40 protein-coding genes and 3 tRNA genes are annotated in these 57,671 nt (G+C 38.0%); 10 read left to right on the top strand and 33 right to left on the bottom strand.

Annotated features, from left to right (window positions below):
- Positions 1–918: 918 nt before the first annotated feature.
- Positions 919–1,986: an acyltransferase gene (locus tag H3T57_RS08405; protein WP_198194037.1), complete on the bottom strand. Its 1,068-nt coding sequence runs from the start codon at positions 1,984–1,986 to the stop codon at positions 919–921.
- Between the two features lie 93 nt (positions 1,987–2,079).
- Positions 2,080–3,666 carry an efflux transporter outer membrane subunit gene (locus H3T57_RS08400; RefSeq protein WP_232349815.1) on the bottom strand — a complete coding sequence of 529 codons (1,587 nt, stop codon included), beginning with the start codon at positions 3,664–3,666 and terminating at the stop codon, positions 2,080–2,082.
- A 217-nt stretch (positions 3,667–3,883) separates the two neighbouring features.
- Here H3T57_RS08400 and H3T57_RS08395 point away from each other — a divergent pair.
- A tRNA-Thr gene (locus H3T57_RS08395) sits at positions 3,884–3,958 on the top strand.
- A gap of 294 nt (positions 3,959–4,252) precedes the next feature.
- Here H3T57_RS08395 and H3T57_RS08390 read toward each other — a convergent pair.
- The 9 genes from H3T57_RS08390 to H3T57_RS08350 form a co-directional block, all read right to left on the bottom strand.
- Positions 4,253–4,327 (bottom strand) — tRNA-Met (locus H3T57_RS08390).
- An 82-nt stretch (positions 4,328–4,409) separates the two neighbouring features.
- Positions 4,410–4,928, bottom strand: a complete 519-nt coding sequence (locus tag H3T57_RS08385; RefSeq protein WP_155567594.1) for a DUF4167 domain-containing protein — start codon at positions 4,926–4,928, stop codon at positions 4,410–4,412.
- Positions 4,929–5,133: 205 nt separating this feature from the next.
- A complete protein-coding gene (gene prmC / locus H3T57_RS08380) occupies positions 5,134–5,997 on the bottom strand; it encodes a peptide chain release factor N(5)-glutamine methyltransferase (protein WP_198194035.1) in 864 nt (287 codons plus the stop codon).
- A 110-nt stretch (positions 5,998–6,107) separates the two neighbouring features.
- Entirely contained in the window at positions 6,108–7,190 is a 1,083-nt protein-coding gene (gene prfA / locus H3T57_RS08375) for a peptide chain release factor 1 (RefSeq protein WP_198194033.1), read from the bottom strand.
- A 3-nt stretch (positions 7,191–7,193) separates the two neighbouring features.
- Positions 7,194–8,444 (bottom strand): histidine--tRNA ligase, encoded by a 1,251-nt coding sequence (gene hisS, locus H3T57_RS08370; protein WP_198194031.1) that lies wholly within the window; start codon positions 8,442–8,444, stop codon positions 7,194–7,196.
- Positions 8,445–8,480: 36 nt separating this feature from the next.
- Positions 8,481–9,605 (bottom strand): flavodoxin-dependent (E)-4-hydroxy-3-methylbut-2-enyl-diphosphate synthase, encoded by a 1,125-nt coding sequence (gene ispG, locus H3T57_RS08365; protein ID WP_110439535.1) that lies wholly within the window; start codon positions 9,603–9,605, stop codon positions 8,481–8,483.
- A 144-nt stretch (positions 9,606–9,749) separates the two neighbouring features.
- Positions 9,750–10,949 carry a helix-turn-helix domain-containing protein gene (locus H3T57_RS08360; protein ID WP_198194029.1) on the bottom strand — a complete coding sequence of 400 codons (1,200 nt, stop codon included), beginning with the start codon at positions 10,947–10,949 and terminating at the stop codon, positions 9,750–9,752.
- Between the two features lie 27 nt (positions 10,950–10,976).
- Positions 10,977–12,041 (bottom strand): nitronate monooxygenase family protein, encoded by a 1,065-nt coding sequence (locus tag H3T57_RS08355; RefSeq protein WP_198194027.1) that lies wholly within the window; start codon positions 12,039–12,041, stop codon positions 10,977–10,979.
- Positions 12,034–13,293: an aspartate kinase gene (locus H3T57_RS08350; protein WP_122122905.1), complete on the bottom strand. Its 1,260-nt coding sequence runs from the start codon at positions 13,291–13,293 to the stop codon at positions 12,034–12,036. The genes H3T57_RS08355 and H3T57_RS08350 overlap by 8 nt, the downstream gene beginning before the upstream one ends.
- Positions 13,294–13,451: 158 nt before the next feature.
- Between H3T57_RS08350 and ubiG the strand changes: the two genes are divergently transcribed.
- On the top strand, positions 13,452–14,204 hold the full coding sequence (gene ubiG, locus H3T57_RS08345) for a bifunctional 2-polyprenyl-6-hydroxyphenol methylase/3-demethylubiquinol 3-O-methyltransferase UbiG (protein ID WP_198194024.1): 753 nt from the start codon (positions 13,452–13,454) through the stop codon (positions 14,202–14,204).
- Positions 14,205–14,346: 142 nt separating this feature from the next.
- On the opposite strand, the gene H3T57_RS08340 is transcribed toward ubiG, so the two are convergent.
- The 16 genes from H3T57_RS08340 to galU all read right to left on the bottom strand — a co-directional run bounded on the left by H3T57_RS08340 (position 14,347) and on the right by galU (position 40,969).
- A complete protein-coding gene (locus H3T57_RS08340; protein ID WP_370552774.1) occupies positions 14,347–15,639 on the bottom strand; it encodes an autotransporter strand-loop-strand O-heptosyltransferase in 1,293 nt (430 codons plus the stop codon).
- Positions 15,640–15,869: 230 nt separating this feature from the next.
- Positions 15,870–17,915, bottom strand: a complete 2,046-nt coding sequence (locus H3T57_RS08335) for an AMP-binding protein (protein WP_198194022.1) — start codon at positions 17,913–17,915, stop codon at positions 15,870–15,872.
- Positions 17,916–17,975: 60 nt separating this feature from the next.
- Positions 17,976–24,524, bottom strand: coding sequence for a type I polyketide synthase (locus tag H3T57_RS08330; RefSeq protein ID WP_198194020.1), 6,549 nt, complete (start codon positions 24,522–24,524; stop codon positions 17,976–17,978).
- 75 nt (positions 24,525–24,599) lie between these two features.
- Positions 24,600–26,072 (bottom strand): class I adenylate-forming enzyme family protein, encoded by a 1,473-nt coding sequence (locus tag H3T57_RS09135; RefSeq protein ID WP_198194018.1) that lies wholly within the window; start codon positions 26,070–26,072, stop codon positions 24,600–24,602.
- 93 nt (positions 26,073–26,165) lie between these two features.
- Positions 26,166–31,769, bottom strand: coding sequence for a Hint domain-containing protein (locus H3T57_RS08320; protein ID WP_198194016.1), 5,604 nt, complete (start codon positions 31,767–31,769; stop codon positions 26,166–26,168).
- An 83-nt stretch (positions 31,770–31,852) separates the two neighbouring features.
- Complete coding sequence (locus tag H3T57_RS08315) at positions 31,853–32,194, bottom strand: DUF6616 family protein (RefSeq protein WP_155571567.1); 342 nt, start codon at positions 32,192–32,194, stop codon at positions 31,853–31,855.
- A 355-nt stretch (positions 32,195–32,549) separates the two neighbouring features.
- The gene (locus tag H3T57_RS08310) at positions 32,550–33,032 is read right to left on the bottom strand and encodes a DUF2147 domain-containing protein (protein ID WP_198194014.1); all 483 of its coding nucleotides are present in this window, start codon (positions 33,030–33,032) and stop codon (positions 32,550–32,552) included.
- A 48-nt stretch (positions 33,033–33,080) separates the two neighbouring features.
- Positions 33,081–33,335, bottom strand: a complete 255-nt coding sequence (gene grxC, locus H3T57_RS08305; protein WP_155564878.1) for a glutaredoxin 3 — start codon at positions 33,333–33,335, stop codon at positions 33,081–33,083.
- A 90-nt stretch (positions 33,336–33,425) separates the two neighbouring features.
- On the bottom strand, positions 33,426–34,157 hold the full coding sequence (locus H3T57_RS08300) for a ComF family protein (RefSeq protein WP_198194012.1): 732 nt from the start codon (positions 34,155–34,157) through the stop codon (positions 33,426–33,428).
- Positions 34,158–34,177: 20 nt separating this feature from the next.
- Positions 34,178–34,594, bottom strand: coding sequence for a secondary thiamine-phosphate synthase enzyme YjbQ (locus tag H3T57_RS08295; RefSeq protein WP_198194010.1), 417 nt, complete (start codon positions 34,592–34,594; stop codon positions 34,178–34,180).
- Positions 34,595–34,597: 3 nt separating this feature from the next.
- Positions 34,598–35,611, bottom strand: coding sequence for a tryptophan--tRNA ligase (gene trpS / locus H3T57_RS08290; RefSeq protein WP_198194008.1), 1,014 nt, complete (start codon positions 35,609–35,611; stop codon positions 34,598–34,600).
- 23 nt (positions 35,612–35,634) lie between these two features.
- On the bottom strand, positions 35,635–36,117 hold the full coding sequence (locus H3T57_RS08285) for an FKBP-type peptidyl-prolyl cis-trans isomerase (RefSeq protein WP_110439519.1): 483 nt from the start codon (positions 36,115–36,117) through the stop codon (positions 35,635–35,637).
- Positions 36,118–36,141: 24 nt separating this feature from the next.
- On the bottom strand, positions 36,142–37,371 hold the full coding sequence (locus H3T57_RS08280) for an argininosuccinate synthase (protein ID WP_198194006.1): 1,230 nt from the start codon (positions 37,369–37,371) through the stop codon (positions 36,142–36,144).
- 380 nt (positions 37,372–37,751) lie between these two features.
- Positions 37,752–38,600: a methyltransferase domain-containing protein gene (locus H3T57_RS08275; RefSeq protein ID WP_155571561.1), complete on the bottom strand. Its 849-nt coding sequence runs from the start codon at positions 38,598–38,600 to the stop codon at positions 37,752–37,754.
- Positions 38,601–38,696: 96 nt separating this feature from the next.
- Positions 38,697–40,085, bottom strand: coding sequence for a phosphoglucomutase/phosphomannomutase PgmG (gene pgmG / locus H3T57_RS08270; protein WP_110439517.1), 1,389 nt, complete (start codon positions 40,083–40,085; stop codon positions 38,697–38,699).
- Positions 40,085–40,969, bottom strand: a complete 885-nt coding sequence (gene galU / locus H3T57_RS08265) for a UTP--glucose-1-phosphate uridylyltransferase GalU (RefSeq protein WP_198185439.1) — start codon at positions 40,967–40,969, stop codon at positions 40,085–40,087. The genes pgmG and galU overlap by 1 nt, the downstream gene beginning before the upstream one ends.
- 730 nt (positions 40,970–41,699) lie before the next feature.
- Between galU and H3T57_RS08260 the strand changes: the two genes are divergently transcribed.
- Together H3T57_RS08260 and H3T57_RS08255 are read left to right on the top strand one after the other, a co-directional pair.
- Positions 41,700–42,002, top strand: coding sequence for a toll/interleukin-1 receptor domain-containing protein (locus H3T57_RS08260; protein WP_198194004.1), 303 nt, complete (start codon positions 41,700–41,702; stop codon positions 42,000–42,002).
- On the top strand, positions 41,957–42,517 hold the full coding sequence (locus tag H3T57_RS08255; RefSeq protein ID WP_198194002.1) for a hypothetical protein: 561 nt from the start codon (positions 41,957–41,959) through the stop codon (positions 42,515–42,517). The genes H3T57_RS08260 and H3T57_RS08255 overlap by 46 nt, the downstream gene beginning before the upstream one ends.
- A 169-nt stretch (positions 42,518–42,686) precedes the next feature.
- Here H3T57_RS08255 and H3T57_RS08250 read toward each other — a convergent pair whose 3' ends face one another.
- Together H3T57_RS08250 and H3T57_RS08245 are read right to left on the bottom strand one after the other, a co-directional pair.
- The gene (locus H3T57_RS08250; RefSeq protein WP_155568768.1) at positions 42,687–44,969 is read right to left on the bottom strand and encodes an NADP-dependent malic enzyme; all 2,283 of its coding nucleotides are present in this window, start codon (positions 44,967–44,969) and stop codon (positions 42,687–42,689) included.
- Positions 44,970–45,090: 121 nt separating this feature from the next.
- Positions 45,091–45,177, bottom strand: a tRNA-Leu gene (locus tag H3T57_RS08245).
- A 48-nt stretch (positions 45,178–45,225) separates the two neighbouring features.
- On the opposite strand from H3T57_RS08245, the gene lipB reads away from it, so the two are divergent.
- Positions 45,226–45,951 carry a lipoyl(octanoyl) transferase LipB gene (gene lipB, locus H3T57_RS08240; RefSeq protein WP_370552773.1) on the top strand — a complete coding sequence of 242 codons (726 nt, stop codon included), beginning with the start codon at positions 45,226–45,228 and terminating at the stop codon, positions 45,949–45,951.
- Here lipB and H3T57_RS08235 read toward each other — a convergent pair.
- Entirely contained in the window at positions 45,929–46,555 is a 627-nt protein-coding gene (locus H3T57_RS08235; protein ID WP_155568766.1) for an outer membrane lipoprotein carrier protein LolA, read from the bottom strand. The two genes, lipB and H3T57_RS08235, sit on opposite strands and share 23 nt — an antisense overlap.
- 183 nt (positions 46,556–46,738) lie before the next feature.
- Here H3T57_RS08235 and H3T57_RS08230 point away from each other — a divergent pair, with 183 nt between their 5' ends.
- Genes H3T57_RS08230 through H3T57_RS08220 form a run of 3 tightly spaced genes read left to right on the top strand, consistent with a single transcriptional unit; the run spans position 46,739 to position 50,325 of the window.
- Complete coding sequence (locus H3T57_RS08230; RefSeq protein WP_110439511.1) at positions 46,739–47,332, top strand: J domain-containing protein; 594 nt, start codon at positions 46,739–46,741, stop codon at positions 47,330–47,332.
- Between the two features lie 49 nt (positions 47,333–47,381).
- Positions 47,382–48,404, top strand: a complete 1,023-nt coding sequence (locus tag H3T57_RS08225) for an AAA family ATPase (RefSeq protein WP_198193997.1) — start codon at positions 47,382–47,384, stop codon at positions 48,402–48,404.
- 37 nt (positions 48,405–48,441) lie between these two features.
- The gene (locus tag H3T57_RS08220; protein ID WP_198193994.1) at positions 48,442–50,325 is read left to right on the top strand and encodes a cobaltochelatase CobT-related protein; all 1,884 of its coding nucleotides are present in this window, start codon (positions 48,442–48,444) and stop codon (positions 50,323–50,325) included.
- Between the two features lie 52 nt (positions 50,326–50,377).
- On the opposite strand, the gene H3T57_RS08215 is transcribed toward H3T57_RS08220, so the two are convergent.
- Both H3T57_RS08215 and H3T57_RS08210 read right to left on the bottom strand, forming a co-directional pair.
- Complete coding sequence (locus H3T57_RS08215) at positions 50,378–51,604, bottom strand: pyridoxal phosphate-dependent aminotransferase (RefSeq protein WP_232349814.1); 1,227 nt, start codon at positions 51,602–51,604, stop codon at positions 50,378–50,380.
- A gap of 15 nt (positions 51,605–51,619) precedes the next feature.
- The gene (locus tag H3T57_RS08210; RefSeq protein ID WP_198193992.1) at positions 51,620–52,825 is read right to left on the bottom strand and encodes a pyridoxal phosphate-dependent aminotransferase; all 1,206 of its coding nucleotides are present in this window, start codon (positions 52,823–52,825) and stop codon (positions 51,620–51,622) included.
- 243 nt (positions 52,826–53,068) lie between these two features.
- Between H3T57_RS08210 and H3T57_RS08205 the strand changes: the two genes are divergently transcribed.
- Together H3T57_RS08205 and H3T57_RS08200 are read left to right on the top strand one after the other, a co-directional pair.
- The gene (locus H3T57_RS08205; protein WP_198193990.1) at positions 53,069–54,694 is read left to right on the top strand and encodes a hypothetical protein; all 1,626 of its coding nucleotides are present in this window, start codon (positions 53,069–53,071) and stop codon (positions 54,692–54,694) included.
- Between the two features lie 56 nt (positions 54,695–54,750).
- Positions 54,751–55,938 carry an aldose 1-epimerase family protein gene (locus tag H3T57_RS08200; RefSeq protein ID WP_198193988.1) on the top strand — a complete coding sequence of 396 codons (1,188 nt, stop codon included), beginning with the start codon at positions 54,751–54,753 and terminating at the stop codon, positions 55,936–55,938.
- A gap of 72 nt (positions 55,939–56,010) precedes the next feature.
- On the opposite strand, the gene H3T57_RS09185 is transcribed toward H3T57_RS08200, so the two are convergent.
- Positions 56,011–57,393 (bottom strand): glucosyltransferase domain-containing protein, encoded by a 1,383-nt coding sequence (locus tag H3T57_RS09185; RefSeq protein ID WP_255549920.1) that lies wholly within the window; start codon positions 57,391–57,393, stop codon positions 56,011–56,013.
- Between the last annotated feature and the right edge of the window lie 278 nt (positions 57,394–57,671).

Raw genomic sequence — 57,671 nt, 5'->3', positions numbered from 1 at the left:
AATATTAAAATTTAATAAGAAAGAAAAAATTAAGAAAGGTATCAATAGCGATTCACAACTTAAAGACAAGAAACATCCCACCTTCTCGATGCAAACCTTATATGGTGGCAACCAGCACAATTTCAATAACTTAACCAAAATTAATCATTCGCTATATCAACCTCATCAACAGTAAAATAAAAAATGTTTCCAATAGCATCTGGTTTTATCTAAATTAGGCTTGATATTTTTGTACTGATTTAAGATTGGAATTATTATTACTTATTCTGATATTTTATTGATCTATATCACTCAATTACAAATTCAAACCACCACCCAAGTATATTCATCTGATCATAGAATGTTTGTTCAATTTCATTTTAAAAAAATTGAAATAATATTCAAGGAATTACTGTCTAATAACCTAATTTCAAATTTATTTGAAAAATATAATAGGGTAATAAATAAATAGAAAAAACATCCTCTTGTTAAGAAATATGAAATATAGTTTATAAAAATATAGTTAATTTTATTAAAATTTTATTTTCAAAACGTAATTTTGACTATATAATAACAATATGTCTGACAAACTGGGACTTTTTAGGATAATTCTGAAATGACTAAGGTAAACCCGTATCATAATATTAACTTTTACACTAATGATTACGAATAAAAACCCTATTCAGAAATCCAATTTTCTCCATTTTCTGTATGTCGAAAAAGTAAAAGTGTTAGTTTGTTAGATATTTTATTTTTACTTTATTGTTTTAAGGAGACCGTATAACAACATTAATCATTTTTTAAATTTACTTTATTTTGTTATATTAGTAAAATAGTTAAATTTCAGTTTAAAAGGATTAATGCTTCTGCCATGTTAATCCTTTTTTTTTAACCTTATTAATTGCATAATGTTCAATGATAATACCCAAATATTCTATTTTATAACCATTTTCTAACAATTCGATTTGATAAATGAATAAACGGACGTTCAATCCAGTTATAACTGTAAAAGCTTACAATTAAGACAAGTATTAATTCTACAGCAATCTGCAAGAAAGGATGGGTAGCGTTAGAAAAAAATCGTAACTGATAAAATGTGATAAAAATATAAAGGATAGGACAATGCCACAAATAAATGGAATATGACACATCACCTAGTTTTTTCAATAAATTCGCAACTTGAATATGATTGCTCATTTCAAGTCCTATACATCCATATAAAATCAGAGCTGGTGATAATCCATTATAAAATAAATTGGCCCATTCATTAAAATGTAATCCATATAATTTCTTATAAGTTAATATAAAACCTGTACCACCAATCAATATACCTAAACACAAAGCAATATACTTATCCATTACAGTATGTTTTTTTATTTTAAAAAAGATATAAGCAACGCATAACCCGAAAAAAAAGTTGAAAATCTGATTATCTCCGAGAAAAAATGGAACATGATGAATCCAATGTTCCACATAAGCATATAAAATGACCAAATGTAAAATTGCCCAGATTATAAAAAAAGGAAGCAATGATTTTCTGGGAAACAAACAAATAAAACAGAACATTACAAGATAAAAATACTGTTCGAAGGGCAATGTCCATGCAGCATTCTGTAATGGCATATCAGTAGTTAAAAGGAAAAAATGTGAAATATTTTCTATTTTATGCAAACCAGCTGTTTTAATACCATTGCAGTGAAAAAGAATGATAATGAAAATCATGGTAATCCAAAATAACGGATAAATCCGGAAAATTCTTTTAATTAAAAATTTCAATCCTTCCTTAAATGATGCTTTTTCATGGTTTTCAAGAACGTTCAACGCAATGACAAAACCACTTATAACAAAAAATAGATCCACCCCATATCGCACGAAAGGTCCAGAAAACGTATATATCGTTGCGAATATGGGTTTAACTTCTATTTTAATCGATAAAAAATGCGCCCAACAAACTGATAAAGCGGCAAGCCCTCTTAACATTTGAAGGGTATAAAATTTCCTTGGCAATAATACGGCTCCAAAATATAAATTATTTATAAGGAAATAAATAATTTGACCGTAATGATCAACTATTCTGATTATGCGCTAGCAATTTTATAATCAACTTTTCTTTTGAAGCGATTCAGTATGTTCGGGAAAGGTTGTTTCCCATCCTCCACCAAGTGCTTTATACAGTTGTACTAAATTGGTTGAAATACGTGTTGTACTTTTTACCAAATCATCCTGAGATTGCAATAGTCGACGTTCTGCATCCAGAACATTTATAAAAGTTTGTAACCCCTCACGATATTGTTCCTGTGCCAAAAAAACAGATTGCTGGTTTGAATTGACAGTTTCCCTTAATTTATCATTTCTTAACTGTTCGGCTTGATAAGCAGACAGAGCGTTATCAACCTCCTGCCAAGCACGCAAAACAGTTTTACGATAAGCAAGAGCCGCTTCTTTCTGCTGCGCCTTTTTTAATTGTAATTGACCCTTTAATTTCCCCCCTTCAAAAATGGGAATTGATATTGTCGGTCCAACATTCCATGCCCGTGCTGACCAAAATCCCAAATCCTTGATCGATAAAGATTGAAAGCCCATTTTTGCATCCACGGTTACTTTTGGATAAAAATCCCCTTCTGCCACACCAACCTCTGCGGTTGCAACATGTAAGGCAGCTTCAGCCTCTCTTACATCTGGACGACGTTGCAGCAATTCAGAGGGCAAACCAACAGGAATCTGCGGGGGAACTGGAGGAATTGGTTTTTGTTGTGACAAAGTTTGATCCAAGGCGCGGGGTGGTTCCCCCATTAACAATGCAAGGGCATTCATATAATTAATGACCTGCTCTTCCAATTGTGGGATCTGTGCATTTGTCTGTTCCAGTTGAGCACGGGCATCGTGAACATCCAGTTCTGTTACCAATCCACCCGTATAACGTTTTTGAGCTAGATCAAGTGAATCCTGAGCAATTTTCGCATTTTTTCGAACAATATCCAGTTGTGTCTGCAATCCACGTAAAGTTATATAATCATTGGCAACTTCAGCCAACTGGAGGGTTAAAATATCTCGTCGCTCCTCTTCGGAAACTTGCCATAAACCTTTACCAGCCTCGTACTGACGACGAACACGTCCCCAAATATCAGCTTCCCAACTTGAATCCAGAGCATCAGCCCATTCATTAAAAGTGGGAATATCAATATCCTTGGGGTCAACGATTTTACCTAACTCAGGTTTCTGATTCTCGACACGGTTAATAATTCGACGTGCCATTTTACTACTATGTTGTGCTCGGCTGTAAGTGCCCATTGCATTCAAGGTGGGAAAGCGTGCCGATCCTGTTATGATTAACTGGGCACGACTGGCAATCATTCGCTGTGTAGCCATTTGAATATCAAGGTTATTTGCGATAGTGCGACGTTCCAGATCAGATAATATCGGATCATGAAAACATTCCCACCAATTCGGATCCAGTTTATTCTTACTGATTTGACTTGTAACATTACCGTGGATTGAATTATGGTTTGGATACCATTTTGAAGGGTACCAAGGTGTCTGTTTTTTAAAATCAGGTCCAACCGCACAACTGGTCAATGCAATACTCAAAAAGGAAAGTGATAAAAAACAAAAGCTATATTTCATAGTTACAACCTGATATCCTATTTTAATATACAGCATTAAACGGGCGTTTTCATTTCGAACCATAATGGTTCTTTAATACTATTTAAGATACGCTTTGATGAATTTACATAGAAGACAAAAATAATATTAATCGAACTGAATTTTGGATTTGGTATAAATGTTTCATCTAACTTTTGAACAATTTATCCTTGATTTACAAGCCATATAAAAAATATGCAAAAAGATAAATTTTTTTGTTGCATCATTTTGAATGAAAAGCTACTAAATAAAGCAAATCGAAGCTGCTGTAGCTCAGTGGTAGAGCACTCCCTTGGTAAGGGAGAGGTCGCGAGTTCAATCCTCGCCAGCAGCACCATTTCTGATTATGTATGACAATTTAATATATCACATCTAATATCGTTAAATTATTAAAAAAATTTTTTTACAAGATCGTTCTATTTTTCCATTCCCAACAAAATGTATTTTCATATTCAATGACTCTGATCACTTCAACAATAATCATACCATCAGTCTGATCATAATAAAATTACAATCAAATCACAAAATACCAACTTAAAGACAAAATTAAAAATAAGTTGTTAAGAATTATTCGATTTTAAGGATTTTGAATTTTAACAACCATCTGTAGATTTAAACCAAATTTTAAAGATGGTAGCGACGGGCGGATTTGAACCACCGACCAAGGGATTATGATTCCCCTGCTCTACCACTGAGCTACGCCGCCTTATCAATCATTGAAAGACGAGTTTAATTACCCTTATTTAAATGACAAAGTCAAGTATTTTTCACTCATCTTCTATAATATTTTAACTATTTTCTTCCGAAAGCTTTTTTTTTCCTGCTGACAGCGCTCTAGGAGGCCTTCCTCTACGGGGCACACGAACCGGTGCAGGCTGTTCAGCCTCTATCTCCTGAACAACAGGAGTTTCATTTGCAGTTTCATCAATCTTAATTTCGACAGCCTCGGTTGTTTCCGGTTCATCCTCTATCATTTTTGCAGGCTCTGTATTATTTGCCGTTTCCTGAAAATTATTGGGACGATGTCTTTGTTGATTAGACTGGTTAATCATATTAACAATACGAGAATAATGTTCTGCATACTGAAAAAAACTTTCAGCATTGACCCGATCCCCTGAACTTATGGCATCCCGTCCCTGTTGAAGATATTTTTCATGTAATTGTTGAGCAGTTCCACGAATACGTCCATTAGGACCGTTACTTTCAAACACATGATTTCGATTAAAAGAAACCTGTCCGTTTTGATGCCGTGCCCCCCCGTTATTGCCTGACCGGTAATAACGACCTCGCATACGTTTTGTATTCATAAGTTATTGTTATACTTTCCTATTAGTAAATATGAAACTAAGGTTACATTTTGATTGGTTGATAGATAATGATTAATATGAAACAAGTAAACTAAATGAAATAAATAAATTGCAATTTAATACTATAATTTATACAGCTATTAATCATTATATTGAGTTAGTAGCTTCTCTTACTATAATTAAAATAAAATTATATGATAAGCTTTTACAATTTTATATTAGAAAAAACAAGGGCTCTTGTATAACCATTTAAATCCTGTTGTTTTTGCACAACATGCAGCCCTACATCCCTTCCAATCTCTGTAACATGCTCTTCCTGTTCAATTCCTAGTTCTAAAATCAAAGCTCCCTGTTCCGTTAATAAATCCGCGGCTTGATAACAGATTAAACGATATGCATCAAGGCCGTCCCTTCCCCCAGCCAAAGCTGACATGGGTTCATAATTTTTGACCTCTGGCATTAAATTTAATAATTCATGTTCACGAATATAAGGTGGATTGGATAAAATAATATCAAATTCTCCCTTTAAGGCATTACCCCAATAACCTGTATAAAATATAGATCGGTCGGCCAATTTGCATTTTTCCGCATTTTTCCTCGCCAATCTAACAGCCTGTTCTTTATAATCGACCCCAATTCCAAAACTTTTCGTATATTCAGACAAGGCGGCAAGCAACAGGCAACCTGTGCCGGTACCCAGATCCAGAAAATTATAACGAGTTTGGCGTTTCGGGAATAATTTCAACAAAACCTCGATCAAAGTCTCGCTATCAGCGCGAGGAATTAAAGTGGCTTCTGACACTTCCAAATTTAACGACCAAAATCCTTTTTCCCTCACAATATAAGCGAAAGGTTCATGCTGACTTCGTCTATAAAAATATGAACGAATTAGGACAGGATCGATCAATTCTGTTTTATCCATCAAGAATAATTCGGTTCTGCTTTTTTTTAACGCCGCAGCTATTAATAACATTGCCTCTCGTCGCGGTGCTTCAATTCCTGCCTTTTGAAAAAGCATCTCGCCTTCCTGAATTAATGAAGCCAACGGTATTTGTACACTATTATCCATGTAATCCAGTAAAAATCAATTTATCCAAATATAAAAACAACTAATGCTTTTAAACGATAATATAACTAAGGCATTAGACAGAAATAAAAGGCAAAACCAGAATTTTTTTCCTAGGTATTCTCTTCAGAAGCCAATAGTCGGGATTGTTCTTCCTGGATTAAATAATCGATAATTTCATCAAATTCCCCCAACATAACACGATCAATCTTATGCAGCGTCAAATTTACCCGATGATCAGTAACACGTCCTTGTGGAAAGTTATATGTACGAATACGTTCAGAACGATCTCCTGTTCCCACCTGAGAACGACGGTCTGCCGCACGATTTTCATGAGCGGCCAACCGTTGTTGTTCATATAAACGTGCACGCAGGATCTTCATGGCTTTCGCCTTATTTTTATGCTGACTTTTTTCCTCCTGCATCGCCACGACCACACCTGTCGGAATATGAGTGATCCGCACCGCACTTTCCGTTTTATTAACATGCTGTCCACCAGCCCCAGAAGCACGATAGACATCAATCCGCAGATCACTTTCATCAATTGTGACATCCACTTCCTCTGCCTCAGGCAATACTGCAACGGTTACTGTTGAAGTATGAACACGCCCCTGACTTTCGGTAGCTGGAACACGTTGCACGCGATGAACACCCGATTCATATTTCAAACGTGCAAAAACTCCCGTGCCCGTGATTGAAGCAATCCCTTCTTTAAGACCGCCCAATCCAGTATCACCATATTCCAGAATTTCAAAGCGCCAGCCTCGAGATTCCGCGTAACGTTGATAAGCGGAAAAAAGTTCTGCCGCAAACAGACCCGCCTCATCACCCCCAGCCGCTGGACGTAGCTCTAAAATTGCACTTCGTTCATCAGCCTTGTCCTTTGGTAACATTGCCAAACGAATCTTATGTCTTATTTCCGGAAGTTTTTCATGCAACCCCTGTAACTCGGCCTGCGCCAAATCTTTCATTTCAGGATCATCAAGCATTTCCTGAACAGCCTGATAATCCTTTTCTACCGTCCTTAAAGATTCAATCAAGGCTACAAGCGGATTCAATTCAGCATATTCACGTGAAGCCTCAATAAATTCATCCCCGGATATCTCAGTGGATAACAAGTGTTGTAATTCTTCTGACCGAGCTATGATTTTATCCAGACGATCATTAAAACTTGCAGAAAATTCTTCAGAAGACATAAATTATTTCGCCAATTTCAAAATAAGCTGAGAAACCAAATCATGCAAGGCAACCTCGACTTGTTCACCAGAATTCAAATCTTTCAACTGAACAACTTGTTTGGTCGCCTCATCCTCACCAATAAGCAATGCAATAGACGCTTTCCTTTTATTAGCCCACTCCATTTGTTTACGGAAATTCCCTTTATAGGTCATTTCAGCGGCAATTTTATGCGTTCTCAATAGCTGTAAAACCGTAAATGCCATTTCATGAACCGCATCAGAAAATACAATGATTGCTACAGATTTAGGTTGGACGGGTATCGAATTCAACAAAAGAGCCAATCTTTCAACCCCAGCCGCCCATCCAATAGCAGGAACAGAAGGTCCACCCATTTCTGCAACCAGCCCCTCATATCGTCCGCCCGCCAGAACGGTACCCTGTGATCCAAGCTTTGTCGTTACAAATTCAAAAACCGTATGACTATAATAATCCAATCCACGAACAATATAATGATTTTCTCTAAATGGAATTTTAAACTGATCCAGTGCTTTTCGTAACCTATCCCAGAATTCCAGTGCTGTTGGAGTCATATAATCTTTCATTAACGGAGCATGATCCAATAACGCTCCATCCTGTGCAGCTTTACTGTCCAAAATACGCAAGGGATTTTTCTCCAACCGATTTTGACTATCTTCTGATAATTCAGATTTAACAGTTTTGAAATAGGCAATTAAAGCTTCTCGCCATGCTTGACGGCTGGCCAGATCCCCCAGCGTGTTCAATTCAAGAACAACATTATCTGAAATACCCAGGGCATTAAGAATATGCTGCCCCATTGCAATCATTTCCGCATCTGCAAAAGGGGTTGCCGTACCCAGCAATTCTGCACCAATCTGATGAAACTGCCGATAACGGCCTTTTTGAGGACGCTCATAACGAAACATTGGGCCGGCATAAAAAACCTTTTGAGGAAGGGTTTGGGTCAAAGCATTTGTAACCAAGGCACGGCAAATTCCAGCTGTTCCTTCGGGACGCAGGGTGAGAGAATCCCCACCACGATCCTGGAATGTATACATTTCCTTGGAAACAATATCCGACGTATCCCCTAAAGAGCGCGCAAAAACACCCGTTTCTTCAAAAACCGGTGTTATCCATTCTTCAAACCCATATAATGAAGTAATATTTTTTGCGGTTTGCATGACATATTGATGATTTTTTGCCTCGTCACCAATCAAATCATGGGTTCCACGAACGGGTTTAACCACACTCACTTTAAACTATCCTATGTTTGAAATTATATTTTAAAATTAATTCTTTTCTTTTTTTTGAGCAGTTTTTTCTGCTTCAATCTGTGCGGCTTTTTGTTCAACCAATTGCACAATATGGTTAATCATTTCTTCAGCCGGAATCGTATGATCCTGCTTTCCACCAACATAGACCATATGACGTCCTGATCCACCCCCGGTAACACCCACATCCGTCATGGTGGCTTCACCTGGACCATTAACAACGCAACCAATGACAGAAAGCGTAATTGGCGTTTCAATATGAGCCAAACGTTCTTCCAATGTTGCAACCGTTGGAATGACCTTAAAACCTTGACGCGCACAGGAAGGACAGGAAACAACCCTTACCCCCCGATGACGCAAACCAAGCGTTTTCAATATATCCCAACCTACAACGACTTCCTCTTCAGGTTCAGCCGATAAGGAAACGCGCATTGTATCCCCAATACCTGCCCATAAAAGTGAACCTAATCCAATGGAGGATTTTACAGTTCCCGCTCTTTTCCCGCCCGCTTCAGTAATACCGATATGCAATGGATAGTCACAAGCTTCAGATAATAAACGATAAGCTTCAACCGCCAAAAAAACATCTGAAGCCTTAACACTAATTTTGAATTCGCGAAAATCATTATCTTCTAGGATTTTCGCGTGCTCCATCGCACTTTCCAATAAAGCCTCCGGATTAGGCTCTCCGTATTTTTCCAAAAGATGTTTTTCAAGAGAACCCGCATTAACCCCGATACGAATTGAACAGTTATAATCTTTTGCCGCCTTAATTACATCCCGAACACGATCCGCATTACCAATATTTCCTGGATTAATCCTTAAACAAGCAGCGCCTGCCTGTGCAGCTTCAATCGCCCTCTTATAATGAAAATGAATATCCGCAACAATTGGAACTTCCACATTACGGACAATCTCTTTCAGCGCCCTGGTACTATCCTCATCAGGACAGGAAACCCGAACAATATCAACCCCCACCTTTTCAGCTTTTTTAATTTGTGCAACCGTTGCCTGTGCATCACTGGTCAGCGTATTTGTCATTGTTTGAACACTAATCGGTGCATCCCCGCCAACAGGAACAGACCCCACATTAATTTGTCGACTTTTGCGACGAATAATTTGCTGATATGGGCGTAAACTCATTAATTTTTCTCCAAGTTAATTATGGTAATACCTTTAACCTTAAAAGAAACAATCTTAAAAGATCAATTTTACACCATCTTCTTTTAACTAACCAACCCCATTAAAATATGCAATATATAACCGCTTAAACATAAAATATTTGTCCTAACGATTATCAGATCCTTCAGTCTTTTCCTGATCATTATTTAAATTCAAGTCATTCTCATTGACCATTTTCTTCTTATTTTTTGCAGGCATTGCATCCGAATTATAATCTACAGGTTCTGTAACAATCTTTTCCAATAACTCAGGCGTTATAACAAAATGCCGTAAAACCTTTCCCCTTTCACCCAGAGGCCTTGACTGCTTCCCATTATTTTCAATAATGACAGCCCCGGCATTGCCAATGGTCATAACAACCCTTGCATGATCTGATGGAACAGTCCAGCTTTCACCTTTTTGCAATGTTTTTTGCAATAAAATACGACCCTGTTGATCCTGAACTTTTAACCAACTGGCTCCGGATGTCCTGATAATGATATTGTTATCAACTTTTTCTGTTGTCTCATTATCTTTGCTTTCAATATTTTTTACCGAATCAGGATATTGTTGATCAACCTTACCTGATGAATCAGATACTTTACTGGTTTGAATAGAAGAAGGTTCCTGTGGTTTCTGTTGGTTGTCTATAGATGAATTTTGTGAAGACAATTTATTTTCTTGTAAAGAATTGTTTTTATCACCCTGCGAATAATTTGCCGGTTTCGAAGCAGGTTCATTTGTTTTTTGAGACTGGGCTATCTGTGATTCAAGTTTATGGATAGCATTGGAAACATTTTGATCCGGTTTTGCATTATTTACATTTTGAGAAGGCATAACAGATGCAATCTGTGGTGAAATTTTTTCCTGCGCCTGATCTTTACCATTTTTATCCATAATGGATGGAATAGTTTCGGCAGGAACCTTTCGATGATCAGTCATTTTGTACCAGCCAACATATCCCCCGGCAATAATCAGTAAACCTGCAAAAATAATTACAGCGGCAGGAACGCCAGATTGAGGGACAGGAGCAGGAAACAGTAATTTCTGTTTATATTCTGTTCCCTGATGCTCAAAACGAAAGCGCTTGATTACCTCGTCAACATTCAGTCCCAGAAACTCTGCATAAGAACGCAAAAAACCGGCTGCATAGGCTATACCGGGCAACTGATCGATCTGCCCATCCTCCAGAGCCTTTAAAAAAACCAACCGGATTCTCAGCCTCTGAGAAATATCCTCCAAACTCAAGTGCAATTCTTCTCTTCTTGAACGAAGCATTTCGCCAATAGATTGTTTATTCGCATATTGTTCAGGTCCATTACTCATTTGCTTAAAACCCATTATATAGAATGTTCACATATCTGATATACGTTGTTGTCGTCTTATTAAAGCCTCAATTGCCTGTTGCATAAGTGTATGAAAGATATCGGCAACAGGTAAAATTTCCTTTACCATTCCCACGGATTGACCAGCCATAACCGAGCCATATTCCACATCACCTTCCTTTACCGCACGACGCAAAGCCCCCGCCCAAAAATGTTCAATGTCCAGTTGGGCATCTTCTTTACTTAATTCACCATTACGATATTTTTGAATTACGGCGGCTTGATGCTTCATGAACGCTTTTGTCCCTGGATTGGAAAGACCACGCACGGGAATAACTGGAAAACTATCATCCAACTGTACTGAAGCGACTGCATCCCGTGCCGAAGCGTGAATAAACGCTTTTTTAAACCTCTCGTGGGCTTGACTTTCTACCGCTGCAGCAAACATCGTGCCCAACTGTGCGCCAGAGGCACCCAATTCAAGAAATGAAACAATGGCATCGCCACGACCCAGTCCACCTGCAACAAAAACAGGTATTTCACGGATAACAGGTAAAATTTCTTGAGCAAGTACAGTCAAAGAAACAGGACCTATATGTCCCCCTGCTTCTGCCCCTTCTATCACCAGTGCATCAACACCCATTTTAAGCAAGCGTTTTGCCAAAATCAAGGCTGGAGCAAACGCAATAACCCTAGCTCCCCCATCCTTGATTTGCCTGATAGCTGTACTCGAAGGAATACCCCCTGCCAACACAATATAATGAACCTTTAGACGCAGACAGACATCAATCAATTCAGACAATTTGGGATGCATCGTAATCAGATTTACCCCAAAAGGCTTTTTTGTCAGTGCCTGAGTGGCCTCGATTTCGACAGCTAGCATTTCGGGTTCCATTGCTCCACATGCAATCACGCCAAAACCCCCGGCATTGGAAATGGCTGAAACCAGATGATGCTCACTGACCCAGGACATAGCTCCGCCAAGAATGGCAACCTCACTTCCCAAAAAATCAGTGCCACGTTTCCACAGACGCTTCAATTCCCTTTTTGCTTGATCATATGAAACTAAATCCATATTCATTTTATCAGTCATTCATTTGATCCAATCCATAAGCTGTATGTAAAGCACGTACAGCCAATTCCACATACTCCGCAGCAACAATAACAGAAACCTTAATTTCACTTGTGGAAATCACTTGAACATTTATAGAACGTTCCGCCAATGTTTTAAACATAATATTTGCGACACCAGTATGAGAACGCATCCCAATTCCAACCACACTGATTTTTACAACATCCTCATCGGTCAGCAATTGTGAGAATTTAATTGTATCTTTTGCCTGTTCCAAAAGCTGTTGAACCTGTAACAAATCCGTTTTAGGCACTGTAAATGTCATATCTGTGGTTTGATTTGTCCCGCTACTCTGCACAATCATATCAACATTAATATTGGCCTCTGCCAAGGGCCTGAAAATAGAAGATGCCACTCCAGGAAAGTCGGGAATACCTTTTACAACCACCTTTGCTTCATTCAAGGAATAAGCGATTCCTGTTACTTGTTCTTTTTCCACAATTTCATCCTCACTAACAACTAAAGAACCTGGCAAAGACCCCTCCTTTGACGGGTCATGATCTTCAAAACTTGAAAGAACCTGAACACGCACCTGTTCCTTCATGGCCAATTCTACACTTCTGGTTTGCAAGACCTTTGCACCGACAGAGGCTAATTCCAACATCTCTTCATATGCGATTGCCTTTATTCGTTTTGCCTTTTTTACTATTCTGGGATCAGTTGTGTAAATTCCATCTACATCCGTGTAAATATCACATCTTGTAGCATTCAAGCTTGCAGCCAACGCAACCGCCGAAGTATCAGATCCACCCCGTCCCAAAGTTGATATACGCTTATTTTCATCTATTCCCTGAAATCCGGCAATAACAGGCACAACTCCAGCCTGCATGCATTCTATCAGGGCTGCTGATTCAATCTGTTTAATTCTGGCCCTACCATGCGCATCATCTGTAATTATGGGAATTTGCCAACCTGACCATGAACGTGCTTTAATCCCCATTGTTTGCAAAGCAATAGCCAAAAGCCCGCTGGTTACCTGTTCACCTGTCGCTACAATTGAATCATATTCGCAGGGATCATATAGGGGATTGAGAGTTTGACAATATTCAACCAGCTGGTTTGTGACCCCTGACATAGCTGACACAACCACGGCTACTTCACAACCTGCGCCAACTTGTTTTTTGACTGTTTGAGCAACCTTACGAATCCTGTCCAAATCAGCAACCGACGTCCCACCAAACTTCATTACGATCCGGGGAATATCACAAGACATAAAAAATAAACTCCACAACTATTATTTTCAGCATTTAAATATGATATAATGAAGCATAAATCTCATTTTTCTAATATCATTCAATAATTAACTCAATTATCATTTATAAGCAAATAATTGACTTTTCTATTACTTTTCTTCCACCGAGGGTGAAATAAATGCCTATCGATACTACAGATAATGCCAACAAGCAAAATAATTCAATTATCACGAATGAAATTGATCATTTTAATCAGCTCGCAGATCAGTGGTGGGATCGAAAAGGGCCCATGAGCTCCCTTCATGACATGAATGATCTTCGTATTGAATGGATCAACCGCAACCTGAGACATAATAACCAATATTATAAATCCGGCAATATTCTGGATATCGGATGTGGAGCCGGTTTGGCCAGTGAAGCCCTGGCAAATATGGGATACAATGTGTTGGGAATAGATGCCGGAGAAAAAGTTATCAAAGCCGCACAATATCATCTAGATACAACACCCTTGCTCCCTAATGGCGGCTCATTAACCTATAAGGTGGGGAGCATTGAGGAACTTGTTCACGAAAATCAACATTTTTCTGTCATTACGGCCCTAGAGCTACTTGAGCACGTTAATGATCCTCAGAACTTTATCCATAATATCTCCCAGTTGTTACAAACCAATGGTATGATTTTTGTATCAACAATCAACCGTACATTACCGGCCTTTCTATTTGCCAAGGTAGCAGCTGAATATATTACACGCAAGTTGCCTGTCGGTACACATAACTGGAGACAATTCATCACACCTTCTGAATTGGGCAAAATGGCACATTCTGCCGGATTACGCATAAAATCTATTACCGGAATGACTTTCTATCCAAATGGATGGAAACTGACCCAGAATGTAAAAATCAATTATATTGCCTGCTTAACAAACTCATAATTTGTTAACTACAAAATAAATTAAAAAAAGCTTTTAGAAAAAACTAGAAGCTTTTTCTCTCACTCCACCATTATTGGATTGACTTAATCATATCCCTAAAAGAATTTTGCCCGTTGCCCTTACATCCAACTGTTATTAAACCTTACTTGCCTTTTTCATTTACTGGTTTCTGACGACAACCTGGAATGGACAAAATGGTTTTGATAACATGCTGATGAGAAATTGCCTTGGTGCATTCGAACTGTCGGGAAGTGTTGCTATGTTTCGGACAATATAGGAAATTATTATGATCAAATAAATATCGAATATCATTCCAACATCCATTACAAACATGCGTATTGAACACACGATAAGGCGTATTGAATTCAGTTAATGGATTGGTAAATCCTGAAATAACAACAACTGGAATGCCAGCGCCCCAGGCAAGCCAGGCAAGGCCAGAAGATAATCCGACAAAAAATTCGGCATGTTTCAACCAGCGTACTCTTTCCGTCAAAGGACGCGGACCTGTTTGATCTTCCGCACCGTTTGGAATATGATTCCAAACAAGATCCTTTCCGAAAACCCTGTCCCTATCAATACAAATTACACGATATCCAAGGCTTTTCAAAAAATCAATAACATAATGCCATCCAAAAGGATTGTTCCAGTATTTACATTGTGTCGAGGCCTGTGTAGCAATGACTACATAAGGTTCTGGAATAGGTCTTGTATCTTCACTTGCAACCAAACGAGGGGGGACCTCTTCAGGATCCACACCCAAAATATATCCTGCCGTTCGATGTAATCCTACCAACCTGAAATCACGAGGTTGCCAATTATTTTGTTCATCCTCAAAAAACAGGCCTATATAATATCCTGCATAAAATTTGTTTTCAATTTTCTGTTGAGCATAAACAGAAGCGTCAACAAATCTGATTTCCGGATAGGCTTTTTCAAACAAATCAATAAGGTTTTTTCCCAAAGCCAATGTCAGTTTACAGTCATGTTTCTTTCTAAATTTTTCTGCATAGGGCACCCAACCCAGTGAATCCCCCAAGGATCCGACCGGAAAGGCAATTAAAACTTCCTTGCCCCGAGCATTATATTCATGAACAAGAACCTCTTCTTGCTTTCCATCCTTATGAATCTTTGAAACAATGATTTTTCCATTCATATAATGATGTTTGGCAGTGGTTGCATATCCCTGATCCTGGCAGGTTTGATCCAGCAAGACAACCTCTGTATCAAGATCCATTAAACAAACGCGCCATCCCTCCCCTGCAGCTGGTTTTGGAACATATACGCGTATTCCAAAATTAAAATCGTATAAAATACCCATGGGTCCTTTTTGGGTAGGCTTAGGAGAAGCCTGTATAAATTGATTTACCAGATTTTTGGTGCTATTTGCCGGCTTTTGTTCTGTTTGATTGTTCACCTCTTCACCACCAATCATAGGTGAAAATCGTTTATCCAATGCTTGAATGGCGTCTTGGACCTGCCTGTTTTGTGATAAATTATTTATTTTGTTAATTAATTCACTTTCCTGAGTCTGCTTGTTTTCCAGAGAACTTGATAAATTGTCTTCACCTTTAACTTTTAATTTAACTCTTTCAAACCCTTCTACTCTCACCTTATCATTCTGGGTCAAGATAGTTCCCTTTCAATGTAGAATTAAAATTATTTTTATAATTCAGAATTACAAATTTGCTTTGCTAATAAATGACATAAATCCGTATATGTTTGACATGCGGTCATAAAATCAGATGGGTCAATCTCAACGTGAAATTTTTCTTCAAATTTATAACGTAAGTCTAACAAAAGATCATAATTAACCTCTTTGTTCAACAATTTGTTGCGTGTTAATTGCTTTACATTCCCCTTCCAATCTTTCGTTACATTTCCAATCCATTCTTCTACTTGATTATATGCCTCTTTAAAAGACAAAAATGCTGTAATGATCGGAACCTGATATCGAAATTCCTTAATGACAGGAAGTTTCTTCTCGCAAAAAGCCTCTCGCGTACGCGCAATCTGAATTTTGCCACTGGGTGTTTTTAAGACCCCTCCCGGACGTGTCAATACAATTGTCTGAGGCCAAATCATATAAAGCTTGGTTACCTTTTCATAAATATATCCGGCAATTTCTTCATATGACTTGACGGGATTTCGTATGGTTTCCGCAAGAATGGTTATTGATGTTGGATCCTTTAAATTTTCAAGAAAGAAGGTTGTTCCATTAATGCGGATATCAGGACAGGAATTTTCCAATGTGCCACTAATATCACCAGGATCATATTTCTTGTTGCCTAATGTTATGACGTTGCTGATCCTTCCAGCAAAGTACAATTCATTTTCATAAATGAACCCCAGATCACCGGTCCGCAAATAAAATTCCTTGGAACCAGATAATTTCGCATGAAATACATCCTCTGTTTCTTCTGGACGATTGAAATATCCTCTCGCAACACTGGGTCCAGAAACGCAAATTTCTCCGACCCGTCCATCTCGTAGGATTTGGTCGTTTTCCGGATTCACAATAACAATCTTTTGATCCTCCAAAGAATAACCACATGAAACCAAAATGCGTTGATCATTAACATCAGAAGCCTGCCTAACGAAACCTGTCATCAGGGCTTTTCGTGAAAAATTCCTGATTTTAGGGGAAACATTTGCCTTGCTGTTGGTAACGGTTAACGTTGCCTCGGCAAGACCATATCCAAAAATGAAATGCCTAGCCCTGAACCCTGCCGAGGAAAATCTCTTGCAAAATTTTTCTATTGTCTCAGCCTGAGAATTATCTGCCCCATTCACTGCTATTTGCCATGACGATAGATCTAATTTCCTGATCTCATTTTCCGTGGTTTCCCTTAAACAAAGATTATAGGCAAATGTTGGTCCGCCAGAAACCTGTATTTTATATCTGGTAATCGCCTGTAACCATCTTACCGGTTTTTCAATAAAATATTTTGGAGGCAACAGAAAAATTTTTCGTCCCAAACCTACTGGAACAATAATCCCCCCGATTAACCCCATATCATGGGCGAAAGGTAACCAACTCAATCCGTTGCATTCACTTTCAAGAATTTTTTCACTTGCTGGCTGATGTCGCACATTATACATCAAGTTACGATGCGTAATCAAAATCCCTTTCGTATTCCGTGTCGTCCCTGAACTGTACTGAATTAGAGCAACATCCTTATTATCACCCTTTTTAACCAATTTATCCCTGACATTTAATAAAACCTCCAGGGGAATCCAGACAGGATTACAATCCAGTTTCCGAAAATAATCCTTATATTCGATCAGTAAATGACGTGGACCAATAACAAAATCTGGTTGCGCATCATTTAAAACCGTTACAAATCGTTCATCACTGCGAATAACATCAACATGAATTCCTGAAACAGGGATCATATTGGCATATATACAGCCAAAAAATGCCAAAACATAATTCAAATCATTTTCACATAAGATCAAAACCCTGTTTTTTTCCTTGCCAAAATGATGCAGTCCTGCCGCAATAACCGAAGCCTGATGATCAAGTTGAATGGCCGTCAGAGTGTCAACAGGATCACATTGGTCATTCAACAGCGTATAAATAACCATTGAGGGTGATGAGCATGCACGATGCCGCACCATATCAACAAGGGTATCGTTTCGCCAATCAACAACGTTATGTTGCTTACAAGTTCGGTCTTCCGTCTGGTCTTTCGGGATAATCAAAATCATCTTTTCTTTACCAATACCATCACTCGTATCTACACGTTCAAATTTTTACTTGAATTATTCTCAGACATTTTCCAGTGTTAAAATTTCATTACTTTCAAAAGGAACTTTTAACTTTCTAAGCAATACCCGTCCAACATCCTGAAGATTTTCCTCTTTCATAAGCTGTAGCAACGAAATTTCACATCCCAACTGATTACTGATCGCAATCTGCAGTTCCACTCCAATCAAAGAATCAATTCCCAGCTCGGTTAACCGAGTATTTCCATCAATTGTATCTGCTGGCAATTGCAACGTTTTTTCCAAAATATGAATTAGATTCTCGATGACAAAAGGTAAACGCCCCTCTAAAGGCAAGGTATTTAACTGTTTCATGACTTCAGTCTGTTCACCTGTTGACACCCCTAATGCGGTCAAAGGCTGAAAACGACCATAAGTTCGCGTAACAGGAAACGCGCTGAACCATTTTGACCAATCAATATCAAGGACGGCCAAGAAGGGTTTGTGAAGTTTCCATAATAATGGCATTACATCGAGTGCCTTTTTGACAGGTAGAGGATTCACTCCAAAATTCTGAAATGTTTTGACAACATGACTATCCTTTTTCAGCATATTGCCACCATCAATAGCGCCCCACTCAATAGATAGAGCAGGCAAACCAATCCTTTGACGATATTGCGCCAAAGCATCCAGAAAGGCATTTGCGGAAATATAGGCTGCCTGACCGATATTGCCAAACAAATGAGTCGCAGATGAAAATAAAACAAAATGATCCAACGCAATATCCCTGGTCAGCTCATGCAGATACCAGGCACCCTGCGCCTTGGGTAACATAACTTTTGCAACCCGTTCCCTATCAAGATTTTCAACCACTCCATCATCAATAATTGCAGCACAATGAAATATTCCCTTTAGGGGATATGGCAACTGTTGCACTTTTCCAATTGTTTGTTGTAGGGCATGAAGATCCGTGAGGTCGCACTGCATTTGATACAAACTGATTTCATTCTCTTGTAAGATGCTTAGAATTTTCTGAATTGATGAATCATTTTTCTTAAGTGAGCGCCCTATCAAGACAAGATGTTTGGCTCCTTTTTCAGCCAGCCATTGCACCAATTCAAGCCCCATACCGCCATAAGCGCCTGTCACCAGATAAAGCGCATTGGCTTCAATCGAGGCAACTTCTTTTTGAAGAGGATTAACCATTACATCTTTTGTATCGGTAAAATTGATTACAATTTTACCGATATGCTGGGCAGAAGCTAATGTTCTGAACGCTTCAACCGCTTTGGCAGCAGGATAGACCTTACAGGGTGGCAGAATAATTTTGTCATTCATTATATCCCGCACAATTTTTGTCACAATATCCAGAACTTTTTCTGGACAAACAGCTCCCATCCGATCCAAATCCATAGAAAAGAAATTAATATTTTTATTGAATGCCTTCATTGGCATCCAACGTTCTTCGGCAATATCTTTCTTTCCCACCTCACAAAAACTGCCGAATGGGGCAAGCAGTTCCAAACTGTGATGTAATGCTTCTCCTGATAGGGAATTCAGGATAACGTCCACTCCCCTTCCACAAGTTACCTGTTTAACCCCATCGACAAATTCAAGATTACGCGAATTCCAAACCTGTTCACATCCCAAATCCCGCAAATACTGACGTTTTTTCTCATTTCCAGCCGTTGCAAAAATTCTGGCTCCCCGCATTTTTGCAATTTGAATTGCTGCCAGTCCCAAACCTCCTGCCGCAGCATGAATAAGAACTATTTGACCCTGTTGTAAATTCGCCAAATTGATCAGTGTATGATAAGCTGTAGAGAACACTATGGGCACAGTAGCCGCTTCTGCATCAGGGATTTTATGTTGATCATATTCCTTGATTTTATCAATTTCATCAGAGGTCAACTGATATCGTTTTGATTCCCTTAACAAGGAATGCGTGGAATAATGGACCGCGTAAATATCCTTCAATGCCAGGGTAACATGTGAAGTTAAACATCCCTTAAACGTAATGACAAGGCGATCTCCAACATAAAAGCCAGCCTCCTCCGCCCCTTTACCAACGGCGACAACCTTTGCAGAGGCTTCCATTCCCAGTCCATCACCGTGAAATGTATCCTTCATGACAGAACGCGGTAACAGGCCCATAACTTTCAATACATCTTTAAAATTCAAAGAAGCATCAATAATTTCAAGTTCTACATGACCTGGAGGCGGTGGTTGACGCACAAATGCATCATAACGGATTTTATCCAAAATACCCGGAAAACCAGAAACAAGCCGAAATCCAATTTTTTGAGAATCAAATTGTTCATAAGGAACACATTGCACTTCCTCACGCCTTGTCATTGGTGTTAGACGGGATAGGTAGCGATCCTGACCACGCAAGACAACATCATCCTCCATCTCCTCATCCAGGATTTCGGCTGCAAGGATAGCTGAATCTGTCTTAAGATCCGCATCAATATCAATCAATTTTAATTTCAGTTCAGGACGTTCAAAGGAAAAAGCCCTCGCAAATCCTCTTAATGATGACTGATCCAAATTAATTGATTTATTATTTTCATGAATTTGTTCTGATCCATTAGTAATTATCACGAAACGAAAATTCTCTGAAATTTTCTTTTCTTCAATTACCGGTAATCCATGTGACAGCACCAGAGCTTCTTGTACCAGAGACAATCCAATTCTATCTTCAAATTCGTTGTTTCTGGTATAAAAATAAACAACCGCACGACATTGATGAATATTAACAAAAGAAAAAAAATCCTGATAATCTTTTACCTGACCTTCCCGAATATGAAATAGGTCTTCAGTCTCTTTTCCAAACTGCTGACCAATCTTTCCAACAAGAACGGTTATCCCCTGCATCTCAAGTTCTTTTTTCAGGGGTTCCAAAAATTGATCACTATCTGTCAATATCGCAATCTTGGCAATTTCTCCTAGAAGAGATAAAGGTTTTGATTTTTGCCATTCACGATGATAAAGCAATCCCATCTGTCTGGCCTCTTTCTGCTTTTGACTGGCTATTTCTTTAACAGTCAACCTTTTGATAGAAGCAATCAATTCTCCCTTTTCAGTATAAAGATCAATATCACCAGTGAAAGTGAATAAGTCTTCATCTCTTACCGGATTATTGGCATAAGCATATAACTTGCCCTCATGTCGACCATAATACATAACCCGCTCAATAGCGACAGGAAGGAAAGTGGTATCTTTTACCTGTTGTTTTGCACACAAAATTCCAAACAGTTGAAAAGCCCCATCCAACAAGGTTGGATGAATACAATAATCCTTGATACTATTCTGTTCAGTATCAGCAATTTCAAGATAGGCCAATACGGCATCAGAATTATGATATAATCTCTTAATTGTTTGGAAAGTCCGGCCATATTCCAGTCCATGCTCACGTAATTTCTGGTAAAAGAACTCAATCTGAATATCTTCAGACATTTTCTCTTTTAATATCTGGAGATCAATTACCTTATCTTCCGACCATGGCATAGTACGTCGCAGAGCAACCGTTGCATATAATTCCCATTCATGCGAATCATTTTTGACTCGCCCAAAAGCAAGTAATCGCCCTGTTAAATCATCAAGGCACCAAGTCATATACGGATAAAAATGCTGGTCAATAATCATTGCCTTTTTTAATTGCAGATCCTCGATAATGGCAGGCTCCTGCATTTCTTTAGGTGCATCAATTGCCAGTTGGGCATGAGCTGCCAACGCGGCCTCAACATACGCCGCCCCAGGCAAGACATTCATCCCTTCAACCTTATGGTCGGGCAACCATGGCATAAAATTGATATTCATCTCGGACAACCAGCCCCGTGATGCGGCCCAATCAACATTGCCTAGAACTGGATTTACGCGTTCCGCCAACCGTGTCGCTTTAGAATGTTTACTCTCAAAAAGATAACTTTCTCGTGCCCAACGATAAAAAGGTAAATCGACCCGTTTTCCACCCGTGATTTTTCCCCAGTCAAGATCAAGACCTATTGCGGAAAGATTGGCAAGCGTTTTTATAATGGCTTTTTCTTCAGGTTCAGAACGGTGCAAACTATAAGTAACAGCAATCGAACTGTTTAATGTTGCAGCGCATTCTTTGATAGAAGAAGATAAAACTGGATGAGGACCTATTTCCAAAAATAGATTGTGTCCATCATGAATAAGAGAGGATACCGCCTCGGCAAACAAAACTGTTTGACGTAAATTACGATACCAATAATTCTCATCATGAAAGAAGGTGTCATCACAAATACGCCCCGTAACCGTCGAATACAAGGGGATTACAGGCATTTGTGGACAAATATCTTGCACTGATGCCTCAAATTCTTCCCGGATCTGATCCATGATGGGATTATGATAGGCAAGTTCCACCCTAAGAAAACGATTGAATTCTGAATGCCTATCAAGTTCAAGTGCAATTTTTTCTAGATTTTCTTTTGATCCAGATAGAGTAAAAGAACGCGTACTGTTAATCGCGGCGACCGTAACATCTCCGGCATATTTTTCAATTAAATTGACCGCCAATGAAGGTGGCAGACCGACGGCCAGCATTGCCCCCTGACCAGAAAATTTTTGTTGCAATCGACTACGATGGTAAATGACGGTAACGGCATCCTTCAAACTTAAAGCACCTGAAATATAGGCGGCAGCAATTTCACCAACACTGTGTCCTACAATCGCAGATGGTTCAATTCCATAAATTTTCAGGGCTGTCGCTATACAAACTTGAATTACAAAAATGGCGGGTTGAGCCACCGCCGTTTCATGAATACGAGATTCAGTTTCCATTTTCCGCATCTCTTCAAGAATTGACCAACCTGACAATTTCTTAAAATAAGAATCACATTTCCCAGCGATTGTTATACATTCAGCAGGCCCCTTCGATAAAAGCCACTTTCCCATTCCCCACCATTGTGGACCCATGCCAGAAAAAACAAAAACAGGCCTGCTTTGTGTTTTAACCTGCTGATTACCAATTATTACATCCGAATTTACCTTATCCTGTATAAAATCCTGAAGGTTTTGAATAAATTCATCTTTGTTTTTTGCAACAACAACCAGATGTTTCTGAAAAAATGAACGATGCTTTCCCACTGAATAACAGATATCCGCAAGGGATATATCGGTTCCCTGCTCGAAATACTCACAATAACTTTGTGCCATCAATTTTAAAGACGGCAATTGTTTCGTTGATAACGATAAAATATACCGATTTGAAGGTAAACAAGCAGTTTTGCCACAGATACCTGATGATTGTTCATTTTGACGAGGAGCCCGTAAAATAACATTTGCGTTTGATCCACCATAACCAAAGGAATTAACCGCAACATATAAATCATCTGACAAGGATTTTAATGAAACAACTTTATCCTGAATCAGGCGTAAATTCATCTCAGCAAAAGGGATATTAGGATTTGGCTCTTTTAAATTTGCCTGTGGTGGCACGGCTCTATGCTTGACACACAAACAAGCCTTAATCAATCCGGCCACACCTGCCGCCGCTTCTAAATGCCCGATATTTGCCTTTACAGATCCTATGATAACAGGTTGTCCGTTCGGTCGGCTTTTACCAATTGTATTTGAGATTGCCTGAGCTTCTAAAGGATCTCCCACAGGTGTCCCTGTTCCATGCGCCTCAACATAAACGATATCTCCCAATTGTACATTGGCCTGTTGAGCAACTTGATGAATTAGTTTTTCCTGTGCACGCGCATTTGGAACGGTTAATCCTTCATTATGTCCATCCTGGTTAATTCCAACCCCGCTAATGACTGCATGAATTTTATCTCCATCACGCACAGCATCTTTCAGCCGTTTAAGAACAACAATACCACAACCCTCTCCCCTGCCATATCCGTCAGCAGAAGCATCAAAGCTTTTACTTTTTCCATCTTCGGCCATGAAATTGGCCTTGGCGACAATAGCACCGGATTGATCTGTGATCATCAAATTAACGCCGCCGGCCAAGGCCATATCACTATCGCCATTTCTCAGACTTTGACACGCCAGATAAATTGCGGTTAAAGAAGATGAGCAGGCTGTATCAAGAACAAGCGAGGGACCACAAAAATCAAAAAAATAAGAAAGTCTGGCAGAAAGCATAGTAATCGGCAAAGTTGTAGGAAGAAAATTTCTTTCTATATCCCCTTCTTTCGCTTCGCTAACAGAGTGTTTTGTTAACCAGTCCGTCGCAAAGACACCTATAAATACGCCCACTTTTTGTCCAGCATAGGATGATGGAACAAGACCCCCCTCTTCTAGCGCCTCCCACGCAACTTCAAGTAATATTCTTTGTTGTGGATCACATTGTACAGCCTCTTTAGGAGACATACCAAAAAACAAGGGATCAAATTCAACTATAGGCTGTGTCAGAAAACTGGCATTTAGAAAAAAGCTTTTGGCAATAACTGAATTATCCTGATCATAGGCCGTCCGCCAGTTCCAACGATCAGGCAAAATACGGCTAACCGTTTCTTTTTTCTGACAAATAGCCTCCCAAAAACTTGAAAGATTGAAAATATCTCCTGGGAATCTACAGCCTATACCAACGATTGCAATTTCTTCGTTACTATATTTGTTTATTAGTCTTCCCATAAAATAACACTTTCTTTTTTCTATAATTATTTATTATATTTTCTCATTAATAAAATATTCTATCTCGAATTTTTATTAAATGGTTTCAATATATTGCATTGCCAGCTTTTCTAGATGATTGCGCAACACATGTCCCTCTTCATCCCTCGGAATGGAATTAACCCATAAGACACTTACATCGGGCAGGTTATAAAATTCTTTTTCCAATATCCTGGCAATTTGATCAATATCAAAATTATCTCCGCGAACAATAGCTAACCAGGGTTGCTGAATTCCATCGTTATCAGGCATAGAAAACAGAGCCGCATCTTTTATACCTTCTATACTGCAAATTACTGCGTCAATTTTATTGGCGTAAAATTTATCACCTCCAAAATTGTAAAGTTCATCCACACGACCAATCAGCCTTAAAAGACCTTCCTCATTCAATATTCCTAAATCGCCGGGATAGAACCAACCTTTTTTAAACTGTTTATGAGTATCCTGAATATTTTGGAAAAATTTCTGTACGATATTTGGACTTTTAATTCGGATATTACCTATCTCACCATATTTTAGTGGATGGTCTTGATCATCAACAACCTGCACATCAATCCATGGCATGATCCACCCCGCAGTGTCATCATGGTTGATTTGATCAATATTGATCGAAGCGATAACCCCTGCCTCACTTGTCGCATAGGTAACATTCAGATTTTTTGTCAGACGTTGCTGAACAAAATGACGTAAACCATTAGGAAAATTACCAGCAACGACAATTAATCTTAAATGATCCTGTCTGGGTATATCTTCTGGCAAATTTTCTGCAATCAATTGAAGCTGTGCAGGCGAAATAACCATCAAATCAGGTGACAACATGGCAATAGCGGCAAAATACTGCTCGCGATCAGCCATAATAATTGTCCCGCCGATTGACCAGATGCTTAGATAGCATAAAAATCCATGAAAACTGCCAAAAGCTAATGTGGGTAGCAATGTTGGATATTTCGGAATTTCCGACATAAGAGACCAGCTGATTTTTTCCTGGGTAATCATCCTTATGACAGATGATTCAATCATTGAGGCTGTATAATCAATTCTATGCCGCATGTAAGACGTTCCAGCCGCAATTGAAACACGTACAATACGATCCTGTTCATAGAGCGTATAAATAGGGTCAGGTTTGAAACGCTTCATAGCCTGATCATACCAATTCAAATCAAGCACGTGTATTTTAGCTGCCGTATCAATATCAAAAAGCGTATCGCTAATAATTGCATCAGGCTGCAATATGGCAATCTCCTTTTCAGCAACCTCGCTATTACTGGATACTGACGCTGAAGCGACACCAATTCGGCTTAGCGCCATTAAAAGCATCCAGTGAATATGTACTTGCTTATAATTAACAGCCACAATTTTGGAACTATTATCAATAACGTCCAATAAAGCATGTGCAAGCCGATTTATGTCTCTATTCATTGCCGCAAAAGTAATTGAGCCTTCGAATGAACGGATAGCAATTTTATCCGGTGCAACTTTTGCAACATAATCTATGAAGCGATCAAACACGTCTGTTTTTCCCTTAAATAAAAGCTTCCCTTTTAGCTATAATAAAAGGAAAGCTCTATTAACCCTATTTAACTGGATAATCAACAAATTGCTTTATGCCAGTTTCATCATTTCATTGATATCATCTTCAACAAAATAAGAAGCTGTATCTGTCAGCTCAACCCGGATCAATTTTTTCCCAGTGCCAAATCTTGTTATCTCAATTGGCAATTGTGCCAATCCCATTGTCCAACGATCTGTTCTATCGGGCTCAATGCCATGCCAACCTGAAAGTTCCGAAATATCAGTCGGGAACATGATCAGGGTTCTATTAGAAATCACGCTAATTTTCGAAACCAAAACACCTAGTGTCCGTCTATCATCAATAAAGGGTCCAATAACATCTGAAGGTAAAGATGTTTTTGAATTCATGGCTACAACATAAGTACCATCAGGAATAAAGAAACTGTAAATATTATCCTTGAAATGAACAGGTTTAATCTTTTTCCCCTTATCAGTAATAAGGCATAAATCAGGATTACGGGTTATTGCTCTTTTTATGACAGGTTTATACCCCAGCTGAGTTGCCCTGCGATCCAAACGATTCCAAATCGGTTCAACCTTACTTCTGGAAACAGTCAATGGTGCAGCTGCGTCATTTTCCCAGCTTTTATGACCTGCATGCTCATTAAACTCCAGACCAAAATTAACAATATCGTTATCAAATAGATACTTATCATCTGTATTTAAATAAGATTCAGTCATCAGATTTTCTGATAGCAAAATCGAGTGTTGTTCTGTTTCAACATGATAAATCTGGAATTTGTCCCGGGATTTATCAATAACAATTGAACGGCCATTAACCAACATACGGACAGGTATCAAACCACCATCAATATACACGGTATGTTCAGGGGTTAAATATAAATCACGATGCGGTTTATTCAGACCAAATGCGTGTGCTTTGATACAAACTGGATACAAATCGTTTTTATTTTTACCTTGATCCACGGAAATATCCGTTTTACCAATCCAAACAATTTTACGGTTTATCCTTCCATTATTACAAATAGCCACAACCTCATCACCAACGGAAAGAGATTCTACCGGTTTTTCACCTTTAGATGTAAGAATGTTTGTTCCCAATAGAAAGCATTTTGTTATATCAAAATAGGAATTGCCATCAGAACCCCGAACAATATTTACATTAGGCAATGCCTGATTGCTTTCCCCTGCATCATAACGAAAAGAGGCAATAGTTTTGGATGTTTTTCCATCATTGTGAATAATGGATAAAATACCGTCCTTATAACTTGTATAAAAAGTGTTAACATCCGATGATCCAGTATCATTTTCAAATAACAGATGATCATCGAGTTTAAAATTCTTGATCACCAAATGACCATCGACATCTTCAATACTACCATGATATTCGTAAACACCATTGGCTTCATTATTAAAATCAGCAATCAAATCATTTGAAGAACTTGACCTTGTTATTTGTTGACCATTAACGATAACACGGGCACCATTATGAATAATAACTGTCGGCATATCTGTACCAACATTGGTGGCATTGATTGAACGGATATTCAAAACTGCATCATTATCCAATTCTATAACACCCGGATTTACACCGTCCATTGTTAGAGAACCAATATCAACTTCAGAATTTTGTGCGATTTTTATCCGACCATTACCGCTCAATATTACATTGGATAAAGAAACAACATTGGACTCTGCACTGTTATAATTCAGATTTGCGACACCACCATTACTCATGTCCAGCTTATGAACAGTGACATACGTCCCATCCAGATTAATGGATGCATTCTTGTTCAACATCACTGTATCTAAGATAAGATTGTTTGCCAAACCAGTAGAAAAGTTAACCATACCCGTTAAATTCACGTCACCAAAATTGCCGGTAGCACCATCCGCGACAGCAAATGTTTTGGCTAGACTTGATGAATTCGATAGATTCCATCCTTTCACATCATAGATATCATTCGAACCCAAAGTGAAATTGTTCATATTCAAATCAGCAGTAACCGTTCCAGCCGTAAAAGCAACATTATTATTTAGTATAAAATTATTACCGGCACCTGATAACGTGACATTGCCAAAGGTCAGATTACTCATATTACCTGTATTGAACGTGATATTTCCCGTTAAATTCACGTCACCAAAATTACCGGTAGCACCATCCGCGACAGCAAATGTTTTGGCTAGACTTGATGAATTCGATAGATTCCATCCTTTCACATCATAGATATCATTCGAACCCAGGGTGAAGTCGTTCGTATTCAAATCAGCAGTAACCGTTCCAGCCGTAAAAGCAACATTATTATTTAGTATAAAATTATTACCGGCACCTGATAACGTGACATTGCCAAAGGTCAGATTACTCATATTACCTGTATTGAACGTGATATTTCCCAATAAATTCACGTCACCAAAATTACCAGCCGCATCATCCTTAATGGAAAAGTTTTTTGCAAGACTTGACGAGTTCGATAGATTCCATCCTTTCACATCATAGATATCATTCGAACCCAGGGTGAAGTCGTTCGTATTCAAATCAGCAGTAACCGTCCCGGCCGTAAAAGCAACATTATTATTTAGTATAAAATTATTACCGGTACCTGATAACGTGACATTGCCACTACCTAAGTTAACCGATGCATTCGTTACAGCTGTAAATGATGTATTGCTACCCAGACTTATCCCAGTTCCTGTAATTGATCCTGAAACATTAAATTTGTTATTATCGCCAAGGGATATATTGCCAAATTCAAGATTATTCGCCTTACCCGTATTGAAGGTGACATTTTCACCCAATAAATTTACATTACCAAAATTGCCGGTAGCTCCATTCCCGACAGTGAATGTTTTGGCTAGACTTGAAGAGTTCGATAAATTCCATTTTTTCACATCATAGATATCATTCAAACCCAGGGTAAAGTTGTTCATATTCAAATCAGCAACAACCGTCCCGGCCGTAAAAGTAACATTATTATTTAGTGTAAAATTATTACCGGTACCTGATAACGTGACATTACCACTACCTAAGTTAACCGATGCACTTGTTGCAGCTGTAAATGATGTATTGCTACCCAGGTTTATACCAGCTCCCTTGATTGATCCTGAAACATTAAATTTGTTATTATCGCCAAGGGATATATTGCCAAACTCAAGATTATTCGCATTACCAGTATTGAAAACCGTTTTATCAACCGTGGTTGTATCACCTATATATCCTGTAGCTCCATCCCCTAATGTTACCGTTCGGGATACATTAACATCAAAATTATGAACATCAAAATCAACATTTTTTCCTATCGTTAAAGAACCCCCGCGATAACCGATAATAATTCGGTCTGCAGAAATACCAGCATTATCTCCGATAGTGAATGTTTCACCATTACCTATTAGCTGGATAGCACTCGCGACAATCCTACCTTCATTGCCAACAGAAATAATGCTTTTACTACCATTCTGAAGCAGCGTTTTTGCAGCGGATAAAATCCCCCCATTTCCTATAGTCAACAGCTGGTTTATTCCATCTATATTTAAATTGCCGTCAGTGGTTTCCAATAAAGATTGGCTCCCCAACATCACTGAATTTGCATTACCATTCAGATTGATGTCACCACTTATTGTCATTGAGGTTAGATTGCCGGCAGAAATCAACGATCCTGATGTAGGATGATTGGTCTCTGAACCAATCCCCCTAAAATCACCAAGATACATCCCGCTTCCTTGAATGCCGACATGATCACCAATATTTAACCGATCAAAGCTGCCATCAATGGTAATATCTTGGGTCAAGCTGACTTGATAACCGTCCCCAATATGAATCGACGCACTTGAATTATCCTGGTATATATAACTGGATCCGTTTATGGGAACTTCCAGATTTTCAATGTAATATCGACCCATACGAATGTATCCAGCATTCAGAACACCTCCCTGCAAATCGACATATCCCTGGTTTTCATTAATAACAATACCAGAACCCAAACTGATATTTGCCCCTGAGCCAATGACAACGCTATTATTTGAACCAACCCTGAATTCAGCCAGGGCATTACCATCACTGTCTATAAAATTTGAATTGGAAGTATCTTTTAAATAATGTCCCAGGGAAATTATATTCGCTTCAAGCGCAAGTCCTGTTCCAAACTGTAAAAGTGAATTACTGGCATCTAATCTTATCACACCATCCTCCGCAAAGGATGGAGCATTGGCCATCGGATACAAATTCTCATAACCTAGAGAAATGTTGGCATCGTTACCGATAGACATATAGGCAGTACGGTACTTGGAATCCCCATCAATAATTCGGTCCATACTATTTTGACCATAACCGACTGATATTTCAGCCCCTGTCAGGCTCAAATGATCCCCCGCTGAAACGAATGCGCCTGCCTCAGCTGCAAATATGCCGGCATTTCTGTTGGTAAGATGAATGACATTATCATCACCAATTATCAGCTGTGCCGCCTTCCCCGAAGCGGACAGATCCATATAACCGGCACCCATACCACCAGCAATGGTAAACCTGTTTCCCAAGCCAGTGGACATATACCCACCTGAACCGACAAACACACCACTTCCTGTATGGGCCCAACCATTGGATCCAACACTTATCTCTGTATCACTTCCAATTGTCATGGAGGCCAACATATAAACCCCCAACGTGCCTCCGACATTAATCTTGTTATTATTGCCTACACGTGTCCAATTGGCTGGTTTATCGGGTCGAATATCACCAACAAGTCCCCAATTTCCATCAACATCCATTTTTACATGATTTTGGGTTGAAACAGCACCTGTTCTCTGGTCTTCCATACCTGAGCCAATGGATTGACCTGCATAGGATTTATCCGCCGCTCCACCCAAAAATCCATTAACACTTAGATATGACCCTTCATCCAGGGTCAGCGCTGCGGAACCGGTTACACTTTTTTCATTATAACCTAACTGTAAATTTCCCGTTCCAAAGGCATCATATCCTGAACTGTTTGTGTCTCCCACATAAAGTTTGTTGCCAGCCCCCACTTCCATGGTTGCCTTGTTGTTACCCGCACTAACCATAACGCCGGTTTTATTCCAGACAATCATGTGTCCCGGACCATTCTGGGCACTGATCAACTTATCAAGCTGGCTTAGAAATTTTTTTCCCCAACTCTGTCCTTTTATAAGTTTTCTAGTGGCGGAATTAGTGATATCAATCCCATTCTTTTTTAATAAGTCCCTAAGCGTGGCTCCAACAACAAGTTGCAACCCATTACCTATCAACAGATCATTACCTTGACCAGGATCATTAATAACAATCCTGGAGGAATCAGGATCAGGTGCGTTTGCAAACAAATCCCAGCCTTGTCCAGCCGCCGCTGCAATCGTCTTCATCATGTCGGTAGGAGATCTCTTGGAAAATGTCAAAGATGTAAAATTAAAGGCAAACGTATTATCATTAAACCCATTAGGATCAGGTTCATAACCCGCCCCCCATTCAGGATGCACCTGAGATGGATCATATTCAATAGAGTTGCTTGTAGCACCGGGAATTGGCTGAAGCATGGCAAACGTTGACGTATGATCAAAACCTGAGGAAGAAATTAAGGAAGAGGTTACTGAAGAATCGTCAGACTCGAAAACTGAATCTTCACCACTTCTCAATGTGGCTGCATCTTGTACACGTGTAGGCTGCATTAATTTCATCCTTAATTAAAGTCAATGATATTTTTAAATATTGTTCAATTGATTAACTATGATTCAGTTAAATATATCTGGCATTATTCTTTTAAAATAACTTCCGCAAATTGAGGGATAGTCAAAGCTTTTCCTCCAATATTGACCAATTCAAAATATTCATTCCATTCACTTTCTTGAAAATGCCTAACTATATATGAGGTCAACTCATTTATTGGTACAGACCAGGTTACATAAAATTCCGCATCCACTGCACGAGGAACTTTTCCGTCTATTTCACCAATAGCGATTAACTGGACTCGATTTTCACCTGCCAAGGTTGATAGACTTGAAATCATGCGTTGCAAAACTTGTTCTTTGATTGCCTTTGTAAGCTTTATCCATTTTTCCCTACCGGTAAAAACCTGGGTAAATACATAGGCCATAATATTTCCTTTTAATTCGCCATTTTTATATAAAATCAGTTTCCTAATCTTTATATAAAAAGATTTTTAAATAAGATAAAAAATATGTAATTGATTCAACAAATAAAACTTATTTTTAATAATATCAGTAAAAATATAAAGAATAAATCATTAATTTAATACGATTTATTTATTATTGATAAAATATAACGAATATTTATAAAATCTATTCTTTGATTTAATAATAATTTATTCGAAATATAAAATATGATAATAATTAAGAGCGTAATTATTATAAATCATTACGATTTATTAATTACGCTCTTGATAACAATTGAAATAATAAAAAATAATTATTTGTAGAAATAAAATAATATTATTTAATTCTACAACCTCTATCAATCACATGATTATACCGATGCCAAACATGTGTTTCACCAAATAGACTGATCCCCATAAAACCGCGGATTTTTAATTGATCATGATCATCTATCCAGATTTTGGCATCATAATTTTTTTCATTTCGGGGATCTATAATTTTTCCTACCCAATATTTACTTTTTTCCTTATGCATAAAATTACGCAACATTAAAAAATTGCACTGGGAAGTTCCTTTAGAACTCACGGGAGCAACAGGTCCTTTATATTGCATCCCTACAAATTTGCCACAAAGACCCTCACCACATTTATATATCTGAAACACACCGTCTTCTGCCTTGGTTGTCCATAATCCAATTTCTGGCATGGATCTAGTTTCATTCAGATTTTGCGCGTAATTTTCATAAAAGGGACAACATAAGAACATTCCGCCTATCACAGCACCTAAGATCTTGGTTATAACTTTATTTTTATTTAACACTTGCTTAATTATCTCCATTTATTAATAAATAAATCAGTATTTATTGATTTATTTTAATAATGCATCAAGCTTCCCGGTCTCTTCCATCCTTAACAAATCATCACATCCACCCACTGACTGGCCATTTATAAAAATTTGCGGAACAGTAGTCTTACCCCCCGAACGTTTTATTGCCTCTTCTCGTTCTGCCGTACCTTTAGGAGCATTAATCTGATTGAATTTCACGCCTTTTGAATTCAAGAGCGTCAGAGCTTTTTGACAAAAAGGGCATCCTGGTTGTGTATATATTTCAACTTTTGCCATAGTTTTTCTCCCAAAAACATTTAATTACAAGTAATATATCTTATTTATGATAATCTATAATTTATAAACTATAAATGAATAATTTTATTTTCAGAAATAACTTACTTTTGCAATAACAACCACAAATATGCGTTTTACACCCGCTTCCAGTAATATTCTGCTACAGGCCATCAGGGTACTGCCCGTGGTCATAACATCATCCACCAATATAATTGTCTTACCCTGAAGAATTTTTGAATAGGCTGGATTAACCTGAAATGCATTTTCCAGTAAATCTTGTCGTTCCTGTTTATTCAAATGTCCTAAAGACTGTGTATCCCTAATTCTTTTCAAGGCCAATAATAAAAGGGGAATATTTGATCTTTTGGCCAATTTTTTTCCCAACAGGGCCGATTGATTGTATTTTCTATATCGCAAACGTTTCTTGTATAACGGAACAGGAATTATATATGCAGCATTATCAAAAAAGGGATTGGCAATATTCCAAATAGAACCTGCTAAAAAGTTCAAGCCATTCAACCGATCTGCATATTTTAAGGGTAAAATTAACTTTTTAATCCCTTCGTTATATACAAAAGCTGCCCGCCCCTTCTCCCATAAACATGGCTCTTCCCGACAACTCAAACAAAGATGATCCTCTCCCGCCTCTGAATCAGAAAGAAAAGGCGTTCCACATTGTTCACAACAGGGCTCCACAATAAATTCAAGCTGTTTGAAACAGTCAGAGCATAAATATCCAGATCGTTGAATATGAACACCGCATAAAATACAGCGTGGCGGAAATAAAAAATCAATTATATCAAGATAAGCTTTCGATAGCATTTTCTTAATATCATTATTCTCTAGTTCCCCATTACATGTAAAACCAGTTCTCGAATATGTGGCCTTTTTCTATGTTCAAACAAATAAACGGCCTGCCATGGACCTAAACTTAATTTCCGCTCAATGACAGGAATAGACAAGAAGGTTTCGGTCAACATCGTTTTTAAATGGGCGGGCATATCGTCACTCCCCTCATCAGCATGCTGATAGGAGCGATTTTCTGGAACGAGATCATTAAAATAATTTAGAATATCACTTCTTACCGAAATATCCGTATTTTCCTGAACGGTTAAAGAAGCTGAAGTATGTTTACACCATATCGTTAACAGGCCAGTATTGATGGCTGATCGCAAAATCCAACTGGACAGGTCAGCCGTAATCATGGTTAATCCCTGACCTTGCGTTTTAACACTCAATTTACCAACCTGCTGTTTCATTCTTTATTTTAAAAACCCCACGATATATTCCGCTTCAGACACAATAGGATCAGCAATTGCTGATGCCTTCTCGGCACCCTGTTTCAAAATTGTCTGTAGATGTTGTTTATCTGCCAACAATTTCTTTGTTTTCTCTCTGATTGGTGCAATTTTTTGAATTAAAAGATCCGACAATGCGGATTTAAACGGACTAAATCCTTTTCCGCCAAAATCCTGGAGGACCTGTTCAATCGATTGCTTGGCTAAAACCGAATAAATTGACACTAAATTTAACGCCTCTAAACGATGTGACAAACCTTCCTGTTCAGACGGTAAGGGTTCAGAATCACTTTTTGCCCGTTTAATTTTATTCGTAATTGCATCATCCTCATCCAGTAATTCAATCCTCCCCTGTTCGGAAGGATCCGATTTGGACATTTTTTTACTACCATCCCTTAAATTCATTACACGGGCGCTTGTTTTTGGAATAAATCCCTCGACAACAGGAAAGAAACCAGTTTTGTAGTCATGATTGAATTTCTGGGCAATATCATTTGTTAATTCCAGATGTTGACGCTGATCCTCACCAACAGGTACACACGTTGCCCTATATGCCAAAATATCAGCGGCCATTAAATTAGGGTAAACATACAATCCTACAGAATTGGCCTCCCTGTTTTTGCCCGCCTTATCTTTAAACTGTGTCATCCGGTTCATCCAGCCAATTCGCGCAACACAATTGAAAATCCACGCCAAACGCGCATGAGCGGATACAGCTGATTGATTAAATAAGATATGCTTGTTGGGATCAATACCAGCAGCCAATAAAACAGCTGTCTGTTCCAAAGTCTGTTTTCGTAGGGATACGGGTTCCTGCCAAACCGTCAAGGCATGCATATCAACCAGGCAATAGATACATTCATTATCCTGTTGAATATCAACCCAGTACTGAATGGCCCCCAGATAATTTCCCAAATGCGGGATACCAGTTGGTTGAATTCCTGAAAATACGCGCTTACCTGACGGCTTGACACTCATAAATCACCTTGATCCTTTATTTATTAGTTATCCGGTTGGTTTTTGGTTACCCCAACAAGATGAATCTTAAAAATTAATGGGCTATTTGAAGGAATAATCCCCATAGATTTTTCTCCATACCCTAATTTAGGCGGAACATAAAGCTGCCAAACATCGCCAGGATGCATTTTAGGCAGGGCTTCCATCCAGCCAGGTATTAATCCCTCGACAGGCATTTGCATTAAACCACCACCATGCCGATCTGATGAATCAAATATGACACCGTCTGGCAAACGACCTTCATATTCCGCCAAAATTAGATCTCCTGGAGCAGGAGAGGCTTCCTTAGGGTTTCCAGACTGGATAATACGGTAAGCCAATCCACTGGGTAATGTTTTCACTCCCGGTTCAGCCTCAACCTTTTGCATAAACTGTTCGGGGGTTAATTGCTCCTTTTTACTACCGGCGCAAGCAACCAAGGGAATTGCCAAAACCGCAGGAACTATCCAAGAAAGCATCTTTTTCATTTTCAACTCCTGATAATTCAAATTTTACAAGGCACCGCCACGTCGACCTGCCTGTGCTCCCAAACGTAGTCGTAACGCATTTAATTTAATGAAGCCCTGTGCATCCATTTGATTATATGCACCTTCATCATCTTCAAATGTTACAACACGCATATCATAGAGACTATTCGGACTTTCACGTCCCATCAAGATAATATTACCTTTATACAGCTTCAATTTTACACGACCGGTAACAGAATGCTGACTTTCATCAATCAGGGCCTGCAGCATTCGGCGCTCTGGTGAGAACCAGAAACCATTATAAATTAATTCCGCATAACGAGGCATGATACTATCCTTTAAATGCCCGGCCTCACGATCAAGAGTGATCGATTCCATGTTTCTATGGGCAAATAATAAGATCGTTCCACCCGGTGTTTCATAAATTCCACGGGATTTCATGCCAACAAAACGATTTTCAACCAGATCAAGACGCCCGATACCATTGGCCTTACCCAACTCGTTCAAACGGGCCAGTATAGTTGCCGGGGACATTACAATTCCATTAATCGCTACAGGATCACCAGCTTTGAAATCAATACTGATTTCAGTCGCCTTATCTGGAGCATCTTCCGGTGAAATTGTTCGCTGAAAAACAGCTTCATCAGAAGGAAGGGAAGGATCTTCCAAAATTTTCCCTTCCGAAGATGAATGTAAAAGATTGGCATCGACCGAAAAAGGAGCTTCTCCACGTTTGTCATGCGTAACCGGAATCTGATTTTCTTCAGCAAACTGCAATAAACGGGTACGAGAAGTGAGATCCCATTCACGCCAAGGGGAAATAACAGTGACATCGGGTTTTAATGCATAATAGGCCAGCTCAAATCGAACCTGGTCATTCCCTTTACCCGTTGCCCCATGCGCAACGGCATCAGCCCCCACCTGTTCGGCAATTTCAATTTGTCTTTTAGAAATAAGTGGACGCGCGATTGAGGTTCCCAATAAATATTGTCCTTCGTAAAGCGTGTTGGCACGAAACATTGGAAAGACATAATCCCTTACGAATTCTTCACGCAAATCCTCGACAAAAATTTCTTTAACACCGAACATTTCCGCTTTTTTACGGGCTGGACCCAATTCTTCCCCTTGTCCCAAATCAGCCGTAAAGGTTACAACCTCACATTCATATGTTTTTTGTAACCACCGTAAAATAACAGAAGTATCCAACCCTCCCGAATAGGCCAGAACAACTTTTTTTACATTCCTATGTGCCATACCGCTTACTTTTCATATCAAAATTCTACAATTACGATCGGTTATATCATCAATATAAAGCTTTTTAAATCATCATTATTTGCAAGAACCCTAAAATTATAATTTTAAAAAAAAATATTATGGATAAAATGTATATTTAATAACTATTTGATTTATATAACTTAAATTATTACAACTATTGTTCAATAATAAATAGATCAATAAATTTAAAATTATGCAGAACTTTTTCTTATTCTAAAAAAATTAACAATCAGATTTTTTTCATATAATCTAAAAATTAAATTCCAAAATAAAAATTTTATTTTCAATTAAATTAAACAATCTTTCCCAAGTTTTTCAAAATTTTACAATTTTATATTATTCGTAAATTAAAACTGATTCTATTTATTCCGCAACGCTTCTTCCAAAGACATTTTGAATTGACCAGGTTTTAAAGGTTGAGGTTGTGACGCGTCGGGAGACCAACCTGTTAAAATGGCAAAATTTATATCAACTTTAATAGGTTTAAAAGTTTCCAAACGTGCAATAAATTCGGCAAATAAAGTTTTTTTTGCAAAATAAGCCTGATGCATTTGCAAGGAATTTGTTTCCCCTGCCCAACGCAGATCCCGAAATAAAGCCAATGAAGAGCGATAAACAATTTCAATCGCCTCCTTATCAATAGTGGGTAAGGCAAAACCAGCCCGTTGCATCAAACTTGCACATGATCTTAAATCAGGTAATGGAGAAATATGCGGCAAAACAGCACCACAATATTCCATTTCAACTTCAGCCATTACGGTTCGTAATAAAGAAAGAGTCGGAAGTATAGGAATTGCCGCCAGGAAAAGACCATCAGGCTTCAAAATTCTTCGAATTTGTAATAAAGTACCAGGCAAATCATTAACCCAATGCAAGTTAAAATTCGCAATAACCAGATCAAAGCATCCTGATTTAAAAGGCAAGAATTCTTCATCCATACAAATTTTCGAATTTACATTCATTGAAACCAGACCTGCCGACAAATCAGCCGATATCACCTTTATTTTTCTATTTTTTAAATAGGAAGAAACATACCCTCGCCCTCCGATTTCTAAGGCAAATTCAAAGGAACGATTTATATCGTCAAGTCGTTCCAGTAACCGATCCGTACATTGTTGAAAGATATCCTGTATTTCAAAATGATATAAAACAGATCTATCTCGATGCAATTTCAGAAGAGAACGGTTAAATAATAATGGAACATTCATGGCATATATCATTTGATAGATAACAAAAAGGATACAATCGCTAGACTGTATCCTTTTTATAAAAAAATAGAAACCAGTTAAAATTCTAATCTCAATTTATTCTTCTGGAAATTCCACACCAGAAGCCTTTAACTGAGCTTTTAAAGCATTTTTCAATCGCTCCAATCCCTCATCAGATGTACTCTCCGCTCGTGCCACTAAAGCAGCTTGAGTGTTGGAAGCCCTTAAAAGCCACCATCCATCTTCTGTATTCACCCTTACACCATCAATCGTCACGACATTGGCCTTCTCTTCCTTTAACCGTTCAGCCACTTCACGGACAACGGTGAATTTACGCTCATCGGAACAATCAAAACGAATTTCAGGAGTAGAAATTGCTTTGGGTAAAGACTCTGTTACTTCTGATAAAGGACCCTTTAACCGGGCGACAATATCAAGCGTTCTGACTGCAACGTATAATGCGTCGTCAAACCCGTACCATTTATCTGCAAAGAAAATATGACCAGACATTTCCCCACCGAGAACAGCCTTTGATTCAGCCATTTTGGCCTTGATCAAGGAATGTCCAGTACACCACATCAAAGGATTTCCACCCGCTTTTTGAATTTCATCAAAAAGAATTTTGCTTGCTTTAACATCAGCAACAATCGTTGCCCCTTGATTACTTGCAAGAATATCACGACTAAAAATAACCATAAGCTGATCACCCCAAAGGATATTACCTTTGTCATCAATCACGCCAATACGATCAGCATCACCATCAAACGCAATACCAATATCAGCCTTGCGATTGGCCACCTCTTTCTGAAGCTGAACAAGGTTTTTGGGAACAGTAGGGTCTGGACTATGAGCAGGAAAATCGCCGTCTATCGTTCCATTCAAAACAATATGTTCACCGGGCAACTTCTGAACCAAACGGGTTAGAATATCACCAGCAGCCCCATTACTGTTATCCCAGACAACACGTAATTTCCGTTCAGTTCCCCCAAAATCTTCCAAAAGCCGATTAATATAATCTTCTGAAACATCAACCTTACGAACCGTACCATTACCCTCTGGAACCACATCACCAGCCGCAACCTGTGCCCCTAAATCCTGAATCTGCTTACCAAAAAACGGTTTGCCACCCAGCATGAATTTCATCCCATTATATTCTTTGGGATTATGACTGGCCGTAACCATAACAGCACCATCAGCCTGCATAACTGTTGAAGCAAAATAGAGCATTGGGGTCGGACCACGACCGATACGGACAACTTCCAAACCGCTTTTCTTTAATCCATTTACCAGAGCGGCCTCTAAATCAGGCGAACTAACCCGACCATCATAACCAACAACAACTTTTTTTCCATTTTTCCTTGCGACCAAACTGCCAAAGGACCGTCCGATCGCATAGGCATCCTCGACAAAAAAAGTCTGTTCATAAATGCCGCGAATATCATATTCTCGCAGGATTGTCGAATTAATTACACGTTGATGTTCCATTATTTAACCTCTTCATGGGCATATTTCTGTATTATCTTACGCATGGCCGGAGCTAGGTCGGGACGTTTCAAAGCAAAGGCAACCTGAGCTTCTAGAAATCCAGATTTGCTTCCACAATCATACCGAACCCCATTATATCTCAACCCATGAAAAGGCATTTGTCCAATCAATTTTTCCATAGAATCTGTCAATTGAACTTCATTTCCTGCACCTTTTTCCATTTTAGAAAGATATTTCATAATTTCAGGTGACAAAATATAACGTCCAATAATTGAAAGATTAGAGGGAGCCTGTTCGGGCTCCGGCTTTTCTACAACCCCGGAAATCGTGACCAGTTTTCCATCATCCTTTTCAATATCCACAATACCGTAACTGGATGTTTTTTCACGAGGAACCTCGGTAACAGCGACGACGTTTCCACCATATTCATTATAAACTTCAACCATTTGTGCCAAACATCCTGGCGCTGCCATAATCAAATCATCCGGTAATAAAATGGCAAATGGATCATCGCCAACAAATGTACGAGCACACCATATTGCATGCCCCAACCCTAATGGAGACTGCTGACGCAAAGCGGTTAAAGAACCTGCCTCAATACTAGATGGATGGAGAGCCTCTAGAGACTCTTTTTTACCTCTTTGTCGCAGTGTATCCTCAAGTTCATAAGCAACATCAAAATAATCAATTAGAGAATCTTTTCCTCGACCTGTAATCAGACAAAACTGTTCAATTCCTGCCGCACGCGCCTCATCCAGTGCATATTGAATCAATGGACGATCAACAACAGGCAACATTTCTTTTGGCATTGATTTGGTTGCGGGCAAGAAACGTGTTCCTAAGCCAGCGACAGGTAATACAGCTTTTTTTAAAGGTTTAATCACAGAACTCTACCTTGAAATTTAATAATAAAAAACAAATATGTTAATGTCTAATTTAGAACAAAACAAATATTATTTCACAATTTGATAAGAATATGTAGAAATTATGACAAGAAGGCCACATTCAATAATTAAGCGCGGAATTCCCTTTTAATTAAATACCTATATGTGAATCTTAATCAAATTATGTCTAATAATTTACGCGCAATAATGCTACCATAGTAAAACTAAATTTTAACAGAAAAATTTGTTTTTTCAAACTTCCCAGAAATGATTGCTATTACAAATATATCAAATTAAATTTATCTAATTGATAATATTTAAATATAATGTGAATCAAAAAAACCAAAGATGAATAAAATACACATCTTTGGAAGATTATACTTAATTAAAAAACCATTACTATTTAAATAACTTAAATTATTTTTAAATAATATTATTTAAAAAAGCTTAAATAATTTAAATATACTTTCTTTTTACAGCTAATCTATCGTGAAAACAATATATGGAATAAAATCCTGGATATATTTAGCCAATTTTTTGGTCATATGAAGAAAATCATATTTTATAAAATTTATATTAGTTCATGTGTATAATTTTATTACACAATTTATCAGCTTCCACTTGATCAATTTATTTTATTTCATTTTGTTAATATTAATGTATACTTTCCTAAATTTGTCATTATTAATCATAATGTTAAAAAAGGGTTTATAACAAGGTCACTTTATAAATGCCAGAATTAATCAAAAAAACGATTTTCCTAAGTCATATTACAGAAGAAAAAGAACTTACAAGTATATTTCAACAATTAATCGAAGACAGTTTTTTTGGACAAGTCCATGTTTTCACGTCCAGTTTCTCCATAAAACCAGGTCAAAGATGGTTTGATGAAATTGAAGAAAATTTAAAAAATAGTGCCATCATGATTGTATTTTGCAGTCCCAAAAGTATTCAACGTCCCTGGATCAGTTTTGAATGTGGGGCAGGATGGCAAAAAAATATCAATGTTATCCACTTTGTCACTCTGGATTAACCGTTGACACCTTACCGAGCCCATTAAATTTGCTTGAGGGCGGCAACATTTCAGATAAGAATAAGATAACAGATATATTTGAGATCATTAAAAATGAAATCGGCTTTAACCGTTTACCTATCATAGACTTCGATTCATTATTTAAAAAAATAAATGAATTTGAAAATAAATATCTTCCAGCAAATAATAAAAATACGATAGATCTACCTCAACGAAGCCCGTTGTCTTCTATAATTTCAAAAATATTATTGGAAATCAAAAAAATAAATCCCGGTTTTTTTGAAAGACTCAAAACAATGTATAAAGATCCAAAAATGGGATTAACGCTTCCCCCGGTTCCTTTAATTTATTATAGCTACAAATCTTTAAAATGCCACTTGTACGAATTACGCAAACACGACAATAACTTTCATTTCAATTATAATGTACCATCTCATTCAGGCACATTTAACCCTTACGGAAATCTAGTTTTAACTGTTTCCCCTGAAGTTAAACAATTAATTGTAGAATTATAATTTTTATATTTTATCCAAAATTTTAATGCGTGTTTTACAAGCAATCGCGAATATGCAATTTTTAATGAAAAAATAAAGAGTGAAAAAATGGATTTCTCACTCTTTTATACACAGTAAATTCAGTAATCTTGAACAAGATTACAATATTTTCCTAATATTGCAATCAAATTTATTGTTTTTTTCTTAATGATTGGCGAATGGCAATAGCTGTCAGATTCACGATACCTCGTGCCGTTGTATTTTCCGTAAGAACATGAAGCGGCTTTGTTGTGCCAAGCGTTATAGGACCAATCTGCAGTCCATTTCCAACCACACGACTCAAGGAAAATCCAATATTTGCCGCATCAAGACTGGGCATAATTAACAAATTGGCATTTCCTCTCAAGGGTGAATCATCAATTAATCTCGAACGCAAGGTTTCACTTAACGCAGCATCACCCTGCATTTCCCCGTCAATTTCCAATGAAGGATTCTTTTCGCGTATTATGGCCAGGGCTTTTTTCATTTTTAATGCTGATTCAGATTTTCCCGTTCCAAAAGAAGAATAAGATAATAAAGCGGCTCTTGGTACCATACCAAACATAGATACCATTTCAGAAGCCAATAAAGTTAATTCAGCAATTTCCTCAGCCGTAGGGTCCAGATGTAAATAAGTATCCCCCATAAAAAGCGCTACATTTGACTGAATCATAGCAGAAATAGTATGGAATTCCTTTACTCCATCCTGTTTGGGGATAATATTTTTCAATGCCTTAAAATGACGATACCATTCACCAAATCCACCAACAAGTGCTGCATCAACATGCCCCTCCCTTAAAAGCATCGCTGCTAGAATTGATTTTCTTCTATAGAGCTGTTCATACGCCAAAGACGGAGGAACACCCGTTCTTTCAACCAATCTCTGATAAGGTTTTTCCAGTGTTTGCAAAAATGGGTTATCCTTTTGGGGATCATAAACTGTTAAATCCTTACCAATTTTTAAGCTTAACCCCAATTGGGTAATTTTTTCATGAATCCTTTTCTGATCTCCGATAACATAAGGTAAAACCATCTGTTCATTAACCATAGTTTGAATAGCACGTAAAACCCTATCATTTTCGCCTTCAGAAAAGACAACCTTTTGCAGTCCTTTATGTTGATGAACAGCTGCAAATACAGGTTGCATAACCTGACTGGTTCTGAACACAAATTGCATCAGATGCTCCAGATATCCATTAAAATCATCAATCGGACGTAAGGCAACCCCTGTTTGCATGGCCGCTTTTGCAACCGCTGGCGCAATTTCCAAAATTAATCGCGGATCAAAAGGTTTTGGCAAAATATATTCAGGACCAAAGGCAGGTGCCTGACCGCCATAAGCGGCCACGACAACCTCATTGGCTTCTTGTGTCGCCAGATTTGCTAATGCATAAGCGGCGGCTTTTTTCATCTCCTCGTTTATTTCGGTTGCCCCAACATCTAGGGCTCCGCGAAATATAAAAGGAAAACATAAAACATTATTAACCTGATTTGGATGATCAGAACGACCTGTTGCCATAATCGCATCTGATCGAATACTGCCAACCTCTTCTGGAGTGATTTCAGGTTCCGGATTTGCCAATGCCAGAATCAAAGGATTGGATGCCATTTTTGCCACCCATTCTTTTTTCAGAACTCCAGCCACAGAAACACCAAGAAAAATATCCGCACCCGCTATAACATCCTCCAAACGGCGAGCCTGCGTGTCTTTGGCATAACGTGCCATATTTTCTGGCATATTTGGATCGCGGCCTTGCCACACCACTCCATCAATATCCGTTAAAATGACATTTTCAGGTTTTAATCCCAGAGTTACCAATAAATTTACACATGCAATAGCTGCCGCCCCAGCCCCAGAAGTGACCAATTTAACGTCTTCAATTTTCTTATTCTGAATTCGCAAGGCATTAATGGTAGCCGCACTTACGACAATCGCCGTTCCATGTTGATCATCATGAAAAACCGGAATATTCATTCTGGATTTTAGATTCTGTTCAATAATAAAACATTCAGGCGCCTTGATATCCTCCAAATTAATTCCGCCAAAAGTTGGCTCAAGCGCCGCGACAACATTACAGAAATGTTCCGGATCATTGGCATCAACTTCGATATCAAAAACATCAATACCAGCAAATTTCTTGAATAAAACCGCCTTGCCCTCCATAACGGGTTTTCCCGCCAAGGGCCCGATGTTTCCCAACCCCAAAACAGCCGTACCATTGGAAATAACCCCAACCAGGTTACTTTTGGCCGTGTATTTGCTAGCCAAACTAGGATCCCTTTTAATTTCCAAACATGGTGCCGCCACCCCTGGGGAATAGGCTAGGGACAAATCAGTTTGAGTCGCCATTCTTTTTGTTGGTGTTATTGTTAATTTCCCTGGTGTTGGATATTCATGATAATCCAACGCATCTTGCTTAAATTTATGATCCATAATTTCCTCTTCATTGCAATCATGACATTTTTACAAATAAATCTTTGTAAAATTGGTAAAATTATATATCAAAGGCAAATGAAAAGAAAATAGGTTCTATATTCAAGTCGCAACAAGAATGTGGTGCGACCGAGAAGACTCGAACTTCCACGGGGTATTTCCCCACAAGCACCTCAAGCTTGCGCGTCTACCATTCCGCCACGGTCGCACGGGATTGATTTTCATAATTCAATCCAATATGCTTTCTCTATAACCGATGAAAGAGTTTCTAGCAATGGCTATCACACCAATATTTTTGCAAAAAAGCAAAAAAGTTGTTCCCTATCCCACAGCAATTCAATGGATGAAAAATTACGTTCAAAAAATATTTGATGGGAAAGCGGCAGAATGCCTATGGTTTTTGGAACATCCTCCGCTTTACACTGCGGGAACATCGGCAAAAGAGAGCGATTTGTTCAATCCACAGAATTTTCCTGTTTTTCATACTAATCGGGGTGGACAATGGACTTACCATGGTCCGGGAATGCGAATCATCTATGTAATGATGGATTTACGTAAACCCCATCCCACTTTTCCCGATCATGATATTCGCGCATTCATTCACAAACTTGAAGACTGGATCATTCTCACCCTTCAACAATTCAATATCGCAGCAGAAAAAAAAGAAGGGCGTGTCGGATTATGGGTTACCGATCCTGTTACAAAAAAAGAGAAAAAAATTGCCGCAATTGGAATTAAGCTATCCCATTGGATCAGCTGGCATGGAATTGCGTTGAATATTAATCCCAAACTGGAAAATTATTCCGGAATAGTCCCCTGTGGATTGAAGGAATATGGAATTACGAGCATGCATGAACTAGGAATTAATACTTCATTTGATATGGTAGACCAAGTCCTCTGTCAAGCCTGGCAGCAAGTGTTTGTCTATTCTTTAAAATTGCGGTCACCACCTTCTGACCTTATGGTTGATCAGGATAGTTAAAATAATTATTTTTAACACTTAAACCCATATGAACATTTGAAATATTCATGATCGTTTGCCGTTTACGCACATCTATAGCTTGCATCTGATCAAGGGTTAACTGACCATTTACATCTTGAAACCGTAGAGTTAACAAACCTTGGGATGGATTATCCCCGCTTGCCAATGAAATTTGCAAAGCCTGTGTTCCCTTTTGTATTGCCGTTACAAGAATGGGTGATGATAAATGAACAGGACTATTTAGCATTAATCCCAAAGGGTTTCTTGCCAATCCAATATGTGTAACAGAATGATCGTCAAAATTTTTTGCCACCATTTTTTTACCCTTTGCAACAACGATCATTGTGGAAGGGGTTTCATAATTTAAACGTAATTTTCCAGGTATATATACGATACGTCCTTCAGATTGATTACCATTTGACCAAATTTGCGTGAATTGTCCCTCAAATCCCCTTGGATCGTTCAGGGCACTTTCAACCCTTGAAATTGAAACGAGCTCGCAAGTAGGTCTTGCTTTCTGATTAGCCTGACATGCCATTAATAGAAACGGAAAAAGCAATATTATTTTTTTGCATATCCCATTCATGATTTTATCTATTCTCATCGCCTTACCTCTTTATATCAAGATGATTAATTCTATATCAGAATTATAAAATATCTTTAATATGCCCTTTGAATTATAACCGTTTTTTGGAATATAATTCATTTTCCCCCAATTCTTGTGATATTCTTCCAAGAACAATGTTCCTTACTTTTCTATTCTATTTCTTATGAAATCAAAATACTTATGATGTTTAAAAAGAAATGGGCAACAATGTTTGATCCCAACAATGCAAAAACAACACCGCACCGTTATTGTGACATGCCAGGATGCAGAGAACCAGCAGAATATCGGGCACCAAAATCCCGTCACCAGTTACATGACTATTATTGGTTCTGTTTTAGCCATATTCGGGAATATAACAAAAACTGGGATTATTTCAGGGGAATGAATACTGCGCAAATAGAGGAACACATGCGTTCCGCCGCTGTATGGGATAAACCTTCGTGGAAGCTTGGTAGATTAGGAAAAAAAAATCTTTTAAATGAGCAATCATTCCATGATCCGCTACGGCTTTTTCAAAAAACAAGAACAAAAACACATCATGATACCGGACAGAAACCCAATATCCCCCAAGAATTACAAAAAGCTTTGCAATTACTGGAAATTAGCTGGCCACTTTCGTTGGCCAGTTTAAAAAAAAGATATACCAAGCTTGCCCGTAAATATCATCCTGATACAAATGGTGGTGACGCGGATTTGGAAGAAAAATTTAAAAAGATTAATGCAGCTTATTCCCTACTCCGAACATATTTGACAAATATGATTGAAGCAAAATAAAAAATCATTTAGATCATTAAAAATAACTCTTCTACACAGGATAATTTCTATGTCCAGATCAACTTCAAACCTAACTAATCCCGATAAAACCGATTTACCTGACATTTCTATGTTATCAAAACCAGATAAATTGTTTAACGTAAGAAAAACCTTTGATATTGATCTTGATATGGAGGTCAAGGGATTTTCAAAAAAAACCTCACTGGTTCCCGATCTGGATCCAAACTATTTTTTTGATCTTGATACCACTCATGCCATTCTTGCAGGATTTCGATATAATCGACGGGTCATGATACAGGGATTTCATGGAACGGGAAAATCCTCCCATATCGAACAAATCGCTGCCCGCCTGAACTGGCCATGTATTCGCATCAATCTCGATAGCCATATTTCCCGTATTGACTTGATTGGAAAGGATGCCATCATCCTAAAGGACGGAAAACAAGTTACACAATTTCAAGAGGGTTTACTTCCATGGGCTTTAGAGCATCCATGCGCACTTATTTTTGATGAATATGATGCTGGCCGTCCTGATGTTATGTTTGTCATTCAACGTGTGCTTGAAACAGAAGGCAAACTGACCTTGCTGGATCAAAATCGAGTTGTCCGCCCTGATCCATTCTTTCGTCTTTTTGCAACAGCAAACACCATTGGATTGGGAGATACGACCGGGCTGTATCATGGTACTCAACAAATCAATCAGGGGCAAATGGATCGCTGGAATATTGTTGCCGCACTGAATTATTTACCCCCTCCACAAGAAATTAAAATAATCATGGCAAAAATGAATGTACAGCCTCAGGACGCAGAAACAAAAAAACAGATTGAATCAATGGTAGCATTGGCCAATTTAACCCGAATTGGATTTGCCGAAGGAGAACTGTCTACTGTAATGTCTCCTCGCACTGTCATCAGCTGGGCTGAAAACTATACAATCTTTCATGATCTTGCATTGTCTTTCCGCCTAACCTTCCTAAATAAATGTGACCTGTCAGAACACGGAATTGTAGCAGAATATTACCAACGCTGTTTTAATGTTGACCCTTTAACAACCGATCCTAAAACAGTTTAAACAATATTGAATTATCCGATTTAACAAGAGGATTATAATGCCTAAAAATCAGAAGAACAGACAGACTGATTTACCCAATTTTCAAACCGCTTATAATCCTGAACGTTTCAAACAAGCCCTGATTAGTACCATACATACTTTAAGTGGTTATACGGCAACCAATATCAATTTCTGTTCAAGCACGGTCAACAATCGTCAATATCAATCCAAAAACAATAAGGAAAACGTCTATCTTCCACAACCACCAGAAATACAAGATGCAAAAACCCTGCAATTCATTAGGGGACAAGCTGATGCACTGGCCCTATATCTAAAATATCATGATAATGATCTTCCTTCACCACCAGACTTAACATCAGGGGACGCACAAAATAGTTTCAATGCCCTGGAACAAGTCCGTGTGGAGGCATTAGGAAGCAAAAAGATGGCAGGGGTTGCCGCCAATCTGCAGGCAGTTATGGAACATAACAGTCATATAGAAGGGCATGCAAGGATGGACAAGGCGGAACAATTATCTCCTGCAAAAGCCCTTTCTTTACTTGTTTATGAAACATTGACTGGAAAAACAGTACCAACAGCATCTCGTAAAATTCTGCAATTATGGCGCAATCAATTAACACCCCAGGGTGAAAAAGCTCTCAAGGCCATGAAAGAGGCTTTGACTGACCAGGATCATTATGCACAAGCTACCAAACAATTGCTTCAAGCCTATCGTTTACTAGAAGGAGAAGAGGAAAAATCCGATAATGGCAAGGAAGAATCCTCTCAAGATACCGCGGATCAAAACAAAGATAGCAATCCAGATTACCCTGAAGAAAAACAAGAACAGCAAGAAAGCGAACTTGAACAGCAATTTTCACAAATTCCCCTGAATATGGAGGATCAAGAAAAACCGGATTCAGTCATGGGAAGTGATAAATCTGAAAAAGCTGGTGGCCCCTCACAACAACCTCCGGATATCCTAGCTGATGTTGAAGATGCATCCTATCACATTTACACAAAATTATTTGATGAGGTAGTTACCGCTGAACAGATTTGCGACGTAAACGAGCTAGACTTCCTAAGAAACCAGCTTGATCAACAATTACAGGAAATACAAAATATCATATCCAAGCTGGCCAATCGTTTACAACGCAAATTAATGTCGCAACAAATCAGAAGCTGGAATTTTGATCAGGAGGAAGGACTTCTCGATGCCAGCAAATTAACAAGAATAATCACCAACCCAACCAATTCTCTGAGTTTTAAACAAGAAAAATCAACCGGTTTTAAGGACACGATTGTAACACTGTTAATCGATAATTCTGGATCCATGCGAGGACGCCCTATTTCCATTGCGGCAATGTGTGGAGATATTCTGGCCAGAACTCTTGAACGTTGTTCCGTTAAGGTAGAAATCCTCGGTTTTACAACCCAGACCTGGAAAGGTGGACACAGTCGTGAAAAATGGCTGGCTGACAAACGTCCCCAGAATCCAGGACGGTTAAATGATTTACGCCATATTATTTATAAAGCTGCCGACCAGCCATGGCGACGAGCCAAACGTAATTTAGGCCTTATGCTCAAGGATGGCTTGTTAAAAGAGAATATTGATGGAGAGGCTCTTTTTTGGGCGTGGCAAAGACTTAAAACCCGTGTAGAAAAACGTAAAATTTTAATGGTTATTTCTGATGGAGCACCTGTTGATGATAGCACTTTATCGACGAATGGATCAGAATATCTTGAAAATCATCTTAAACGCATGATTCGCAAAATAGAAAATCGTGCTGAAATCGAGCTTATAGCCATTGGAATTGGGCATGATGTAACACGTTACTACAAACATGCCGTGACAATCACCAAGGCAGAAGAATTGGGGGGAACAATGATTCACGAACTCACCAAACTATTTGATGAAAAAGACAAAATTCAATCTAAATAATTTTCAACCCCTTCATTAATACTCAAGAAAACCGGAGTATTAATGAATACGATCAGGATAACCCTTGCACAAACTGGGAAATTCTTTGACAGGCCTCTTCAAGAACGACATCATCAGCGGCATAAGCTATACGCAAGTAGGGACTTAAACCAAACGCTGATCCGGGAACAACCGCAACATAAGTCTCTTCCAATAATGCTTCAGCAAAATCCTGATCATTGGCAATCAACCTTCCCTGAGCTGTTTTTTTTCCAATACAGCCGGCAATACCTGGATATATATAAAAGGCCCCCTGTGGAATATTACAGCTTATACCATCCATTGCTGAAAAGGCGGCCGTCATTTTTTTACGACGTCGATCATAAGCCAGTTTCATTGATTCAACTTCTTTTTGCGCATGTTGCAAAGCCGCTGTAGCAGCTGCCTGACTGACACTGCAGGCACCAGAGGTTGAATTGCTTTGAATTTTAAGCATCGCTCTAATCAAACGCTTTACTCCACCAGCATAGCCTATACGCCAACCTGGCATTGCAAAAGTTTTAGAAACCCCATTCGCTGTTAAAATGCGATCTTTTAATTCTGGTGCCAAAGCCGCCAATGAATGATGACGTTGCCCGTCAAAAATCAGATGTTCGTAAATTTCATCAGCAAAAATCCATATCTGAGGATTAATCCTCAATACCTCAACCAATGCTAGCAAATCTTCTTTTGTCCAGACAGCACCAGTTGGATTGCTGGGGGAATTCAAAATCAACCATTTGGTCCTAGGCGTAATAGCGGCTTTTAATTGCCTTGCCTTTAAGACAAAATTATCTTTTTCAGGACAAACAACATGAACCGGATTCCCTCCCAGAAATCGTACCATAATCGGATAACTAGTCCAATAGGGTGCCGGAATAATAACCTCATCTTCCGGATCTAAAGTCGCCATCAAGGCATTGAACAAAATCTGTTTAACCCCGTTTGCAACCATAATCTCGTCCAATGCATAATCAATGCCATTTTCTTCCTTGAATTTTTTTTGTATGGCCTTTTTCAACGATAAAAAACCGTCTATAGGAGGATATTTCGTTTTTCCTTCCAAAGCCGCCTGATAACCTCCCTCAATAACTATTTTGGGTGTTAAAAAATCAGGCTGTCCTAGGGCCAGGGAAATAACATTTTTTCCTTCTGCTTTCAGAACCCTTGCCCGCATTGACATCGCGATGGTTGCAGGAGCCTCAAACCCGCTCATTCTTGAGGCAAGAGCGGGTTCAATTGCAATTTCCTCATTATTCATAACCAATATCTAGCCCTAGCTCAAATTCATGCAGAAATGTTTAATCCGTAAGCAGGCTTCCTTAAGCAACTCTGTATTTGTCGCATAGGAAATACGGAAATATCCAGCCATCATAAAAGCTGCTCCATGAACTGTGGCTACACCCTCTTCTTCCAGTAAGGCCGTTACGAAATCCTGATCACTATTAATTTTTGTCCCCTTACTGGTTGTTTTACCCAAACAATTTTTCATTGAAACAAACAAGTAAAAGGCCCCCATGGGTTTTAAACAGGATAGACCCGGTGCGCCATTTAGGTTATCCAAAACCAGATTTCGCCTTTTTTGATAAGTAGCCACCATATCGGCAACTGAATCCTGTGAACCAGTCAAAGCCTCAACGGTTGCCGCCTGACTAATGGAACAGGGATTGGTTGTGGACTGTCCCTGCAACTTTATCATTGCCTTGATAAATTCTACAGGGGCGGCAGCATATCCAATACGCCATCCCGTCATCGAATAGGCCTTTGAAACACCGTTCATTGTAATTGTACGTTCTTTAAGGCGTGGTTCAACCTGGACTACTGTTGGGGCAACCACCCCATCGTAAACCAGCTTGGAATAAATATCATCCGTCAAAACCCATACATTTGGATATTGCATCAGGACATCACATAAAGCCTGCAATTCTTCTTTACTGTATACAGCACCTGTGGGATTACAAGGGGAATTCAAAATCAGCCATTTCGTTTTAGACGTAATTGCTGCACTCAGTTGTTCGGGCTGCAACTTGAAACCTGCGTGCTCCTCCTTACAAGGAATGATAACTGGTGTTCCACCAGCCAATGTTACAATATCGGGATAAGAAACCCAACAAGGTGAAGGGATAATGACCTCATCTCCTGGATTAAGACTGGCCATCATCGCATTGAATATAACCTGTTTTCCACCACTGGAAACCATGATTTCTTCAGGTTGGTAGTCAATATTATAATCGGCTTTCAAACGTTGGGCAACTGCCTGGCGGACAGCTTGGGTCCCTCCAACATCTGTATATTTTGTCTGTCCGGACTGAATGGCTGCTATGCCTGCGTTCTTAATATTGATCGGCGTATCAAAGTCAGGTTCACCAGCCGAAAGGCTGATCACATCCTGACCCTTACTTTTCATGGCACGCGCCTTTGCACTAATCACCAGTGTCTGACTAGGCTGTATTTTTTTCAATCGAGCAGATAGAATATCCATTATTACCATTCCAGTTACGTAAACAATTCATTCATATAAAGCTTATCATTATATAAAATATTTATAAAAAACTTTATATAATATAGATCATGTTTTAATTAATTATAATAATTTTATTTTTTATAAGACCATTTAACTTTTAAACGATCATTGAATTTAATTTTTCTCTTTTGAAAAATCTATATCGAACGAACTCATTTAAACAAATTTATTAAAACAAGAAAGATTATAAAACCAATGGAAATGGCTATTCTTAAATATCATGTTCTAGATTTCATAAAAAAAAATCAAGCAAAACCGATTCCAGCAAAAATATATCCCGGATTGAAAAATATAACGCAAATTACTGAAAATTTTAAAAATAACCAGGCTAACCAAACAATATTAAAAGAGCTCTGCCAATATTGCCTTACTTTTAAAAATTATATGTTGGCTGAAGCGTTAATAAATTTTCTTATAGAGATAGATTCAAACAATAAGGACTACTATTTTTTTAAGGCAACTATCCTTTTCTTGAAAAAAGATATAAACGCTTCTTTAGAAAAACTGGAAAAATATCTCAATTTCATTTGTTCTTCTGACCTCTTAACAAGGGATATCATGTCCGAATTGGAAAAAGGTGAAATTACCAATTATTATATGTTTTTTTTACCCAATATCTTACAAAGATATAAATTGCCAATTCCAACCTCCGAATTTAACCTTTATCTTTTTCCCTATTCAATGCACGGCGCAAATCAAACAATTCAACAGCGTTATGCAATTTACCTGGGCTATTATTGTGACAGACTTCAAGAACATTTTAGAGATCTGTTAAAAGGATTACTGGACGAGGAATATGAATTAAATGGAGATACAACCTGGTATCATCTAAATGCAGGAAAATTGCAGTGGCTTCTCCATAATAGACCCTCGGCAGATTATCACTTTCAAAAATCCAAAGAACTGGCCCCTGAAACTTCCGTTTATTTCGACAATGAAGATAGTGGTGTATATAGTTGGTTAACAGAAAAGAGATACCAAAATTTTGAACAGGCTGATAAACATGATGATCCATTTCATCTGGAAAAATGGCAATGGTCATATGCTGATCTAAAAGGTCAACAGGCCGATTTACTATTCATTCTGGGTTGTGATTCCCGGTATTTAAAATATTTACCCAAATTTCTCTTTACTCTTGTAAAAGCACATAAAAGGGTAGATTTTCAAAGTAAAATCGTTCTTGCTCTTGCATTGGAAAATCCATCATCTCAACAAAAAGAATTTCTAAAGGAGATCTCTGAATTTATTCATAACACCATTCCTAATATGCATATTACCTATGGTTATGGTTCCTCACTTTATCGGGATGCAGCCTATTTTACCTGTTTACGTTTTCTTTTTGCGGAAAAACTTTATCAACGTTATCCTACAAAAACCTTTATTCTTGATATTGATCTCACCGTTACAGAGGATTTTTTCAGTAAAAAATTCCCTTTATTTGGCAATTATGATTTTGGTTTGAGACTTTTTGCTTTTGATAAAAATGGTGATCAGCTCGTGGGGGCACCTTGGTGTTTGGGAGCCGGAATTACATATCTAAACCATTCAGAAATCACCCCTAAAATTCTTCATTTTATCGGACATTATATAAAATGGGCTTATGATCCTCATAATTTTACCAATTGGTGTATTGATCAATGTGCTTTGTCACAAGCTGTCGAGCAATTTATACGCCCTTCCTGGAAAAATTTGGTAATAAGAGATATCGATCAAGAGAATTTATTTGATCTATCCAATTATTTTAAATCAAAAAACGATTTTTATTATCAAGCCCCCTACATCAGTGAAAATAATTTTAAGGAACAAATTCAATTATTATTGCATTAATTATATAAATCTTCAAAATAATGCATGAGTGCTGTTTGTAAATCCGGGAGAATAAAATGACACTAGAATTTTCATTATCTCAAAATCAGACCAAATCTTTTACACTAACCAGCGCAGCCCATAACATTGAATTAGGCAATTGGGAGATTAACAATCACCAGCTTGGCATTGAGGATGTTTTATTTTCTATTCAGCAAATCTGTCTGCATGGAGGAAAACAGGAAGGTTCCAGACTGATCATAATTAAATGTCCTGATGGATTGACCATCACCCTGAGCCCAACACGAGGAATGAATGTGATTGAAGCAACAGCTCCTGGCATTCGCCTGGGTTGGGATTCACCTGTAAAGGAGATAGTCAACCCCACTTTCATAAATCTTCAAAGTCGCAATGGCACCGGATGGTTGGAAGGTTTTAACGAAATGATGGTACGTTGCGGTTATGAATGGTCTGGGCATCCTTTTACCGACACCAATGGTGAGCTTTATAGCCTTCATGGAAAAGCAGCAAATACACCAGCGTCTGAAGTTATTGTTGAGATCGATACTCTATTTCCATACGAAATCAAGATAAAAGGCTTAATTAAAGAAAGCACTTTCAAAAAAACCGATTTACGTGTTCTAACAGAGCTATCCTATATTCCTGGCTCCCACAGTTTTACCCTTCATGATCGCTTGACCAATCATGCCGATTACTCGCATCCCTATCAAATTATTTACCATAGCAATTTCGGTAAACCTCTATTAGAAAAAGATGCAAAATTTATCGCCCCTGTTAAAGAAATAAGTCCTTTTAACAACTATGCTCAAAATAGGCTAGATAATTGGCAAACTTATCGTGAACCTACCAAAGATTTTGATGAAATGGTATTTAATATCATTCCCTATACCAAAAAAGATGGAAGCACCATGGCCGCGTTGCATAATAAAAGCGAAAATAAAGGAGTTTCCATTGAATTCAATACTAAGCAACTTCCCTTTCTAACTTTATGGAAGAACACAGATACCGAAAAACAGGGATATGTCACAGGCATAGAACCAGGAACCAATTTTGCCTATCCTATGACAATTGAACGTGAACAAGGTAGACTTAAAAAACTTCATGCCGGAAAAACAGTTGAATTTAAATTGAGATATAACGCCTTACTTGATCGGCAAGCTGTTGAAATCATGAAAAAGGAAATTACCAATATTCAGGGCAATCAAGAAACCCAAATCAATCAAAAACCAGTCGCACAAGAATAACAGAATTAAAATAAGGGATTAATTGACATATCCCTTGTTCAATCAATCCTTATCCAATATTTGATATATGGATTAAAAAGTTCCTGGATTATAATTTTTGGTAATACTATCGCAATAAGAGCCTGTTTTAACATACAAAATAACACCATATAAAGTCGATTGAATATAACAGCCAGAAAAAATATCTTTAGCATCTTTTGGAAAATCTGGAGAGGCCCTGCCAATAACATTTTTATGCATGTAATACTCTCCATTTAATAAACCGTTTACATACCAAGGGTTTGACAATCCAACAAAATCAAAAATTTTCCTTGTTAATGGATGTGTTTTCATAATGGTTTGTTGAGAAGAAAACCTCAAATCATCGCGGATAAATGTAATCCCCTCCACTTTCTTATTACCAAAATGATAAATAGATTGTAAAATTTCCTGAACTATTAATGCATTCTTCTGATGATCTATTCTTTTCAGGTTACATAATGCTGATGACAAAAGTAAAGATGTCCATAAATAACAAATTGGAACCAAAAGCATTATCTTTGAATGACAACCAGCCTTTTGAACATACAGAAATATAAAAATGAAAAAGGCTGATATACCCATCATTTCACGTGTATTACCACTGGGTATATTTAATATAATATTTGAACTCGTTAAAGCAACCAGCAATAAAGGAAAACACAGGTATAAAACATAAATTCTTTTATAATTTTTCTTTAAAAAATCTGTTATCACTGTATATAAAAAAAATACAGATAAAATAATCAAAGATACTATTATATAGTTTTCCTGAATATACAATAAAAACAGTAATAGATATATTTTGATATTCTCAATAAGATGAATGAATATATGTTCATTTAAAACAATAATCTTTCCTAATGGACCATAATCGTTGGTAATCAAAAAATTTACAACGCATATTTTATAAATGAGAAATGTAGTTAATATATTGCATAGTCTTAGAAATAGTTCCCTGAACAATCTGGAAAATGCTACCTGATCACTATCATTCAATAGTTTTACAGCCAATAGTCCAATAACTAATGTCAAAGCACATTGATAAAAACAATATAAAGAAAATATTAGGCATGAACGAATTATATAATCAATACACACATTTTGATTATTTTCTTTAAATACAAATAGACATGCCAATGCAACACTGCATGTCATGATTATACAATCATATTTATATGATAAATTTTGTAAAAAAAATGGATTGCATAAAAGAAAAATAAATATAGTTAATTTTAATAAATAATTCTCTGATCGAATTATTTTATCTGTTGTATAAAGAAAAATTAAATTCAAAGCTAAGAAAGCAATAATAAATGAAAAAGGATAAGGGTCAGGAACTATTGCACTTCCGTTTAATAAACGAATCAACCAAACAGAAAACGGTCTTACATTAAGGAACCATACAAAAAGGTCACCATTAGATGCCCGATACATATCATCAACAAAATCATAAGGAGACAATAAAAAAGGAATAGAATAAATAAAAGTAATAATAGACGTTAATAAAACATAATGTTTTTTATGAATGGTTATAGACATCAGTTTAATATTATTTTTTAAATTACATATGTTGAAATTATTTTAATGTTAAAATATTAATCTTGATCTGAAAACAAGCCAATCTAATTTAATTATTCTATAAAAAATTTTTATATTTATTAAGTTATGATCTTTATTTGGTTTTTTACGGTATATGAGAGGTGGACATGCGA

It is taken from the genome of Commensalibacter sp. W6292M3, assembly GCF_016101315.1.
GTDB lineage: Bacteria > Pseudomonadota > Alphaproteobacteria > Acetobacterales > Acetobacteraceae > Commensalibacter > Commensalibacter melissae.
The sequence above is the reverse complement of the archived record's forward strand: the minus strand, read 5'-3'. Positions and strand labels throughout refer to the sequence as shown.

Coding starts and splice junctions, on each gene's coding strand:
- H3T57_RS08385 (WP_155567594.1), bottom strand. CDS start 4,928: ATGAATACAAAACGTATGCGAGGTCGTTATTACCGGTCAGGCAATAAC.
- lipB (WP_370552773.1), top strand. CDS start 45,226: ATGAAAGAGTTTCTAGCAATGGCTATCACACCAATATTTTTGCAAAAA.
- H3T57_RS08220 (WP_198193994.1), top strand. CDS start 48,442: ATGCCTAAAAATCAGAAGAACAGACAGACTGATTTACCCAATTTTCAA.
- H3T57_RS08210 (WP_198193992.1), bottom strand. CDS start 52,825: ATGGATATTCTATCTGCTCGATTGAAAAAAATACAGCCTAGTCAGACA.
- H3T57_RS08280 (WP_198194006.1), bottom strand. CDS start 37,371: ATGGCACATAGGAATGTAAAAAAAGTTGTTCTGGCCTATTCGGGAGGG.
- H3T57_RS08285 (WP_110439519.1), bottom strand. CDS start 36,117: ATGAAAAAGATGCTTTCTTGGATAGTTCCTGCGGTTTTGGCAATTCCC.
- ispG (WP_110439535.1), bottom strand. CDS start 9,605: ATGAGTTTACGCCCATATCAGCAAATTATTCGTCGCAAAAGTCGACAA.
- H3T57_RS09185 (WP_255549920.1), bottom strand. CDS start 57,393: ATGTATCGGGCATCTAATGGTGACCTTTTTGTATGGTTCCTTAATGTA.
- H3T57_RS08255 (WP_198194002.1), top strand. CDS start 41,957: ATGGCAAAAAAATATCAATGTTATCCACTTTGTCACTCTGGATTAACC.
- pgmG (WP_110439517.1), bottom strand. CDS start 40,085: ATGGAACATCAACGTGTAATTAATTCGACAATCCTGCGAGAATATGAT.
- H3T57_RS08225 (WP_198193997.1), top strand. CDS start 47,382: ATGTCCAGATCAACTTCAAACCTAACTAATCCCGATAAAACCGATTTA.
- H3T57_RS08230 (WP_110439511.1), top strand. CDS start 46,739: ATGATGTTTAAAAAGAAATGGGCAACAATGTTTGATCCCAACAATGCA.
- prfA (WP_198194033.1), bottom strand. CDS start 7,190: ATGTCTTCTGAAGAATTTTCTGCAAGTTTTAATGATCGTCTGGATAAA.
- H3T57_RS08235 (WP_155568766.1), bottom strand. CDS start 46,555: ATGAGAATAGATAAAATCATGAATGGGATATGCAAAAAAATAATATTG.
- H3T57_RS08295 (WP_198194010.1), bottom strand. CDS start 34,594: ATGAAACAGCAGGTTGGTAAATTGAGTGTTAAAACGCAAGGTCAGGGA.
- H3T57_RS08215 (WP_232349814.1), bottom strand. CDS start 51,604: ATGAATAATGAGGAAATTGCAATTGAACCCGCTCTTGCCTCAAGAATG.
- trpS (WP_198194008.1), bottom strand. CDS start 35,611: ATGAGTGTCAAGCCGTCAGGTAAGCGCGTATTTTCAGGAATTCAACCA.
- H3T57_RS08350 (WP_122122905.1), bottom strand. CDS start 13,293: ATGTCTTGTGATATTCCCCGGATCGTAATGAAGTTTGGTGGGACGTCG.
- H3T57_RS08260 (WP_198194004.1), top strand. CDS start 41,700: ATGCCAGAATTAATCAAAAAAACGATTTTCCTAAGTCATATTACAGAA.
- H3T57_RS08200 (WP_198193988.1), top strand. CDS start 54,751: ATGACACTAGAATTTTCATTATCTCAAAATCAGACCAAATCTTTTACA.
- H3T57_RS08340 (WP_370552774.1), bottom strand. CDS start 15,639: ATGATTGGTGGTGAAGAGGTGAACAATCAAACAGAACAAAAGCCGGCA.
- H3T57_RS08360 (WP_198194029.1), bottom strand. CDS start 10,949: ATGAGTAATGGACCTGAACAATATGCGAATAAACAATCTATTGGCGAA.
- ubiG (WP_198194024.1), top strand. CDS start 13,452: ATGCCTATCGATACTACAGATAATGCCAACAAGCAAAATAATTCAATT.
- H3T57_RS08355 (WP_198194027.1), bottom strand. CDS start 12,041: ATGACTGATAAAATGAATATGGATTTAGTTTCATATGATCAAGCAAAA.
- H3T57_RS08275 (WP_155571561.1), bottom strand. CDS start 38,600: ATGAATGTTCCATTATTATTTAACCGTTCTCTTCTGAAATTGCATCGA.
- H3T57_RS08315 (WP_155571567.1), bottom strand. CDS start 32,194: ATGGCCTATGTATTTACCCAGGTTTTTACCGGTAGGGAAAAATGGATA.
- H3T57_RS08320 (WP_198194016.1), bottom strand. CDS start 31,769: ATGCAGCCTACACGTGTACAAGATGCAGCCACATTGAGAAGTGGTGAA.
- H3T57_RS08205 (WP_198193990.1), top strand. CDS start 53,069: ATGGCTATTCTTAAATATCATGTTCTAGATTTCATAAAAAAAAATCAA.
- prmC (WP_198194035.1), bottom strand. CDS start 5,997: ATGGATAATAGTGTACAAATACCGTTGGCTTCATTAATTCAGGAAGGC.
- H3T57_RS08300 (WP_198194012.1), bottom strand. CDS start 34,157: ATGCTATCGAAAGCTTATCTTGATATAATTGATTTTTTATTTCCGCCA.
- grxC (WP_155564878.1), bottom strand. CDS start 33,335: ATGGCAAAAGTTGAAATATATACACAACCAGGATGCCCTTTTTGTCAA.
- H3T57_RS08330 (WP_198194020.1), bottom strand. CDS start 24,524: ATGGGAAGACTAATAAACAAATATAGTAACGAAGAAATTGCAATCGTT.
- H3T57_RS08335 (WP_198194022.1), bottom strand. CDS start 17,915: ATGATTTTGATTATCCCGAAAGACCAGACGGAAGACCGAACTTGTAAG.
- H3T57_RS08250 (WP_155568768.1), bottom strand. CDS start 44,969: ATGGATCATAAATTTAAGCAAGATGCGTTGGATTATCATGAATATCCA.
- H3T57_RS08400 (WP_232349815.1), bottom strand. CDS start 3,666: ATGGTTCGAAATGAAAACGCCCGTTTAATGCTGTATATTAAAATAGGA.